This is a genomic window from Prochlorococcus sp. MIT 1327, from assembly GCF_047304785.1.
Classification (GTDB): domain Bacteria; phylum Cyanobacteriota; class Cyanobacteriia; order PCC-6307; family Cyanobiaceae; genus Prochlorococcus; species Prochlorococcus marinus_D.
The window spans coordinates 862,233-919,903 of the sequence record NZ_CP138972.1 but is presented as its reverse complement, the minus strand read 5'-3'; the positions used below and the strand labels follow the sequence as shown (position 1 = coordinate 919,903).

Here is a 57,671-nt window from a genome sequence, read left to right as displayed (position 1 = left end):
CGATGTAGGCAGAAGTAGGTATACCGAGTGTGCGAAACACTTCTCGAACACCGGCAATACCCCACTCATCAAGAGGGCCAGTGCTACCTGCTATCAAGCAATAGTTAATCAGGCGCAAGTAATGGTTGATGTCTCTTGCACACTTGTCCCTAGTTGCAAGGTCATACTTACCATCGCTGTAAACAGCTTTAAGTGCATCAGCAGTCACATTGTCTATGCCAGAAGCCAGCTTCTCAGCAGCTTCCATGCGGGCAGCCGCACGATCTAAGGATGCCTTGACAGCTTTAAGGTCACTTATATCAGGGAAACGACCTGCTGCATCTGCTGCAGTGATCACTGTTGTGACAGCAGATTTCATCGTGTGATTCCTTTTATGGAAGTGTGATAATTAACTTGAAGAAGATTACGAATGATTCAGCTCAGGGAGCTGATCACACGATCAAAATAGGAAGCAGCTTCTGCAGCAATGCCCTGGCAGTCAGAACCCTTACCAGAGATGCCCTGGAAAGCAGAGGGACCAGAATTTGTATCAGTAATGATAGCCACAGTAGCGGACTTCATGATCTCAACAGCACGAACTGCGTTCTTAATAGGCACGCCCAGGGCGTCGTAGGTCTCTTTGAGACCATTGAGGCAACGATCATCCAGAACAGATGCATCCCCTGCCAAGAGGGCGTAACTGACATAGCGGAGGATGATCTCTCCATCGCGCAAGCAAGCAGCCATGCGGCGAGTGGGATAGCAGTTACCGCCAGGCTGGGTCATGCCTGTGTTCTCGCAAACCATGCCGCTCACTGCATCCGCTGCAATACAAGAAATGTGTTGCGCGATTGCATTGGTTGCATCGATTCGAATGTTGGCATCCGCAACGTGCTGACGAAGAGAAGCCAAATCGGAACTGCCGAGGCAAGCCCCTTTGGCATCAGCACCAACTACAGCGCGAGAGAATGCGTCAAGCATTGGCAAGCCGGACAGGACTGGGGGTTAGGGAGCTTCTGAACCATTAAGGGAAGACTCCAAAAGCTAGATGGACATTACCACTTGCAGATAAACCTCTTAATGCGGGTGACGCCTTAAGAAGCCTGCATTAAAGCGGCAAGACCTTTGCGCTAATGGGTTTTGCCCCCCTTGAGTGAGGTGAAGACGAACGCAATCGTAAGCCTCTATACCGAAACCCAGCCAATCAGCAAGCAATCACGCAACGGTTCGTCACTGAAGCATCCACGCAACCAATACACACTGCTTGATCAAACTTTTGAGCTTCGGCACTCCAACAGACTCCAAACCAACAAGAGTAGAAGGAAGCCATAAGAGTAGAAGCAAGCCATGCAAGGCTTCATTGAGTTGCGTTGATCATTGCTCGAAAGGCTCGATGTTGAACTCCTCTAAAGGGGTTCTCTTGCTTGAAATGATGATTAAATATTCCAGTGTAGGCTTAAAGATGAGTGATTAAAACCAATGCCTGAAGCCACACGAGAAGAGCTACAGGAAACCATTGGGGATCTAAACGCCTATCGCAAGCGATTACGAAATGAAATCATCTCGATTGGGCAAAAGCTAAGGATGCCTCAAAAAAAGATCGACGCCTCATTAGCCGAACATACCGAATTGCAGCGAATCGACTTGATTCTCACTGAGCTCGTCGCACAGCGTGATCAGAATTAATCCAGCCTCATTGCCGTTGCATCCTGTTCAAGTGCGAATCCTTCTTTTAAGGTCTTCCTGAAACTGCCATTTAGCCTCCTAGGGTCAATCAAGACATTCGACTTCAAGCACCTTGGCGGTAGCCCTTGCGAGCCAACTAAGAGAAGGCACCAAGGCCGCCCACACGATGGCAGAGAACACTGGTTTCGTGAGCTGTTTCCTTAAAGGGGTGGTTGATCAGTCCAGTTATCGCATGCTGGTGGCTGATCTCTATTTCGTCTACTCCGCACTGGAAGCAGAAATCGGCAAGCTGCGTGAGCAAAAGCATCCGGTGGTGGCACCTATTGGCTTCCCCGAGCTCAATCGCTGCAAGGCCTTAGAACAAGATTTGATTTTTTATTTCGGCAGCGACTGGCGCAATCTGGCCAAGGCGACGCTGGCGGCTCAGGAGTATGTGGCCCGTATTCATAAGTTGGCGCAGGAGTCGCCTGAGTTACTAGTGGCTCATCACTACACCCGCTATCTCGGGGACCTTTCAGGCGGTCAGATTCTCAAGACCATTGCCCAGAAGGCCATGAAGCTAGGGGGCAATGACGGCGTGCGTTTTTATATCTTTGATGACATTGAAGACACCAAAGCGTTCAAGACTCTATACAGCGCCACCCTTGATAGCCTGCCGATCAATCAGCAGACCGCCGAACGCATGGTCGAGGAGGCAAATATGGCCTTTCACTGCAATATGGCCATGTTCAAGGAGTTGGAAGGCAACCTAGTGGCTGCAATTGGAAAGGTCCTGTTTGGATTCCTCACGAGCCGCCAACGAGGCGGCAGCACTGAGGATGCGGTGGCCTAAGAGGAAAAAGCAAGAGGTTGGCGGAGAATTAATACCCTCAACTGTTCAACACTTTCAACCTGGCTGAGGATGAAATGCTTGCGATCACCAGTCCCTATCAGTCCACTCTTGAGATCGAACGATCTGGGCATGTGATTGGCCTATTCATCAAACATGTCATGAAGCATCAAACCACTGATCTTGAGAAAATCTTCAACTCAGCCCAAAGAAGTGAGGGATCACATTTAGATGTTTGACCCATTACTTGAGAAACTGCACTCCAGCATCCGAATACAAGGCGGAGAAACTGCAGCAGTTCCTGATGGTCTTAGGGAATGTCGAAACGAGAAAAAAAACAGCTTGATTCGAAGTTGGCTCTGGCAAGTACCAGGGTTCCGTCGCTGGAGGGTCTCGCGACTCGATGCAGGGGAAAGCCTTCAGGTCCTCAACTCAGTGGCTTATCCGAACTACAACATTGATCAGCCATTGATGGGATTGGACTTGTTGTGGTTTGGGAAGAGACAAAAGCTAGTAGCGATCCTTGACTTCCAACCCCTCATTCAAGATCACTCCTACTTAGAGCGCCACTTCCAGGGACTCAAAACCCTCCAAAATCGTTTCCCTGAACTGAGTGGAGAGGAGACGATGCGATTGTTCGATCCCAATCAATACTTCTCCCCCTGGTTACTTTTCTGCAGAGGCGGCGCCGAAAAAGCAACCAACTCCTTACCTGAAGCGTTCAACGCTTTCCTGCACTGTTACTGGGAGCTTCACCAACAAAACAGCGATAAGGCCTCCCTAATACCGGCGGCCGAAGTCAAACAACTACAGATCGCTTATGACATTTACAGCGCTGAGCGGGATCCAGCCCACGGCTTGTTTACGAGTCATTTCGGCAAGGCATGGTCTGATCGCTTCCTAAACGAATTCCTATTTCCTGCCAGCACTAAAGCGGATTCATCTCCGCCGGCAGACGCAGACTATGACCTACCTCGATGAAACCCTTACGCCTAAGCAGCCTTGATCCAGTCAGGATGCCCGCATGGCGATGGGCGCCGTTCCTCAGCCATGCCATCAACGCTTTAATACCACTGAAGCCTGAGCCATACCCAGTAGCTCCAGAGTTCCTGCAAAGAGAAGGGGAAACAGGCTCCAAATCTCAACCCATCACGGTGACAACATGCACCTGGGCTTGCAAAACCAAAAAGTTCAGACAGGTGCGAGCCGCGTGCGTGGAGGCCGGCCGTTCAGCCTCGGTGTTGAATTTCGTGATAAACCCTTATCACACCTTTGATCTTCCCTTCTTCGGTGCAGACTTAGTAACACTTCCATCTGGGCACCTTTTAGCACTGGACTTACAGCCAGCAATCACAAGTGACGAACGCCATACCAAACAAGTCTGGGAACGACTGATGCCAATCTTTGAACAATGGAGAGTTCGCCTCCCTGAGGGAGGGCCGATACCAGAAGAAGCTAAACCTTACTTTTCACCAGGATTTCTCTGGACACGCCTACACCTGGGCAGTGAAGGAAACCAGCTGATCGATGAAGTCATCATGCCGGCATTTAGAGACTACCTAAACCTTTACTTAGATCTTGTCGAAATGGCAGAGGAGGTCTCCCCTCAACGGGCCTTCAAGCTTCTGGAAGGTCAGAAACGATACTTGAGCTACAGAGCGAAAAAGGATCCAGCGAGAGCCATGTTGGCCCGCTTCCATGGTCACCAATGGACCGAGTCTTATATCCATAATGTTCTTTTTGACCTCTAAGAGCGCTCTGATCAAGACCCTACAAAGTCTTAGATGAACTCATTGAAAAACGAGATTCTTTTGTGCATTGTTGACTGCAACTCAACAAACCTGAGCTAAGGGAAGCCATCAATAGACTTAAAGACCCTTGCAGGTGCAATCAAAGATGCCTCAGTAGTATGCAAAGCGATTCACGCTCATCCTGCAACGCTTGGAGTCTGAATGAATCATCGGCTGCTGTTCGTTTGCCTCGGCAACATCTGTCGCTCCCCCGCTGCAGAAGGGGTTTTCCTACATCAACTAAAAAGCCAAGGCATGGAAAAGCACTTCCTGGTGGATTCCGCCGGCACCGGTGGATGGCACGTTGGCAGGCCAGCGGATTCGCGCATGCGTAGTGCTGCCCAGCAGCGAGGGATCCTTCTACCCAGCCGAGCGCGACAGATCACCCTGGAGGATCTACAGACTTTTGACCTAATCCTGACCATGGACGCAGATAATTTGGCGACTGTTAAGAGCATGGCCACTGAAGTCGGCCCTATGGCAACTGCCAGGATCGAGCCCATGCTCAGCTATGCCACCAAAACATCACTTGAAGAGGTGCCAGACCCTTATTACGGAGGAGATGCAGGCTTCGAGAAAGTACTCGATCTGCTTGAAGACGCCTGTGAAGGCCTGCTAATTGAACTCAGCTCCCAGGTGTAGGCCAAACCTCCTCGGGAACCTGCACTCGAAACAAATCGATCAAAGTCTCAATCACCTCCTCAATCGACATGCCGTCACTGATCAACTCAGTGGCATCTTCAGCTTGGCGCAAAGGAGCAACTTCGCGGGTGCTATCCATTCGATCACGTTCCTCGATTTGTGTTTCCAACTCAGCCAGATCAGGAACCGGGAAACCACGATTGTCCAGGTCCAGAGCGCGACGCCTGGCACGTTCAGCCGGGCTGGAGGTGAGGAACACCTTCAACTCTGCATCTGGGAAAACGGCCGTACCAATATCCCGTCCTTCAGCAACCAAACCGCCTCGTACGCCCATCCTCTGTTGCTGAGCCGTCAAAGCCTTACGAACACAGCCGTGAGCAGCAACCACTGAAACCGAGGACGTCACTTCCGGCGATCTGATTGCCTCTGTTACGTCGTGACCATTGATCCGAACCTTCTGTGGTCCTGATTGAGATGGCTCAAGCTCAAGCTCAAGATTCTCAAGGATGGTTTTGACTGCTACAGGGTCGTGCGAATCAACATCATGTTGCTGGGTCAACCAAGTGACAGCCCGATACATGGCCCCCGTATCGAGGTAGAGCAGGCCAAGCCGTTCAGCAAAGGCTCGTGTCACGGTGCTTTTACCAGCACCGGCAGGCCCATCTATAGCAACAATTGGCTGACGAGACATCAGAAAAGTGTGATCAATGAGACGAGTCTCCCCGCAACGCACAGCCGCCGCCAGAAGGCAAAGCTTGCGGCCAGCATGCAAAGGCTGCAGGTTAAACGCATCGACCGTTTCTACATACTCAACCTCCAAGCCAAGTTGCTCCCATGCGCACCGGAGCCCTACAAGATCAACTGTTCGTCCATCCTGAGACTCCCGAGCAGCTCGAGCAAGTAGCTGAGGCAAGGCCAACGCCTGCTGGCGCTGTTGAGTCATGAGGTAACGATTACGGGAACTACAAGCCAAGCCATCGTCATCGCGCACCGTGGCGACCCCATGCACCCGCACCGGCAACCCCAACTGGGCAACCAAATGGCGCAGGATCACCAATTGCTGCCAATCCTTTTCGCCAAGCACAAGCACCTCTGGCCGAACTAGAGCCAAAAGGCGAGCTACCACCGTGACCACACCATCAAAGTGACCGGGCCTACTCGCCCCACACAAATGTGCCTGAAGATGAGAAGGAACCTGAATCCTGAACTGGGAAGAAGCCCCCCCAGGAAAAACCTGATCAACTGAAGGAGCCCAGAGTGCAGAAGCACCTGATCTTGATGCCAACTCACAATCGGCCTCAAGATCACGAGGATAACTATCGAAATCCTCAGCAGGGCCAAACTGCAAAGGATTCACGAAAACACTCACCAACACAGAGGCTGGTTGAAGGCTGCCAAATCCTTGAACTGACTTGATCAGCTGGCCATGACCGCGGTGCAAAGCGCCCATGGTGGGGACGAAATGAACCGAAGACTGCTGATGCTTACGCCATTGATGCAACTCAGCCGTTGAACTGAGAACAGAAAAACTCAGCGCAGCACCTCAAGACGCACTTGGGCAATACCACTCGATATCAAACCAAGCTCGTGGGCAGCACCATGAGCAAGATCGATGACGCGATGAGCGATAAAAGGGCCTCGATCGTTGATTGTCACAACAGCTGAACGATCATTCCAAAGGTTGGTCACCCTTACCTTGGTACCAAACGGCAAGCTGCGATGAGCAGCTGTCATTGTCCCTGGCCTGAAAACTTCACCACTTGCAGTTCGGTTTCCGAAGAAGCCCGGGCCGTACCAGCTTGCTTCACCAGTGCTCACTTGAACAACAGTGGGAGTTGGCTTGACAGGTCGGTTGAGCTTGGCAACTGGAACGATTGGGAACGCTTGTGGTGTCTCAACAACTGAATCAACAGTTAAACCAGTAGCGACATCAGCACTGCCTTGATCTGAGCTGCCTTGATTGGCAGACAAAGGAGTCGCAAGAAGCGAGATTCGTTCAAGCAGGGCTTTCTTTACCTGTTCCCTGGTGACCTTTTTGTCGAGGTCAAGATCTCGAGCAAAGGCTGGTAACAGTGCAGCACTGCTGGAGCAAACACCAGCAAGAACAAGAAGCGAAACGGAAAATTTCATTACTAGCAGACGACACTTGAATGAGGAGAAAAATCATCCCCAGCAGGAATACGTCCTTCAACCAACTAAAGTTCCCCAAACCGTACGAATTACATCCTCTCTGTAGGAGAGCTCGAACAGCACCTCCTCGTCAGATTGGTGCAACTTTAAGCAGGTAAATAACAGATCATCACTTGACTTACAAGGGCCAGAGCGATGCCACGCTGATCAGCCGCACTGATGCCATCCAAAGGCCCTGCTAATGCAAGACAGGACAATCATGACATTGGCTGAATGGAGGGCGGCAGAGGAGGATCTAGAGAGGGCCAGTCGAAACCATGGACTACAAGACCGCGGGCGTTGACGTCCAAGCAGGTAGGGCATTCATCGAGCGGATCAGATCTAGCGTCGAAGCCACCCACCGCCCAGAGGTGATCGGTGGTCTGGGAGGGTTTGGAGGCTTGATACGCCTCCCCGCAGGGCTAAACAAGCCTCTGCTTGTCGCAGGAACTGATGGAGTCGGCACCAAGCTCGAACTAGCTCAGCAACATCAAGCCCACTACGGAGTAGGGCTGGACCTGGTTGGAATGTGTGTCAACGACGTCATTACCAGTGGCGCTGAACCCCTCTTTTTCCTCGACTACATCGCCACCGGAACCCTCAGCCCAGAGGCCATGGCACAAGTTGTGGAGGGAATTGCAGAGGGCTGTCGCCGCAGCGGCTGCGCCCTCCTAGGAGGAGAAACCGCCGAGATGCCTGGGTTTTACGACCCAGGTTGCTACGACCTAGCCGGCTTTTGCGTAGCAGTGGTAGAAGAAGACGAGATGATTGACGGTCGCAAGATCAAGCCTGGAGATCAGATTATCGGTGTGGCAAGCAGTGGCGTTCATAGCAACGGGTTCAGTTTGGTGCGCAAAGTGCTCGCCCTTACTGAAGCCAATAAGAACACTCGCTTCGGATGCGACAACAAACCTCTAATCGAGACCCTGCTAACCCCTACCACCCTTTACGGCCAGCTGGTAAAAAACCTCCTAGCAGCAAAAGTTCCACTCCACGGCATGGCACATATCACCGGTGGAGGCCTACCAGAGAATCTTCCCCGATGTTGTCCAAAAGACTTAGTTACCGTCATAGATCCAAGCAGCTGGACCAGACCAGAACTTTTTCAATGGCTCCAAGATGCTGGCCAGATTCCAGAGCATGACCTCTGGCACACATTCAATCTTGGAGTGGGTTTCTGCCTAGTGGTCGCAGAAGAAGCAGTACGTGATGTCCTGCAGGTTTGCAACGAACAAGCTCTTCAAGCTTGGCCTATTGGTCAAGTCGAAACTGCCTCTCCCTCAACCGGGGAGAGATTACGAGGGCTACCCAGCTAAAGCATTGCATCGCAACGGCTATTGAGTCGCAAGATCTCTCTGACTAATTACATCGGACTTGTACGAGCCTATTCTCGAGCAGATCTTTAGACACGTCCTCAAGTAATATTTACCTATGCAAGCCGAGAGAATATTTCGGCAACAGCGTCGTCAGATCCAACTTAAATCCAATGCCCTTTGATAGCCCCCAGCGCATAACGCGTCGCCGTAGCTCAGCAGGACCTGTGCCTCCAAGACGGCAAATCAATAGTGATTACGACGATCGCAACGCCCCCCACCGTCAAGGTCAGGGTCCGAGGCCAACCTTTTTAGCCCTGAGGGACCACGGCAAGGTTTATGTGGCAGACCTCCCCAATCTCTCTGACGGGCAACTGGTACACATCTGCAAAGAAGCTGAGGAAGTTCTTGAAAGCCTGGAGCGTCGCATCAGCGATCTCGAAAGCGAAGCACACAACGGTTTCGGTGATAGCGACACCTTCATCAAGGCATCCACCAAGCGAGATGTGACTCGTCGCTTCATCCGAGCCATCCAAGGTGAGCAAGAACATCGCCTCAGCAATCCAGCCCTACGCAGGGCGGCCGCTGAATCTCTGCCTCGCACGTTCCTCGAGATCTCACGCCACCGCTTGCCTGGAGCAACTTTTGATTCACTGCTTCAAGAAGCTTTGGCAGCCTGCGAGCTGAAGGAACTGGACTCCGACATTGCTGCAGAGGCACCCGTCAAGGTGGTCCCCATCCGCTCTACTGCAACCACTCTTCCGGTCGTGGTGACACCTGATCCAAATCTTCCAAGCTCAACCAGCGCCTAATAGGGGTTCATTACTCCAAATGGATTGCCGTCACTGGCTAATTACTGCCAACCGAGCTAATCAAAAGACTCTAGAAATTGCAACGTCAAGGTTGAGATGCTTGACACACTCCTGTTTTACCAGCCCTCCCATCTGAAGGGGCATGATCACAAAATCGAATCAAATCGCCATCCTCGCGACCATGACGAGAACCGGCAAATCATCCGATCCATTTCACTCCAGAAAACCTCTAAGGGGAAAGGAGGCAAAAGCAGATGACACCCCAGAGGATGGGGATGTCCTTTGCAAACACTGTCGGCGAACCGCAATCAATGGCATACGTTGCCTGGGAATGTGTGTCGCTGATAGCGACTATTAACTAGATGCGCACTCCGATTGTTCCCCTCTTACTGATCAGCCTGTCCATGGTTGCCGGAACAAGTTCGATCGCCGATCCACGCCAAGCTATTGGTCGCTTTGAAACGATTGCTAGCAAATGTAAATACAGATTGGGAAGCGGCTCTCTGCAGACTTGCCAGGTTGTTCAGATGGATCGCAAGACAGCAACAGTGACTGGGGTACGCTTCATCGGCCGAGGCGTAGAACACGGGTCCAGTCGGCATCTCACCTTTGTCGCCAACGCACCTGATCAGACCATCCCATTACGCTGTATATCAGGCAGCTGCACCCTGAACGAGAAAAGATGGACAGCCACGGTGAGCAGCGTGGCTGAAAGCAAGTTTGATGGGCGAGGGATTGCAGAAGGACTGCCTCAAGCCTGGCCGGTAAAGGGTGATTGTGAGCTCTCTTTGAAACAACTCCGCTGCAGGGCATGGGCCATGAGTGGAGAGATCCTTACTGGAGAAGCCCAACTGTGAGAGACCAGCAAGAGCGGGCAACTTCAAGGCGAGGATCCTTATAACTGGCTAGCGAACCTACCTACAAGCTTGTCTATTCTGCGCACCACAAGAAGACCCAGGGCCAAATCCGGCTCGTTGTAGCTTTGGCGAAGGGAAAGATTTGCCCCCTTAACAGTCAGAAAACAGCAATGCTCCTTTCTAAACAGTAAAGGAAGCGGCTTAAGGTAGGTCAGCAGAACCTCAGTGAGTAGAATGTTATTAAGCCTCTAAAACGGGTTAATTCAATCTGCACTAATCCTGAATTAACAACTTTATTTCACAAGAAAAAGTGAGGCAAGAGCATCCATGCAGCTTAGCCAAGCAAAGGCCTGGAAAGCTTCAAGATTGATCAGCTAAAAAGTGAACCAAGCTTACTCCCAAATTGCATGGTGCAGACAACCAGAACCCATTCTAACGGCATGACTCTTTCACCCACTTAGCAGCTATTTCATCACCCAATGCGGATGCCGCTCTCCAATCAGCACAAGCACCTGTTAGGTTGCCATCATTCTCTTTTGAAATTCCACGATTTAGGTAAGCAACCGCAAGTTTAGAATCAATCTCTAGCGCCTTATTGTAATCAGCAATTGCCGCTCGATTGTCACCTGATTTCCTATTTGCAACACCGCGATTGTTGTATGCAATAGCATGATTGGCGTCAATTTCCAGAGCCTTGCTGTAATCATCAATCGCACCTTTATAATCCTCTAATTCATCCTTCGCATTACCACGATTATAATATGCAAGAGCATACTGAGGGTCAATGATTAATGCCTTGCTAAAATCTTCAATTGATCCTTGATAATCACCAATCCCATATTTAGCATTGCCGCTTTTAATACAAGCATTTACATCATTCTCTTCCCCCTCTCTTCTTGCTGAAACCGCCACCCCGGCAACTCCAGCAACAGCCGTAGAAACAATCAGCAGGGGTTTTCCTACCCGAAAGAACGACAAGCCAACAGCAGTGACAGCAGCTGTGGCAACACCTACGGCAATGGCAGCAGTATGGCGTGGCATCGAGGTCATTCTCCTATTGACTCAGCCTAGACAAAAGGTGCCCCCCTCCCAATAGTAAAACCGTTTTTTGGCATCAAGATTAAAAAGGACACCCTCAACCGACGTTCTTAAACCCGAGACTAATTTCTGGGCATCTACGACCTCAGACTGATAAGCAATTTCAAGCCTGGCGAAATCCAAGCTTCAGCAAACAAAGCAACCCCTCCCTCAGGTGCCACCATTGCAGAAACGAACTGCTGCAGAGACACTCGTACCGCTGTTCCTTGTCTCTTCAATACAGGCATTAAAAAACTTTGCTTCCTGCTTAAGCGGATACAACTTGATCGCAATTGTCAAAAGAGCAAATGCCGCTATCCACCTTGCGGCTAAACCTCCAGCCCCAAATGCATACCAAAGGATCCGCCTACTACCGGAAGAGCTCGCACATTTCTTGGACTTCTTGGATTTCTTGCCCTTGCCGTTTTCCTTTGCCATTGAATCAGTGATGATTAAACAAACACTAGGCTGTTCCAGCTCCAAGCAGCTTTAGGTCTTCCAAAAGATCGCCAGGATGGTAGAGCAAGACCAAATCAATAGTCCAAGCAGCACTTCATTCACTCCACAACAGCGTTGGATTTACCTTGCTGAAATTGGATTGCTTGGTCCAGGCTGATCAGGTAGAAGTGGGCAGCTCACCAATCCCAACGAGAACCCAGAAAGGGCCTGATGCTTTGCAGGAATAAACAAAGATCATGGATCGAGCTCTACCCCCTTCAGATCACCATGCAATCAAAGACACACCTGCAATCAAGAGCGTTGTAACGACAAAACCAAGGCCAAAGATAATTGCCCCTATTCCTGTATTCCAATAAATAGACATGCTTAGCAACTCATCTCCTTCCTTTAAAGATTGATCTGGCGATGAGCCCAGCTGAAAAGACACATAGTCATTGATCCATACCTGTGTTGCTGAGCGATAGGGTGATTCGGTTGTCACAAAATCGACCACCTCTATAATTCTCTCTTTAATTGTCGCTCGTGTCACTTATACAACCGCCCTTGCAATCAAGGTGATAGCAGCAAACAGAACTGCTGAAACGAGGAATCCAACCGCAAAAATACCTGCAACTATGCCTGTATTCAAATAAACGGAGACAGTCGCTAACTCCTGCCCTTTTTTTTCTGCCACTGATTTTTTCTCTGCCACTGGATGAAGCTGAAGGAATCAATATCCTATAGCCCCACCTCTTTGGATTACTTGTGAGCTGCTCTGCAGAGCCTTCGCTTGAGGACGGCAGGACTGGCAAGGTCTGTTCAGGCTCATCAAGAGCTCATCACCCTCCACCTGTATGTCCAATCCCCTCATATGGCAACAATCGCCTCATGAGCCAATGTTCTGACCCTCCAAAAAGCAAGCAGGCCCACAAAAGAAGAAACGACAATCCACTCGCCAAGTTTTTTTACCTCAATGATCATGACCACCTCATTGGTGACAAGAGAGCTCAACCCGCGTTGAAGGCTGTCTCTTGCACCGCGACAGGTTCTCTCACCCATAAAGATAAAGAGCCTTAGGGTCAAGCCTGCAATAGAGCACCGCGTCGGATGCCCTCAAGTACAGGCCTTATTTTCTGAGTATCTGCGTCATAGGACTCCTAAATCAATCTTGAGCATTCGGAATCAAAGCATCAGCAGGTAAAGCCGGTCCCTTTGATTGACATTCAAGCGCTTAGGCAAAGGCCCCCAGCGAGCACTTCATGTCAGACCGCCGATCATCAAGCTGAGGCATTAAATGAAGCAGGCTGCTGTCTTAACTGTCACCAGGCCATCAGCACTAGGCTGAAAGAAGTGGGCAGACCACAACTGCAAACTGCTTTAGCAGCAATCGATGAAGGTGATGAATTGGTAGTCGTGAAGTTGAACCGACTAGAAAGAAACCAAGTGGAAGCGATTGCAAGGCTACAAGATCTTTAGAAGAAAAGCATCCATATCAGAACAGCGGATGATCTGATCAACACAAGAGCAATAGGTAAATTGATGCCAGTCCTTCTTGGATTTTTTCTGGTCTTGCTGAAGTAGAGCCTTCGCTGACCAGTGAAAAAACAATTGAACACATTTAGCACCGCTTGAAAACAGGAGGAAAATTTGGAGGACGATCCAAGAGAAATGCTGCAAAGGAGAGTTTGGCGCTGTGGTTGAGGGATGAAGGTTGCTCTTGTCGATCCATCAGAAAACAAATAGGTCTTGCACTCTCAACAATCCTCAGGATTATCATGAAAAAGGAAGCATTAGCCGCATGAACCTGATCGAAGCACACAAAAGATCTATTGAACGTGAAAAAAAGAAGCTTGGGGTGTCTGACTATGGGTTGCTCTGGATTTCCTTCCTAAGAGGAGCATTTGTCGCCCTGATCATTGAGAGGTTAATCATCCATTAATGAAAACAGTCTTACTTGGCCTCATCGTTGCCCTTCTCTGGTCTTCACCTCAAGCAAGAACCACGACAGCCAATGGTCTCAGGATGGCGGCAAACTGGTTGGATCCAAAGGAGGAACCTACGAAGAACCCCAAACACATAAAAATCCCCAACCCTTTATATGTTGAGCAAGAATAAAAATAGAGCTCATTTCTAATTAAGAGATCAAAACTATTCAATGGCCTCTATCATGAGAGATCAACAAGCTTCAAAAAAGGCGGCAGAGCAAAGAACACCCAGAACAGCCTCCTCCTACGCTGTTGAAATGGCAGTTGTACTTCAACCATTTCCATATTTGCTCTTATTTCCTGCCTATTGAGTAAATAAGATCATGAGCGATGTTAGCTTAAGTAAAGCAGGTTGATTGCCCTCATATGAAAGACGCTCATGAGCAAGTTTTAAGCGAAGAGAGCAAAGAGGTATGGCGAGATCATGTTCTTCAAGAAATAGTTGATTTTCTTGGATCCCGCAAGGACGAAATTTATGAGAACTACGCCAAACAGAGCGAAGGAAGACTCTCTAAAGAAGTCATTGAGGATGAAGGCTTGATGGACTTTGAACTCGCGATTACTTTCCTACGAGACAAGAAAAAATGGTTTGGACTTGGCTCCGGTTTCTTCAAGGCTAATCTCATTCGTTAAGTTCATGGAATCGTGACAACGTTGATTGAGAAGTAGCCCAACTCCCCTTCCGCTCCCCTTCCGCTTTTGCAGAGAACTAAGACGAGAACACGCCAGTTACTGCGACTTGTTTGGAAGACATTGTCGAAGGCGGCACCCAGATTCGAACTGGGGATAAAGGATTTGCAATCCTCTGCCTTACCACTTGGCCATGCCGCCGCCAGGGAGACTCAATTCCCTGCAGCGGATCGTATCAGCCACTCTGCTAGCTCTCTGCTCGTGATTTGCAACGGGCATGGCGAGGATCTGATTGCACTACGGGTGTTGGAGGCACTACATCGCAAATGTCCAAGTCTGCCCATTGAAGTGCTTCCCCTCGTAGGGGTAGGACAAGCTTTTGAACATGCCTTAGCCGCTGGATGGCTTAAGCGCCTGGGCCCTTCAGCGCCCTTGCCAAGTGGTGGCTTCAGCAATCAAAGCTTGCGGGGCCTGATTGCTGATCTTGCTGCCGGACTCACTCTGCTCAGCTGGCGACAGTGGCGATGTGTGCGCCGCTCAGCCAAAGCTGGCAAAGCCATTCTGGCAGTAGGAGACCTGTTGCCCCTGCTCATGGCATGGAGCAGTGGTGGAACCTATGGCTTCATCGGCACACCGAAAAGTGATTACACCTGGCGAAGTGGACCAGGCCGAGCCTTGAGCGACCACTACCACCGCCTCAAAGGCAGTGAATGGGATCCCTGGGAATGGGCCCTAATGCGATCTTCGCGATGCCGAGTGGTTGCCGTTCGTGATCAGCTCACCGCCAGAGGACTACGACGCCACGGGGTAGCCGCAAAGGCGCCTGGAAACCCAATGATGGATGGATTCAAGGTCGAATCAATTCCTACCGCCCTCAACCGATACCGGCGACTGTTATTGCTCTGTGGAAGTCGAATGCCCGAAGCAGGCACGAATTTCAAGCGACTGCTTGAAGGCCTAGGACAGCTCGAAAGCGATTTACCGCTAGCACTACTTGTAGCCCTTGGCTCCCAACCCAGCCTCAACCAGATCGAAGCCATTCTAAGAAGCGATGGCTATCTACCATCCATCCCCCCCATCGACACCCTGGAAGCCAAGGCCTGCTGGGTCAAAGGTACACAGCTCGTGCTGCTCGGGCCTGGTCAATTCAACCGCTGGGCGGCCTGGACCGAAGTGGGCCTTGTCACCGCTGGAACCGCCACAGAACAACTTGTAGGTCTAGGCATTCCGGCCTTATCGATGCCTGGACCAGGACCACAATTCAAACGACAATTCGCCATACGGCAAAGTCGCCTCTTAGGAGGAGCCGTACTGCCCTGTCAAAGCAAAGAAGAACTGGCAGACAGGCTTCAGAGACTGTTAAAAGACGACTCCCTTCGACAACGATTAGGAAGGATTGGCAACAGACGAATGGGAACAGCTGGCGGCAGTGCTGCACTCGCAGCACTGATCTCACAGCTTTTATTAGGGCATAGGAGAGCACCTAGACAACGCTCTGTTTGACACGCCATAGCGGATACTGAACGCTTGCAGCACCACTGCCATGGCGGCCATGCAGGACCATGCCTTAGTGAAAATCTACGCCGAACTGGCCAGCTGCCTCAGCATTAGCCTTGCCTCGGCCCGAAGAAAGGTTGAACTGACAGCAAGTCGAGAGGAGGTTAGGGATCTTGAAGGCCGCAAGGCCATTGCCGAACGTCTACTTGAGGCGGCTCGCTCTCGCCCAACAGAAGGAGAAAACACCTCAGGTTCTCAACTCGACCGACTTCTGGAAGCTGTGGCCAGTGAAGAGAACTTCATGGTTGAGGACTAAAGCCCACGACACTCGTCAATGTTCAAAGATCTGGGTAAATCGCAAACGATCCAGTTCCGCAATCACAGGGATACAACTGAAGCAACGCTGCGCAATCTCCCAGCGCCCCTCACGTCGCAACATCATTTCTAGACGCTGCCTAGCCGGAAGCAGATATCGAGCATCGTTGGCTGCATAGGCCAACTGAACATCGCTGAGTTCCTCAGCCCGTCCCCAATCACTGCTCTGGGCCTGCTTATCCAGTTCAACTCCAACCAACTCCATCACCACCTCCTTCAACCCATGGCGAGGGCTATAGGTTCGTGCAAGGCGACTGGCCACCTTCGTACAGAAAATGGGCAAAACGGAGATGCCCAATCCGCTAGCAAGTGCGGCCACATCAAAGCGAGCAAAGTGGAACACCTTTTCAACAGAAGGGGCCTCCATGAGCTTCTGCAAACGAGGGGCAGACGTCTGACCCAAACCAATCCGCACGCATGCCACATTGTCGGCAGGGTCACAAATCTGCACGAGACAGAGGCGGTCACGGCCATGAATCAGTCCCATGGCCTCAGTGTCTACAGCAATCGCAGATGCTCTGAGATATCGATTCGCCCAGTCTGAGTCGAGATCCCCATCGAAAACGACAAAACTTGCAGGTGCTTGAGAAAAGTCGGCCATTAAGCAAATGGCGCAGGGCCAGGACAAATCCTCACCACTCTGAAGGGCCACAGCGCCGGCTTGCTCATCTTGCTGATTTGAAAACGGTGGCGAGACTGGGTTGAATCAGGCATGGTCACTCGCTCGCCTTGAGCATCCGACGCATGCCCTCGCTGAACTGTCTGGCCGATATCAAGCAAGATTTTTTCAACCACCGCAACAGTTTCTCGATCTGGGAGCAACCGTCTACAGGTTGCTGATCTCCTGGCTCAAGACAGTCAACTATCAAGCAAGAATCTTGCATCAACTAGCTCTGAGGCTGCCACGCCATCGGCTTTCGAAAGGCATGCTGCAAAAAGCCCTGAATTTTCTAAAGAGCTAAGTAAGGCTCATACAGCAACACCAAGCAACGCTGCCCAAAACCTGATCCGACCGAATCGCATGCTTCAGCTCCTCGCTACAGCAAAGGCTGATGCAAAGCGACTGATAGAGCCCTGCCATGGCATCGTAAAGACCTAGAACAGATGGGTACATCAGCACCCATGCACGAACGCGATGCCGGCGGTCTTCTCCTCGACCCTGCTACTCACAGTGCTACTGGCCATCGGCCTGGTGTTTTTTCTGCGGGCAGCAAGTAAAGACCGAACCACGGTTGTAGATGTTCACTCACCGCGTCCCCCACTAGAGGTCCTCAATGGAATGATCCACTGGCTGGAGGAACGAGGCTGGAAGCAAGATAGTGGCGATGCTGATAGACAAGTCCTTCGCTTCAGTGGAAGCGTTGCCTCCAGCCAATCGCTGGCAATCCTGTTATCCCTATACGCTGCAGTTGGTTCAGGCTGCCTTGGACTGGTTGTCCGCCAGCTTTATCCCCTCCTGGACTGGTGGCCACTTCTGCTTATTGGTCTAGGCCCACTCGCAGGATTGATCTACAGCAATCGCGCCAACCGCATTGAAGCCGTTGAACTTCGCTTGATCAGCGCCAGCGACGACGAAGGCAGCACCCTGCGGCTGAGGGCCCATCGCGACGAACTGATTGCCATGGAATTGGAACTCTCCCAGCCCCTTGAGCTGGCTAGCGATGGCTCTCTTCTATCCTCTCCAATCTGAGTGATTTCAAATCTCAGCGCTAGAGGCAGGAGCCTATTGGTTCTCAGCAAAGCTTTCAGCTTGGGGATCAGCTTGCTTTGCCCGGCCACTTCCGCAGAAGCACCATCTCCGCCACCTATTGAATCTCCTTCAAGAACAGCACCGTCTCAATCACCGATTGCAGAGCTAAACACCGGTCCCCGCACGCGCTTAAGGGGCAATTGGGTAGGTCGCCAACCTGTGTCTCCCTCTTTAAAGATTGTTGTCATGGCAGGACATGCAGACTCACAGGGGATGCATGGCTCAGGAACCCCAGGTGCTGCAGTTGATCAAAGGGGAGAAGCCCCGATGGATCCCCGCATGCGGGATGAACTCTTTTGGAACCAGAAAGTACGCGATGCAGTCGTTGCCCTCAGTAAGCAAAAAGGGCTCAATATCATCGGCTACGACCCAGGAGCACTCTCAATTGCTAAAGCGAGCGATCCACGTACCAACTGGTCAGTAGCCCACCGCCTTTCCAGGCAAGGCGCCTACATCCTAGAGATTCACTTCGATGCATACAGCCCGCATGGATATGGATCTGGACTGATCCCTGCCCTCAATCGCAACCTCAACCGAGTGGATGAAAGTCTTGCTCAGAGCTTCGGTCGATTTCCCAGATTCTTTCGGGGAGGCCTTGGTGGACCACGACGAGGGATCAGCATCCTTGAGATCGGAATGCTGGAAGGGAGTCTGGAGGCAAATCTCCGCAACCCCAAAACCAGAGAAGCAACCATTCAAGCCATCGCCCTTAAAGTCACCGATGCTTTGATGCTGGGAGTACGTGGGAAGACGTCTTCTAATCCACCGCCTGGTGTGGTCGACAACGCTCCTCCAACGTCGAATCCTCAAACCAATTCTGAGGTCGAGTAAACAAATCAGTGAGCAAAGCCTCCCTTGAATCAGCTGGTGCGACATATCCATACTCCCAACGAGCAAGTGGTGGCAAAGACATCAAGATCGACTCAGTTCGACCATTGGTTTGCAATCCGAAAATCGTGCCCCGATCCCAGACCAGATTGAACTCCGCATATCGCCCACGGCGATACAACTGGAATTGACGTTCTCGATCGCCATAGGCCTGCTCCTGACGTTTCTCCACAATCGGCACATAAGCCGGCAAGAAAGCCTTCCCACAAGCCTTGGCCAGCTCAAATAACTGTTCCCAGCTCTTTGGATGAGGCCCTAACTCCCGTGAGACCTGTGCAGCTGGACCCTCAGAGTTTTGACCTTTGTAAAGCACTCCAGATCCATCCTGGTAGTCGTAAAAAATTCCACCCACACCACGTGTCTCACCACGGTGCTTCAGATAGAAATATTCGTCACACCAAGGTTTAAAGACCTGATGGAGCTCAGGTCCAACCGTGTCACAAGCCTGCTTATGAACGCGATGGAAATGGCGGGCATCTTCCAGGTAGGGATAAAACGGCGTTAGGTCAGCGCCACCGCCAAACCACCACACCGGCCCCGCCTCGAAATAGCGGTAATTAAGGTGGATCGTAGGCACATATGGATTGCGCGGGTGTAGCACCATCGAAGTGCCGGTAGCAAACCAGGGATGCCCCTTTGCCTCAGGCCGCTGATTCAAAATCGACGGAGGCAACTCCTCGCCGTGCACCTCAGAGAAATTAACGCCGCCCTGTTCGAAAACTCGGCCCTCACGCATCACCTTGGATCGCCCACCACCCCCTTCAGGCCGCTCCCAACTGTCAGTTCTAAAAGATTGGCCACCATCCAGACTCTCCAGTTCATTACAGATCTCATCTTGCAAGCCGAGTACCAATTCACGTGCACGTTTGCGCGAGTGAGGAGGAGGAGGACCTTGGCCAACATTCTCAGAAGCACCCATAAGCTTGCCAATTAAAGTAGGAACAATGCAGACAACAGTAATAGCATTGCGTTGTATTTTGTGCCAGGACAGCTCTGTTTTTGTGTCTTTTCAGATATCGCCCTTGAGAACTGTCACGAGAGTCCACACATAGGATCCTCTCACCTGAAGGAAAGGCATGGCCACGGCCGAGCAGGCACACAATGCGCTTGATCAAGTCAAGGATTCAGGCAGCGGCCGCTCGGCTCTTGAAATGGGCTGGATTAACCAAGTCCGTGTCATTCCTCCTCGCGCCGTCATCCGCCTCACCTTGCCTGGATTTGCCCAAAGCCAAAGGGATCGATTGGCACAAGAAGCTCGACAAGTCTTACTAGAGCTCAACGGCATCAGTGAGGTGCAGATTGAAATTGGGGAGACTGCCAGCCAGGGGCCTATAGGCCAGGCTGGCCATGGACAATCTGCCGAGCCCCAGGCCATCCAAGGGGTTCAGCAGATTGTCGCCGTAAGCAGTGGTAAAGGGGGTGTTGGCAAAAGCACCGTGGCCGTCAATCTGGCCTGCGCACTAGCCCAGGAGGGTCTAAGCGTGGGACTGCTCGATGCCGATATCTATGGACCAAATACTCCAACCATGCTTGGAGTCGCTGATCAAACCCCTGAGGTGAGCGGCAACGGTGCTGAGCAATGCATCATCCCGATCGAAAGTCATGGGATAGCAATGGTGTCGATGGGTCTGCTAATCGAGGAGAACCAACCAGTGATCTGGCGCGGCCCGATGCTGAACGGGATTATCCGCCAATTCCTGTATCAGGCCTACTGGGGGGAGCGAGATGTTTTGGTGGTCGATCTACCTCCAGGCACTGGCGATGCACAGTTGTCACTAGCGCAGGCAGTTCCCATTGCGGGGGTGGTGATTGTCACCACCCCCCAGAAAGTTTCACTGCAGGATGCTCGCCGAGGACTGGCAATGTTCAAGCAAATGGGCATCAACGTGCTGGGCGTGGTCGAAAACATGACCGCCTTCGTACCTCCCGATCAACCAGAGCGTCGTTACGCCCTATTCGGCTCTGGAGGGGGAGAGCAGCTGGCGATGGAAAACAATGTCCCTCTGCTGGCACAAATCCCTATGGAAATGCCTGTGCAAGAGGGGGGTAATGAAGGTAGCCCCATCGTTCATAGCCGACCCGAATCAGTGAGTGCCAAAGCCTTCAAGCAATTAGCCAAACAAGTTCTGGATTGCGCCTCCAAGGCCAGCTGACCATGCTTTCAAGCCAGAGGCGGCGACGCAATGGTGGCAAGTCCTTCCGTTCTAAGGGGCATCTACGCAGATGGTGGAAAGAACTGGATCTAGTGCTCTGGGGGGTGCCAGTGGCCATGGTGATCCTTGCGGGCGTCCTGATCGCCAGCACTCAAAGACAGGCTGATTACGCCGACTGGTATCACCACTGGATCACCGCTGGATTGGGATGCTTGGTCGCTCTGTTGCTGGCCCGATTGCCAGTCCAGAGACTGCGGCCGCTATTAATTCCCCTCTACGCACTCACTGTTCTGAGCCTGGTAGCCGTTCGCCTAATCGGCACCTCCGCCCTAGGCGCTCAGCGGTGGATCAGCATCGCTGGGGTGAATGTTCAGCCATCCGAATTCGCCAAACTGACAGCAATACTCCTTTTGGCAGCAGTACTCGACCGCCACCCGATAGAACGCCCCATCGACCTGATGAGGCCTTTGGCCGTGATTTCTGTGCCCTGGACACTGGTCTTCCTGCAACCGGATCTCGGCAGTTCACTCGTGTTCGGAGCCCTGCTAGTGACAATGCTCTATTGGGCTGACATGCCCTGGGAATGGGTCCTGTTGCTCCTATCACCTCTAGCCACAGCACTCCTTGCAGGGCTATGGCCTTGGACTCTCTGCGCATGGCTCCCTCTGATGGGTTTGCTGGCCTATCGCTCACTGCCATGGAAACGCCTAGCCGCTTCGCTCACTTTGGCGCTGCAAGGAGTCGTGGCTGTTACCACCCCTTGGCTTTGGTTGCATGGCCTCAAGGACTATCAAAGAGAAAGGCTGGTGCTGTTTCTCGATCCCACCAAAGACCCCCTAGGTGGTGGCTATCACCTCCTGCAAAGCACTGTGGGCATTGGCTCTGGCGGGCTATTTGGCACAGGGCTGCTGCAAGGTCAACTCACCAAGCTACGTTTCATCCCCGAGCAGCACACCGATTTCATCTTCAGTGCCCTAGGGGAAGAAACTGGCTTCATCGGGACCATCCTTGTCGTAACAGGCTTCGCGCTACTCATGGGACGCCTACTACAAGTTGCCAGAGAAGCCCGCACTGACTTCGAATCACTTGTTGTCATAGGCGTCGCCACGATGGTGATGTTCCAAGTGGTCGTGAACATCTTTATGACCATTGGCCTTGGCCCTGTAACTGGTATCCCCTTACCATTTATGAGCTATGGCCGCTCAGCAATGGTGGTGAACTTCGTAGCACTTGGACTCTGCCTTTCGGTGGCACGCCGAGGCCACACAAGACTCAACAACTGGTGAGCGATTCCATCTCGCTCACCACGATCCAACAACGGCTTGCAGAAGGTGTCACTCCTGGCCGAGTCGATGAAGCCACCGTTCGACGCCTGTGGTGGGCAGCTCTGGACACCTTGCAAGACGACATCCTGCTGCCCATGGATCCTGAAAAGGGGCTTTGGCTGGCAGCACCCCTACCTGCGCTCTATGAGCCAAGACTGCTCGAACGCTTAAAAGGATGGGTCTGGGCACCAGACGAGCTCGAAACACTCCATTCTCCTCAAGGCGGCCTCTTGCCCCCCAGTCGCGTGAGGTCATCAATCCATGAGAGAAGCAATTCAGCTGTCGGGGGCTATCAACGGTTACCACTGCGCCAAAACGATGGTCATGAGCCCCTTCTGCTGATCATTACCCCGGATGTTCAAATTGCCCTGGCCCTGCATGGCAAACCCGCAGAGCGCCATCTGTTAATGCGCAGTGATCCCGAAACCCTCAGTGATCTCTTGAAGATGCTGGACCTGAGACTGAACAGCGAAGACCCTGGCCATGCCATTGAGCTTCGTCAGGCTTTGGCAAACCTAGGACCTTTACAAAGCAACCCTGAACTAGAAAAAATCTTCTGGCCTCGGCTTGCGGAACGGTTGGCCGGCATGGCCCCAAGTCTCACACTGCAACCGATTCCTGAAAGATCACACCCGGCCAAATCCAGAGGAGAAACAAATCAAGAAACGAGTGCTGAACTCATTCTGCTGGAGGCACTCACTCACGAGGTGCGAACCCCACTAGCCACCATACGAACCCTGATCCACTCCCTGCTGCGGCGAAGTGACCTTCCTGGTGTCGTAGTCAAACGTCTCAAACAGATCGATGCTGAGTGCACTGAGCAAATTGATCGATTCGGTCTCATTTTTCATGCCGCAGAACTTCAGCGGCAGCCGCCAGAAGCGTCCATGCTCGCCCATACCGACCTCGGCGCCATGCTGGCCATGCTTCATCCAGCCTGGCGTCAGCAGCTCGAACGCCGCGGGGTAGGACTCCAGATCGATATCACCCCTGATTTGCCAGAAGTTCTTAGTGATCCAAGACGTCTTGAACCGATGCTGGGTGGATTAATTGATCGCACGAGCCGCGGCCTGCCAGCAGGTGGCAGCCTATCGCTCACACTTCGCCCTGCGGGCCCCCGCCTAAAGCTTCAAATCCTCAGCCAAATACCAAATCATGAAGATCAAGGAGCCAGCAGTAGGGATCAAAAGGCTGCTCTAGGCCCAGTGCTGAGCTGGGACCCCAAAACCGGCAGCCTGCAACTCAGCCAAGCAGCAACCCAACGAATGCTGGCTAGCTTGGGTGGGTGGCTAACACAGCGTCGGGACAAAGGGCTCACAGTATTTTTTCCCATCGCTGAGGAAAAACTTTGAACTCCAAAACAAGCCACAATGTTGACGGGTGTGAAGCTTGCTGCCAAGCAGTGCCATAGGGCACAAAACGCAGTGCTACTTTTCACCTGTAACGGTATGCCGATTCTCGAGGTTACTCATGACAGCAACGGCGTTAACAGGTCAGTATCCCAAGTATCTAGGGAGCACCGGGGGCCTTCTAAATTCCGCTGAAACCGAAGAGAAGTACGCCATCACTTGGAGCAGCTCAACAGCTCAGGCGTTCGAACTACCCACTGGCGGCGCAGCTGAAATGAATGAGGGCGAGAACCTCATGTATTTCGCTCGCAAAGAGCAATGCCTCGCGTTAGGCACTCAACTGCGTACCTTCAAACCCAAGATTGAAGACTACAAAATTTATCGCGTCTTCCCAGGTGGTGACACCGAATTCCTGCATCCAAAAGACGGCGTATTCCCCGAGAAAGTCAATGAAGGGAGGGTTATGGTGAACGTCAACAATCGCCGGATCGGAGAAAACGCCAATCCAGCTAAATTAAAATTCAGCGGGCGCAACACCTACGACGCCTGAGTTCCTTTCGCCTGAAGGGTACGGGGATCTTCAACCACTCGGCACCAGCTGCGAAGATTCCCTCATGCTCAGCTCTGATCGTGACCATTTCTTTGAGATGGCTGCTAGTGGTGCCAATTTCATTCCTTTGGCCCGCAGTTGGCCAGCGGATCTGGAGACCCCTCTAACAACTTGGTTAAAAGTTGGGGCAGACCATCCCCCTGGGGTTTTACTCGAATCGGTCGAAGGGGGTGAAACTCTTGGGCGTTGGAGTGTGGTTGCCTGCAATCCACTTTGGACAGCCACCTGCCGAGGGAATCACCTCAAACGTCGTTGGCGAGAAGGACAAACCGATGAAGCCATCGGCAACCCTTTTGAAGGCCTCCGGCAATGGCTTGCTCCTTATCGCACAGCAACCCTGCCAGGCCTACCCCCCCTTGGCCAGCTCTATGGAATGTGGGGTTTTGAACTGATCAAGTGGGTTGAACCCACAGTGCCCGTTCACTTAAGGGACAACAACGATCCGCCTGATGGTATCTGGATGCTGATGGACAGCATCTTGATCATTGATCAAGTTAAACGCCTCATCACTGCCGTGGCATACGCAGACCTGAGTGGCGAGCAAACGGCTAACGAAGCTTGGGACAAGGCACAAGCACGCATTCAAGACCTAGAAAAGTGCATGGCGGAACCACTTGCGCCGATTCAGCCACTGCAATGGCAACCAAAAAGTCAATCTCCACCTTCCACCATCAGTAACTACAGCCAACAAGGCTTTGAAGAGGCAGTTCAAACGGCCAAGCAACACATCGCCGCAGGGGATGTGTTCCAGCTTGTGATCAGTCAACGGCTGGAGACCAGAGTTCCTCAACAGCCACTTGAGCTCTACCGAAGTCTGCGGATGGTGAATCCTTCTCCATATATGGCTTTCTTTGACTTCGGCGACTGGCAGCTGATTGGCTCAAGCCCGGAGGTCATGGTCAAGGCGGAGCCTGTTGCCGATGGCATTAAGGCCAGCCTTCGGCCTATTGCCGGCACGCGTCAGCGTGGCGGCAACGAACTTGAGGACCGCAATCTTGAAGCAGAGTTGATGGCAGATCCCAAGGAACGTGCCGAGCATGTGATGTTGGTTGATCTTGGCCGCAATGACCTTGGACGCGTTTGCAGGCCGGGCAGTGTGACGGTGAAAGAGCTGATGGTGATCGAGAAATATTCCCACGTCATGCACATCGTCAGTGCAGTGGAAGGTGTGCTTGCCAAAGGCAAGGATGTTTGGGATCTACTCATGGCCTCATTCCCAGCAGGCACGGTCAGTGGCGCCCCAAAAATCAGAGCCATGCAGCTCATTCATGAGCTCGAACCCGACTCACGAGGACCTTATTCAGGTGTGTATGGGTCCATCGATCTCAACGGTGCTCTGAATACAGCTATAACCATTCGCACAATGATTGTGCGGCCCCATCCTGAAGGCGGCTGGCAAGTCAAGGTTCAAGCAGGCGCTGGTGTTGTGGCCGATTCCATCCCCACCAAGGAATACGAAGAGACCCTCAACAAGGCAAGGGGAATGCTCACAGCCCTGGCCTGCCTCGAGTCCCACAAATCATGAATACCCGGCTGCTACTTAAGGGGTTCGAAGTGGAGCTGTTCACAGGACGCTTCAGCGGTGAGCACGTCGGCGTAGCTACTTCCGTAGCAAGCGATCTTGCTGATTTCGTCACAGAACCAGACCACCGAAATCTGGAATACATCACTGAGCCAAATCAACACTACGGCCCATTGAGGGAAGCCCTGCTGGCTCCTAGGCGAAGACTGCGCCAATGGTTGGTTCCACGGCAGCTCACATTGATTCCTGGTAGCACCCTCAGCCTGGGGGACAGTCATCACTTTGAACGATCAGATCCGCTCAACCCCTATCACGATTTGATTGAGGCCAACTACGGCACCAGGGTGGTCACCACCAGTGTCCACATCAACCTAGGGCTTGAAGATCTACCGCTGCTGTTTGCTGCGCTGCGCTTGGTGCGTTGTGAAGCAGCCCTCTTTCTTGCCCTGAGTGCAAGCTCCCCCTTCCTCGATGGCCAGCCCACGGGAAGCCACTCTCAGCGATGGCTGCAATTTCCACTCACTCCAGAGCGGGTACCACTCTTCCAAAACCATCCTGACTATGTCGCTTGGGTTGAAGCACAACTGGCCACTGGCACGATGCAAAATGAGCGTCATCTATGGACCTCAGTACGGCCAAACGGACCTCGCCGCCCCTATCAACTCAACCGTCTAGAGCTGCGCATCTGCGACTTAATCACCGATCCTGATGTTCTGCTTGCAGTGACTGCCCTAATCGAACTGCGCGTACTCAGCCTTCTTCAGAACCCAAGCCAACTGGATCCACTCAAAGTGAGTCGACTAACCACCAATGAACTTGCTGATCTTTGTGATGCAAATGATTCTGCTGTCGCTCAAATGAGCCTGGACGCAACCCTGCACCACTGGCGAGATGGGAGCCCCATCCTGTGCCGCTCCTGGATCGAGACAATGCTCGAGGGAATCATTCCGATCAGTAGAGATCTAGGTCTGGAGCAACAACTTGCACCGCTGCATACAGTCCTAAATAAGGGAAATAAAGCCATGCAATGGCTACAGAACTATGCCGATGGCAAGTCTGTGGAGGCTGTCATTCAAGACAGCATTGCCGAAATGAACGCCGAAGAGCTCAACGCAAGCAAAGCCGAGGCCATTTTGGGATGATCATGGCCAAACCTGAGTCCACTAGCGCATCGATGCAGCAGTCTTCCGCCCAAAAACCTGATTGCGAACAGCCCAGGGCAATCGGGGAAGGGCAGCAGGCAGGACGCTTACTGCAGAACCGCCTTGAACTGGTGGAAGACCTTTGGCAAACGGTGCTACGCAGCGAATGTCCACCGGATCAGGCAGAACGACTACTTCGACTGAAGCAACTCAGTGAACCTTTGGCCCTTGAAGGTGCAGATGAGAACAGTGCCGGCAGAGCAATCGTGCTGTTGATCCAAGAGATGGACCTGGCAGAAGCGATCACCGCAGCACGCGCCTTCTCCCTCTATTTCCAACTGGTGAATATCCTCGAGCAACGGATCGAGGAAGACAGCTACCTCGCAAGTATGTCCTCTGGCAAAGAAAACAACCGCCAAGAGAAACCCTATGACCCCTTTGCTCCACCGCTCGCTACGCAGACAGACCCAGCCACATTCAGGGAGCTGTTCGAACGACTTCGCCGTCTCAACGTGCCACCAGCTCAGCTGGAGACCCTTCTACAGGAGATGGATATCCGCCTGGTTTTCACTGCTCATCCCACTGAAATCGTCCGTCATACCGTTCGCCATAAGCAACGCAAGGTTGCAAGCCTGTTGCAGCAGTTTCAATCAGATCCAACAAAATCGACATCTGAGAAAGAAAGCCTGAGACTGCAGCTTGAGGAGGAGATCAGGCTCTGGTGGCGGACCGATGAGCTTCATCAGTTCAAGCCCTCCGTTCTGGATGAGGTGGATTACGCCCTCCACTATTTCCAACAGGTGCTTTTTGATGCCATGCCCCAGCTACGGCGTCGCCTGATCACTGCAATGGCCGAGAGCTATCCGGACGTGCACATTCCACAAGCTGCCTTCTGCACTTTTGGATCTTGGGTTGGATCAGACCGAGACGGCAATCCTTCCGTTACACCAGAAATCACCTGGCGCACCGCCTGTTATCAACGTCAGCTGATGCTGGAGCGCTATGTCAATGCCGTTCAAAAACTCCGTGATCAACTCAGCATCTCCATGCAATGGAGCCAGGTAAGCACTCCACTGTTGGAGTCACTGGAAATGGACCGGCTTCGATTCCCCGAGGTTTACGAGGAACGCGCAGCCCGCTATCGACTCGAGCCTTATCGACTCAAACTCAGCTACACCCTGGAGAGGTTGAAACTCACTCAACAACGCAACCAGCAATTGGCCGAAGCCGGCTGGCAAACCCCACCAGAAGGCCTAAACCCCAGCCCCAATCGAATTAATGCGGGAGAAGCCCTTCACTACAAATCAGTAGCAGAATTCCGCAGCGACCTGGAACTGATCCGCAACAGCCTGGTCAGCACAGACCTGAGCTGTGAGCCTCTGGATACCCTCTTAAATCAGGTCCACATCTTCGCTTTCTCGCTAGCCAGCCTTGACATCCGCCAGGAGAGCAATCGCCACAGCGATGCTCTCGACGAATTAACCCGCTACCTAAACCTCCCTAAGGCCTATGGCGACATGGCCGAAAATGAGCGAGTGCAATGGTTAATGGAGGAACTACAGACTCGCCGTCCCCTGATCCCCTCTGCCGTTATCTGGTCGCCCAGTACTGCAGAAACGGTGGCCGTGTTTCGCATGCTGCACCGACTGCAGGAAGAATTCGGCAGCCGAATCTGCCGCACATATGTGATCTCAATGAGTCACACAGTTTCCGATCTACTCGAGGTGCTGCTGCTAGCCAAAGAAGCCGGCCTCGTGGATCCGGCTGCTGGCCATGCCGAACTGCTTGTGGTGCCCCTCTTCGAAACCGTAGAGGATCTCCAGCGGGCTCCAGCAGTAATGGAGTCACTTTTGAGTTCACCTGTCTACCGCAATTTGCTCCCTCGAGTGAGCGAACAGGTCCAACCTCTGCAGGAGCTGATGCTTGGCTATTCGGACAGCAACAAAGACTCCGGATTTCTATCCAGCAATTGGGAGATCCATCAAGCCCAAATTGCCCTGCAAGATCTAGCTAACCGCCAGGGTGTGGCTCTGCGCCTTTTCCATGGACGCGGTGGATCTGTTGGCAGAGGAGGTGGCCCTGCCTACCAAGCAATCCTTGCCCAACCAAGCGGAACCGTGCGCGGCCGAATCAAGATCACTGAGCAGGGAGAAGTACTGGCATCGAAATACAGCCTGCCCGAACTAGCCCTTTACAACCTAGAAACATTCACAACGGCCGTCCTGCAAAACAGTCTGGTAACCAACCAGCTAGATGCCACCCCAAGTTGGAATCAACTGATGACCAGACTGGCTGGCCGTTCACGTGAGCACTATCGGGCCCTCGTCCACAACAACCCAGATCTGGTGGCCTTCTTCCAGCAAGTCACGCCGATCGAAGAAATCAGCAAATTGCAAATCTCCAGCCGTCCTGCTCGACGCAAAAGCGGCGCCAAGGACCTCTCTAGTCTGAGAGCGATCCCCTGGGTATTTGGCTGGACGCAAAGTCGATTCCTGCTACCGAGCTGGTTTGGCGTTGGAACAGCCTTAGCCGCTGAAGTCGAATCAGACGCTGACCAGCTTGACCTTCTACGCAGACTGCACCAACGCTGGCCATTCTTCCGAATGCTGATCTCCAAGGTGGAGATGACCCTTTCAAAAGTAGACCTAGACCTGGCCCATCACTACATGACTAGCCTTGGCCGCGAAGATTACCGTGAAGCCTTTAAGCGTATCTTCGAGATCATCGAAACGGAGTACAGCCTCACCCGCCGGTTGGTCTTAAACATCACAGGACAACCCAGGTTGCTCGCAGCCGATCCCGCCCTTCAGCTATCAGTCGATCTTCGCAATCGCACGATCGTGCCCCTTGGTTTTCTGCAAGTGGCCCTGCTTCGCAAGCTGCGTGATCAGAACCGGCAGCCACCCATGAACGATGCTGGCGATGGTCGCACTTACAGCCGCAGCGAACTGCTAAGAGGCGCACTGCTCACCATTAACGGCATTGCTGCAGGCATGCGCAACACCGGTTGAAACCACCTTGCTTGCCTTTCTTCAACAGCCCGAACTCCCCCCCGGCTTCCGGCTAGACCTTGAACAGCCACCCAATCCTCAAGCACTCAACAAACTTCTCGCTCGTTGTAGAGAAGCCACTCACACCTCAGAGCAATGGGCACTGGCCTTTGAGCGAAGCGTTTGGCATCTAAGCATTATTGAACAAGAAAAAGGAACCCTGGTTGGTTTTGTGCGCGCCACAAGCGACCATGGCCTCAATGTCAACCTCTGGAATCTCGTCGCCCAACCCGGCTCATTACAAGCACAATTGCTTGCAGTTCTCGTGCATCAAGCGCTTGACAATTTGCGCCGAATCATGCCTGGTTGCAGCATCTCAATATTGGCACCTTCCATCTCCCTCAAAGCATTGAAGGATCAAGGCTTCATCATTGATCCAGATGGCATACGAGCGATGAGTTATCGACTCCGCTAAGTCGTCGAGTCAACATCGTTATCGGATCCTTCCTGCAGCGATCTGAACCACGCTTTTGACCCAAGCATGGCGAGAGAACTGCAGCACTCTGGCCATCTTTGCTTGACCAACTACAACCTGAATTGAGATCAGCGCCTCAACTGAACGATGCCACTGAAAGCTCTAGAAGAGTATGGGAGCTAAAGCAAATACGAGCATGGAGGGACTCGAACCCCCGACCCTCAGAACCGGAATCTGATGCTCTATCCAACTGAGCTACATGCCCACAAATATCGGCTGGATGCCGCTATATGAGAGCAACTCTCAAGCCCCCTCAATCAAGGTACCTTAACCTCATGCCGCTCCAAGACCGATTCGGCTTCACCAGCTCGAACTGCAGGGGTATCGCAATTACAGCAGGCTTCAGCTGGAGTTGACGGAAAATCGGCTGCTGGTCATTGGCCCCAACGGCATCGGCAAATCCAACCTTCTCGAAGCCGTAGAGCTGCTCGGCAGTCTGCGCTCGCATCGCGCCAGCAGCGACCAAGACTTGATCCACTGGGAAGAACAGCGGGCCCTACTTCGCGCTATCGCTGATGACACTGAGAAGCTCGAACTGGAATTGCGGCGGAAAGGAGGTCGACAAGCCCGCCGCAACGGCAAAACGCTCACCCGCCAATTGGATCTAATCGGTCCACTGCGTTGCGTTGGGTTTAGCGCTCTCGATCTCAATCTCGTTCGAGGCGAGCCTGCCCTGCGGCGCCAATGGCTTGATCGCGTCGTACAACAACTTGAACCGATCTATTCAGATCTAATCAGTCGCTTCAACAAGCTGCTGCGTCAGCGAAGCCAGCTGTGGCGTCAGTGGCGCCACATCCCGATTCAGGAGCGTGATTCCCTCTTGGATGCCTTCGATGTACAGATGGCTTTAGTCAGCACACGCATTCATCGACGTCGCAGTCGAGCTCTCGCCCGCCTTGAACCACTTGCCGCCCGATGGCAGGAAACCCTCAGCAAACACAAGGAACGGTTGCGACTCGACTATCAGCCAGGCAGCCAACTGGAAGGTGAGGAAGCTGAAGAACCTTGGCGGTTGGCGATCGAAACGCAACTCTTCGGCCAGCGCAGTGAGGAGGAACGGTTAGGAAGTTGCCGGATCGGTCCTCACCGCGACGAGGTGAGATTGCTACTCAACGATTCAGAAGCGCGCCGCTTTGGCTCAGCAGGACAACAACGAACCGTGGTGCTGGCGCTCAAGCTTGCCGAACTAGAACTCGTAGGCGAACTCTGCGGTGAACCCCCTCTGCTGTTATTGGATGACGTTCTTGCGGAACTGGATCCCGGCAGACAGTTGCTGCTGCTCGAGGCTGTAGGAGAGAAGCATCAGTGCCTCGTTAGCGCGACCCATTTGGAGGGCTTCCAGGATGAATGGCAACAACAATCACAGATCATCGAAGCAGGATCTTTAAATCGATCGGGAGAGGTCCGCTAAGGTGGCTAGCTGATTTTTATTGCCTTGATGGAGAGAACCCTGTCTTGCTTGCATCCCAATCCAGGATGGGAAGACACCAATTGCCAAGACAACACAAACTCCATCAATCACAGCGCCACCGACATGGTGGGCAAGCACTGCATCCTCGAGCTTTATGACTGCGATCACGCCAAGCTCAATGACGAAGCCTTTCTGAGAACCACGATCACAACAGCAGCCAAGCGTGCTGGTGCCACTCTGCTCAATCTGATCACCCACCGATTTGAACCTCAGGGGGTCACAGGGCTTGCCCTTCTAGCTGAATCGCATCTCTCCATCCACACATGGCCTGAGAATGGTTATGCGGCGGTGGATGTCTTCACTTGCGGCGATCAAACAATGCCGGAACAAGCTTGTGAGCTCTTACGCCAGGAACTTGGCGCTAAAAGCCATGCATTAAAGAGCTTCCAACGGGAAACACCAGCAGCTCTAGCGACCGCAGTACGCCATCCAAAGGCTTAATCAGCTAGCTACAGCGACCTGCTGAAACCAATACTGAAGCATTTGAGTGATCGTTACAGGCACTTCTAAAAGGCAAGAGGTATCTAAACACCTACTCACATTGCCCCATTCATCCACCTTCCGGTTCGTAGTGGCTTGAGATTCAGAGGCTGGTGACTAGTCAAGCCTCCTGTCATGCTCAAACTTATCCAAATGCTCTTCTTCTAACCTCAACCTTTGCTCTTCCCTTTTGCGATCATCGTCTCTCTTTCTCTCTTCTAAAGCAAGAACTTGCCCCAACCCAATCACCATTCCATTCAGTTCATCAAACCTTTTGTTCATTTGCCCTAGCATTCTTTCTAGGTCTTGAATAGCCAATTCTGTTTGACTGAGCTGTTCTTGAGACTCCTTCAGCAGTTCCGATGTAGGCTTCATAGCAAGTATTGAAAAGTATTTGAATACAGAGAAATTTCCTAGCGAAAGAGTGACCACAACGCTCTAACAATTTGGCTAAATCGTTCCAGCCACTTATCTACAACCACAACTAACACTGGATATTTAGAGGGGGAAAATAACAGCCTAGTAAATATAAACCCCGGAGCGAGAGAATGATTCAACATGAACACAGGTTCGGTTTACTCTCCATCTTTCAGCCATAAGCAATGTATATGGATGCAGACAAAAGGAGATGAAAGCCAGACCAAAGATGAAGAAGGGTTAGCCATCATCTCCATTGTCTGATTAAAAGCATTGAAAGCTTCGTTTCACCTAAATGTTGTTAGTTCCACCAGCCCTTGCCAAAACAAGCCAAACCTCTTCCTGTCAGGGAACTTCAACAACTAAGCATCAAAAAGCCCCGCCAATAGGTGGGGCTTTTGCTTATTTATTTTCTCCCCCTAGAGCGGTGGCGACTTTTTGTTTTCATCCTTCACCGCTATCCATAGATTCACCCAACCTCTTTAAAAACGCAGTGTCCTGGCTCAATGCCAGCGGTGAGTTTGAGCACAAGCATCTAGAACCTATGCATTGGCTCTGCAAGGAGAGCAAACAACTGACATGAAGGAGGGCACCCGCGTTGGATGCCCTCAAGTCCAGGAAAGGTTTTCAGGGTTTCGACGTCCTCGGACTCCTGATCTAGGTCTAAGCAAGCAGGAATCAGTCGTCAGTTAGGCAAAAACTGCTAAATCTCCGACCTAGGTGGCTCCCAAGCGGCCTCTCTAGCAGGTTGAATTTGATGTGCAGAAATGCTCATGGTTGATTCTGCAAAAGTCTGTATTGTTTGCGAGCTGGAAGTGCAGCCGAAGGTTTGCCACCAGCACACCCAAACAGCATTGAGTACTTGGATAAGAACACAGCCATTCGTGAAGCAGAGGTCCTGCGGATTGAGGCATCCCTCGCCGCAAAGCCTCATAGCCAAAAAGCCTTGGCCAACCTCCCAGCTACCAAGAAGACGACTGGTGTTCGCTCTGCTCGCCCTGAATCAAGCTCCAATCGCAACTGAAGCTGTTCTCCGTACTGAAGAAATTCTCCGTTTTGCTTGTGTTGTCAAGATCCAGACCGACAAAGGGATAGGGCATCTCAACAGCCTCCCTTATGCGACACCCTTGTGAGCCAGCGTGGCTCAACAATCGGCAGAGATAGCTCTAACGAGCTGATTGCCCCTAAAGCCCCAGACAAGCTGTTGTTGCCCTACTCGCCCAGCTGTAAAAGCAGCGAGAAAGTCCTTCCAGGCTTTGCCCTATCGCATCAGAGAGAGCACCAAGCTCAATCTCCCGCCGATGGCAACGCAGTGGAACAGGAGTCGCGAAAGGAATAAAGCCGTAAGCCATTCCACGCCTTCAATGTTCTTGGCCAGTGCGATTGAGCTTGCCACTGACCAAACCTTCCAGATCAAGGCTGATGGAGGTGAAACCCAGCGCAAGGAAATGCGCGACGACCTGCTCACGATCCAACTCAAGCACCACATCCTCAATCCGATCCGCGGGAACTTCAATACGCGCAGCTAAGCCCTGACTGCGCACTCGCACCTCAGTAAAACCAAGCGTTTTTAACCAGGCTTCAGCCAGACCAACCTGACGCAATCGCTGAGCCGTGATGCTATTGCCATAGGGGAAACGAGAAGCCAGGCAGGGCTGCGCGGGCTTATCCCACCAAGGGAAGCCAAGAGCTCGTGAGATCTGACGTACACCCGCTTTGTCAATCTCCAGTTCAGCCAAAGGAGAACGCACACCTGCCTGACGACCCGCCTCAATGCCAGGTCGATGCTCTCCCAAGTCGTCGTGATTCACGCCATCCACCACCTGAGCTCCACCGGCTGACTGAGCAATCGGGCCCAGATGGCGATGTAATTCACGCTTACAAGCAAAACAACGGTCTATAGGGTTGCTGCTATAGGCCGGATCATCCAATTCCTCAGTCACGCATTCCTGGTGACGAATCTCAAGCCAGGCAGCCTGTTGACGAGCCTCATCGAGAAGATCAGGGGCAAGTGCAGGAGAAACCCCTGTCACCGCAAAGGCTTGAGGTCCAAGTTGTTCTTGTGCGATCGCTGCCACTAGTGCACTATCAACTCCACCGGAATAGGCCACACACACGCGCCTAAAACTGGCAAGACACTTGCGCAACCTCTGCAACTGGGCATACTCACGATCTGGCAGCGCTTCCAACTGCCGAAACACCGCTGCACCAGCCGTCCCAGCAACCACCTTCTCAGCCCATCGATCTCGTTAGGCTTCAACCGTAGAGGACCCGTCAATGGCTTCGCAGACGGCAGCATCCAAGACACCCAGCAATCGCCAAACATCAAGCGGCAGAAGAGGACGTGGGATTGGCATCGCGACCGCAGCCGAAAGCAATGAACGCAGTCATGGCCAACTGCACATCTATGACGGCGAGGGAAAAGGCAAAAGTCAGGCCGCTCTTGGTGTTGTCCTACGCACCATCGGGCTCGGGATCTGCGAGCAACGACGAACCAGGGTGCTGTTGCTTCGATTCCTCAAAGGCCCAGGCCGCGCCTACGACGAAGATGCTGCCATTGAGGCACTGCAACAGGGCTTTCCACACCTGATCGACCAAGTACGCACTGGTCGAGGTGAATTTTTCATCGCCGAGGACGCTACCCGCTTTGATCGTCAAGAAGCCCAACGCGGCTGGGATATCGCCAAGGGAGCCATCGCCAGCGCCCTCTATTCAGTCGTTGTGCTTGATGAACTCAATCCCGTGCTGGATCTAGGCCTGCTGGCTGTTGAAGATGTAGTCAAAACACTCACCGACCGACCTGACGGCATGGAAATCATCGTCACCGGACGGGCCGCTCCAAGAGCCCTAGTTGAGGTAGCCGATCTGCATTCCGAAATGCGCGCCCATCGTCGTATGGAGCCTCAAGCTGATGGCGTTATTCCCTTCATGACCACCGGTGGCATTGAGATCTACACCGGTGAGGGCAAAGGCAAGTCCACCAGTGCCCTAGGCAAGGCTCTACAGGCCATTGGCCGTGGCATCAGCCAAGACAAAAGCCATCGCGTGTTGATCTTGCAGTGGCTTAAAGGTGGCAATGGCTACACCGAAGACGCTGCCATTGCAGCCTTAAGAGAAAGCTATCCCCACCTTGTTGATCATCTGCGTTCCGGCCGGGATGCCATCGTATGGCGAGGTCAACAACAACCGATCGATTATGTGGAAGCAGAGCGCGCATGGGAAATTGCCAGAGCCGCCATCGCCAGTGGGCTCTATAAAACTGTCATCCTCGATGAACTCAATCCCAGCGTGGATCTTGAACTGATTCCTGTGGAGCCGATTGTTCAAACCCTGCTGCGTAAGCCTGCCGAAACCGAAGTAATCATCACCGGCCGCTGCAAAAACCAACCTGCCTACTTCGACCTGGCCGGCGTCCACTCAGAAATGGTATGCCACAAGCACTACGCCGAGCAGGGCGTAGACCTCAAGCGAGGCGTGGATTACTGAATAAACAACTTGTTAATAACACCTTCAACTGATTCCTGTCGCATCAAAGCCAACCTCGAGTCTTAATCATTTAGGAATTAAAACGATTCAAGCTCTTATTTCTGGAAGCCCAGCAGATAAAACAGCTTGATCAAGGCGACTTGCATGACACGGCCACGAGCGGGCAGATAGAAACAAGCCGCGACAGGGTTGCTCGCGACCCAGCGAGTTAGAGGTGCAATCAATCACCAACTTTCAACTGGAATAGGTTGCCCTGCATGAGCATGGGGGACGAACTAGAGCGCTACAGGATGATCTCAGTAACTCTCAGTAACGCTGCACCGAGGGGTCAACCTCCTGGCTCCAAGCGTCGATTCCACCTGCCACATTGATGCCCTCAATGCCAGCACGCTTGAGAGCAATGAGAGCCTTGGCGCTTCGCCCCCCCAGCTTGCAATGAACATAAAGTCGCTTCCCCTTAAGCAAATGGCGCAATTGCTCGAGAGCACTCCCGCTCTCAATCTGATCAAGGGGTATCAGCACAGAGCCGGCAATCGTGGCAATTTCTGCTTCCTTGGGAGTGCGCACATCAAGGAGCAAGATGTCGTCTGCACCGCTGTCGAACAGCGCTTTGAACTCGCTGACAGTAATACTCGCCACCGCGCCTGCCTCCGGGGCAATGTCGCCCATTCCACAAAAATCCTGATAGTCAATCAGCCTATCGATGACAGGGCGCTCGGGGCTAGGGCGCAACTTGAGCTCGCGGAAGCCCATCTTGAGAGCATCGAATAACAGAAGCCTGCCGCTGAGGCTGGTCCCGACCCCGATGATGATCTTCACCGTTTCGATGGCCTGAATCAGGCCGATGATCCCAGGCAACACGCCAACGACACCACCTTCTGCGCAGGAAGGAACCATCTCTGCAGGTGGCGGTTCTGGGAACAGATCGCGGTAGTTAGGGCTGTCTCGAGTGAGATTAAAAACAGAAGCCTGCCCTTCAAACCTGAAGACTGCACCGTAGATATTGGGTTTACCCAGTATCACGCAAGCGTCGTTGACCAAATAGCGAGTGGGGAAGTTGTCAGTGCCATCGCAAACGATGTCATAAGGGCGAATGATCTCGAGCGCGTTCTCACTAGTGAGGGCGATCTCGTAGAGATCCACCTGGCAATGAGGATTGATCTCATGGATGCGAGCCTTTGCCGACTCGATCTTCGGTTTGCCAAGCCAACTTGTGCCGTGAATCACCTGACGCTGCAGGTTGCTGTGATCTACCACATCAAAATCAACGATACCCAGACGCCCTACACCAGCAGCTGCTAGGTAGAGCAACATCGGAGAACCAAGACCACCGACGCCGACACAGAGCACAGAAGCAGCCTTGAGGCGCTTTTGTCCTACTAGGCCCACCTCAGGAAGAGTCAGGTGCCTTGAAAAGCGTGCGATCTCATCGGGCAAGAGCTCAACAGCACTGATATCAAGAGGAAGCATGGCGGCTGGCGCGTGGTTCAAAGCAAAATGAGCTTCCTACTCTCCCAAAGCTTCGAAGCAAACCAACGCCAATCCTGCTTGTTGATGAACTCAACCACAACCCGAATCATCTGCTGCTAGCTCTAAAAGAAAAGGCCTCTGAATGCAGAAGAATCACCGCTATCTCCAGACAACCAGTTAAAGGGGGAGGCTCAAGCCAAAACGAGCACCAAAAGCATTCCACTATCCCAGTATTACTATTGCCAATTGGGAATAAGGTGTGGATAAGTATTCTGGCAAAAGATTGCCAAATAAACGCACTTCACCCTAGAGACAAAAACGAAGTTATATCTATTGGCTGTTTGTAAGGTGAGCTGTACCGGTCACGCTGCTTATTACTACAGGGAGTCAGGTCAGCTCCTCCAGAGTTCAACATACCTGCAGAGCTGCCTACAAACGCTGGGAGAAGAAAATGCAAGCCATTACATATATAAACGAGAGCAGCAGGGCTGGATCAAGCGTGATCATCAAGCTGCGGCTACTAAAAAGCTGGATCGAGCCACTACCGCTCTCCTACGCAGGTTGCTTCTATGAGCAATCTCGACAATAAAAACGAACAGGAGGAAGCCAGCCTCAATACAGGCGCTGTCGGAACCCCAACAGACATGAACGATGGCAGCAATAAATCTGGCAATACCGACCTAGTCATCCTTAGCGACAACAGCCCTGTCCCAGCATTCAGCCTTAACCCTATTGCTACGGCATCAGCACTAACAGCAAACGCAGAGGCTAAGGCATCAGCCAGCAATGCCAATAACTCCCTTGAGTATTACGTTTCTAATGATGGGGATGATGCCAACTTAGGCACGATTGATGCGCCTTTTGAAACGATCCAACATGCGATTAATCAAGTTAAAGCAGGAGATGTTGTTAATATCCGGGGCGGCATCTATCGCGAGAAACTGCTCTTAGAAGATATACATGGAACTGCTGACAATCGCATTACGTTTAAAGGCTACCAAGGCGAAGACGTCTTAATCACTGGCGCCAAAGAAATCACAACACCCTGGGAAATTCACCAAGGCAATATCTGGAAAACAAAAGTTGATTTTGATGTCTCGCAACTGTTCCTTGATGACAAAATGCTAACGGCTGCACGTTGGCCAAATATCACAAAAGACTGGGATCAACCAGATGATTCTAGTGGATATGAGCCAACAGTAGATAGCTATTGGGATCTCAATACCCGTGCAGAAGTTGATCCCAATCTAGAGCAACCAGGGGAATATATAAACCTTGAAGCCAAACATAGCTTGACAGATCTCGACTTCAGCGTCGAGGGGGCAATGCTGATTCCCCACAAATATCTTGCTCCGAAATTCCATCTGGGTGGCGGAAAGATTTCATCGCATAATGCAGGCGAGGATCATTTTGAATTAGAAGAAAGTTTTGAGCTTTCGCTTCGATCTCCATTTCCTCGGGTTCCACTAAAGGAACTCGATTGGAGTGATGAGGATCTATGGGGTGCCAATGGGATTAAATATTATCTAACGGCTCAACTGGAACTGCTAGACAGCCCGCGAGAATGGTTCTTCGACGTAGAGAGCAGTGAACTCTACGCATGGTTAGATGACAATAAGAATCCGAATGACTGCAATATTCAGGCCAGAACCCATGACAAAGGCACCTATGATGTCAACAACGATATTCTAGAAATAAAAGATAGTTCGTACTTAAATTTCGACGGAATAACCCTGCACACGGGTTCCTTTATTTTAGAGGAAGTTAAAGACACGAGTTTCGAAAATAGCAGGTTTTTATATTCAACAAACCAAGGACATATGCTTAAATCAGGAGATTCACCCTCCTATAGTAATTTTGTTAAAACCAACGGTATTGCAAATCTTACCTGGGAGAGTTGTGAGTTTGCATATTCCTATACTCCTTTCCTAACACTTAACAAAGGAGGCTCTAGCTTCCTAATTAACAACAGCCATTTTCATAATCAAGCAAGAGGATCCGGTGTTTTAAACAGTAGGGTTGAAGACTTTACGATGAGTCGCTCAACTGCTAATTCTATTGGCTATGGAGGAATTTCAGGGCCTAAAGGGGCTATCTTTCATCTGAATCATGTCTACGACTTTCACTTCGACGGGGACGATTCAGCTTTTCAGTTTCCAGCCGGTAATTCAAGAGGAGCAATCCTTAAATACAATTGGGTTCATGATGTTGCTGGCCGTAATGGCATTCGTTTTGACGGCAACCCTGGAGGTCTAGATGGCTCTGCTCACAATAACGTCATATTTGACAATCGCAGGGGATTGCGAATCAAAGGAGACCAACACACTATCCTCAACAATACTTCCTTTAATAATAGTCGCTATGATCTCGGAGTTTCATTTGACAAATTCTACGGATACGACCCTGAAGATAGTAGAGAATATGATGACAGAATCAAAGGCAAACGCGGGGTAGATCCAAACCACGGCAATGAGAATTCAATTGTTCACAACAATGCTGGCAACAATAACCTGACAATACCTGTTCTAAATGAAGATGATAAAACCGGAAACTCATCAAGAACTGATCGCGGTACTTATTTAGAAGACGAACTGCGTGATCCGTCTAATTTTGACTTTAGGCCACGAGAACATTCGGTACTAATCGATGCAGGCACTGCTTTAGCAGGATATACGGATGGTTATTTGGGAGACTTACCTGATATAGGTGCGTATGAATATGGAGCCAATGATTATTGGATTCCTGGTCATCAGATCGACAAAGCAAAAACCCCAATTCCAGAGGATGCTTCTGGATCAGTGAAAATTGATGCCGACTTGATGTGGCTAGAAGGCAAAGACTCCATCGCAAATAACGTTTATTTTGGTACAGATAAAAGCAACTTAGTTTTTCAAGGTAGCCAAACCAACAACATCTTTAATCCAGGAACATTGGTTGGTGGTCAACAATATTACTGGCGAATAGATACGGTGACCGACGACGACGTGATCGAAGGCGATCTTTGGGACTTCACACCCGTATCTGGGCATGAAATTATTATTCCTACTGTTGAGGTAGCAGATGAAGAAAATGTTGCTGATTCAAGCGAATATGGTGCTGTTCCTTATTCTTACTATATTGGAAAATATGAAATTACTAATAAAGAATATGCCGCATTCCTAAATAGTGCTGCAACTACAGATACTCATAACCTTTACAACCCAGAGATGTCAGACAAGGGTGGCATCTCACGAGATGGGAAAAGGGGTCTTTACACCTACAGCGCAAATGAAGGTCGTGAAAATGATCCTGTGACCTTCGTCAATTTTTGGGATGCAGCTCGATTTACAAATTGGCTAACAAGTGGAGATACAGAGTCAGGTGTTTATCAATTGGATGCCACAGGAATTGAAAACAACAGCATTACTCGCGACCCACTCATTTGGTCAGAAGGTGGTGTTGCAATAGCGAATGAAGATGAATGGTACAAAGCTGCTTATTACAGCGGAGAGCCTACGGGGGCCGATGGTGATGGATATTGGTTGTATCCAACTCAAAGCAATACGATTTCAATAGATGATGCCAATTACCTCAATAGTGAAGGAAGCATCATGCCTGTTGGCAGCTTCTCGGATAATCCTAGTTATTACGGAACTTTTGATCAAGCTGGTAATGCTAGGGAGTGGATTGAGACAATCCCATCCTCTACCAGTAGAGGATGGCGTGGGGGCTCATTTACAAATAATGAGTTGGTGCCGCGATCAATAAATCAAGGAAGTCTGGGAGCTAACACGCAGCAAAATAATACTGGATTTCGAGTAACAAGTTTGGCTCCAATCGGCAATGGCTTCTCGCCAATAGAAAATCAACAACCCGCATGGCAAGCTGATAAATGGTCGACAGGAGAGGCTGTTGTTGAAAATGATTATTCGTTCTCTATCTTTGATAATGCGGTTGATCCTGAATCAGAAATACTTTCATTTAGATTATTAGATGGGCCTGGATGGCTGTCATTAGATACCGATGGAAATCTCACAGGTTCTCCTACAGCTGAAGATCTAGGTATTAATTATGCGCTTTTTAGAGTCACAGACCCACACGGCCTTTATGCAGATACTCCATATCCTGTTCGGCTTGAGGTGTTGCATCCCAACGCACCAACTGTAGAAGGAATTACTGAGAGCCAAGTGGTTTCGATTGTTGAAGAAACTCAACTTGAGGTTGTTAATGCTTCGGCTGATCAGCAAGTTGGTTGGAGCTTGCTAGGAGTTGATCAAGCAGTATTTGAAGTGACTGAAGATGGAAAAGTTAGCTTTTCATACTTACCAGATTATGAATCACCAATTGATCTTGATGAGGATAATCAATATGAAATTAGCTTGTCAGCGAAGAATAGCGAGGGCTACGAAAAGACAGTTAACTTCATAGTCAATGTTCTTGATGATAATGTTAATCCAACTGACCTTGAGCTGTCGAGCTTAACCATTGATGAAAATATAATTGCTGGCACTTCTGTTGCCACACTCCAGGCTATAGACCCTAACGTTGGGGATACACACACATATTATTTTGCAGCAGGAGATGGGGATAGCGATAATCTTCTTTTTAGCCTCGACGGAAATCAGCTTTTGGTTAACGACAAGCCTGATTATGAAGCAAAGGATGCTTACAACATACGCCTACAAACAAAAGATCATCTTGGCTTAACATTTGAGAAGTCTGTTGAGCTTTTTGTTAACGACCTAAATGATTCTCCTACAGACATAGCACTATCGATCAATTCATTCGATGAGAATATAGCGGCAGGCTCTTCTGTGGCGACTCTCAGCACCATTGATCCTGACTTCAATGACGAACACATTTTTTCATTTGCCGTAGGAGAAGGCAATATAGATAATACATTTTTCAGCATTGAAGGAGACCAACTCAAGATCAATCTTTCTCCAGATTATGAATCCAAACAAGCTTACAAAATACGCCTGGAAACAACGGATTTAGCCAGCCTATCTCATGAGAAATCATTTGTACTAACAACCAATGATGCGCAAGAAGTTGTGATTGAAACTGTCGAAATTGGCGAAGCAGGAAATGCTAGCGATTCAACAGGGTTTGGGGCAGTCGCGTACGACTATCACATTGGAAAACATGAAGTCACCAACTCTGATTACAGTGTATTTTTAAACAATGTAGCCTCAGTTGATCATTATGATTTATACAATTCGAAAATGTCTACAATAGGCGGCATTTTACGAACTAAAAGTGATGGCGAATTTACCTATAGCCCAATAGAAGGAAAGCAGAATAATCCAGTCAATTTTGTTAGTTTTATGGATGCTGCACGTTTTACAAACTGGTTAACAAGCGGCAATACAGAAACGGGTGTTTATCAGCTTGATACAACCAGTATTGAAAATAACACGATGACGCGAAACCCAATCTTCTGGGCTAATGGCGGGGTTGCAATCGCAAGTGAAAATGAATGGTATAAGGCGGCCTATTACAGCGGCTCCGCTACGGGAGCTGATGGAGAAGCTTATTGGCTTTATCCAACACAAAGCAACAGCATTACGACAAATGATGCCAACTTGGACAAGAGCCATGATGACTTAATGCCTGTGGGTAGTTTTGCCGGTCAAGCCAGCCATTACGGTACTTTTGATCAGGCAGGCAATGCTAGGGAATGGACTGAAGGCATCGAAGACGAGACTAAACGTATTCACCGAGGTGGTTCATTTACGAATAATGAATTAGTACCCAGAGCATTGAATCGTGGCAGTTTAGTGCCTAATTCTCAAACGAATAGTACTGGATTTCGAGTCACAAGCCTTTCACCAATTGGTAATGGACTCAATCGGATTGATAATTTTCAACCCTACTGGCAAGAAGGCTATTCGAAAGTCTTGGATGCCGTTATTGGTGATAAATACTCTTTCTCGATTAAAGAGAGTGCCATCGATCCAGAAGGTGATCAACTTTCATTCAGCATGTTGGAAGCCCCTGAATGGATGTCTTTAGATAGCCAGGGCAACCTTAGTGGCACGCCCTCACAATCAGATATTGGTATCAATTATGCAACTTTTCGAGTTGCAGATCCGTCGGGTCTATATCACGACACTCCTTTACCTTTAGAAATTGAAGTCAATATAGGTGCAGAAGACAGACTCTATCCAAATATTTCTGAAAGCTGGGCAGAGAATAAAGCAAGAGCAGATTTTGATGAACTAGAGCTTGATCTCGAACTTGGCTATAGCCTGCATTTAAAAGAAGGAACAGAAGCAGAACAAGCCACAGCAAGAAAGCAATTAGCCGTTCTTGGTGATTCTGTTGATCTCAGTGATATCTATCAGTTGGATATCACAGCCAAGAGCCTAGCCGCTGGATACAACCTAGAAACAGCAGATATCACGATCAACTTTGATCCCTATCTCTTTAATGAGATCAAGGCATCAGATATCACCATTGGCGGGCAACTACCCATCGCCAATGCGGTACGCATCGATAATGATGTGGGAACAATCCGTATTGCTGCTGCAAGTCTTGGAGATCTAGTTCCAGGAGATCTCTATGGAAACCATCTAGCCGATGCCGGAGCGAGCATCGGCGCAGATGGTGCTGTTTTGGCGTCGATTAATCTGAATTTCAATGAGCTTAATCTTGCCGAACTCACTCAAAATTCAGATGGCAGCATTAACGATCTCAGCACACCACTGTTCTTTGGCTTGAGTGCCAATCAAGATGAAACAGTATTTTCTAAGAATCTCACCGATGCTGCAGGGTTAAGCAATCGCGAGATCAAGAGCTTGCGGGATCTTGGCGGAGATTTAGCTGTTGATGGAACGAAGGTAACTCTGTATGAGGCGGAAATCAATTTAAAAGAGCAAGGCGATGGTTTGATTTTAAGTAGTGATCTTGATATTGGGTCTTATAATTCAAGTAAAACAAATCTGGTCAGAACAGGCGATACGATCACCGCAACAAGTGAATGGACCAATATAGGAAATATAACAGCCACAGATATAGCGATTACGGGAGTTGCCAATGACAATGCAAGTTTGAGTAGTTCTAGTTTTTATATCAGCACAACAGAAGGAGAAAGCTATCAAGCATTAACCAACCTCGAGAGTGGCAGCTTTGTTGATGGCGCATTTGCGGAATCAGGTCAAGAAACAGCGCAACTGGTTGCCGATATTGAGATCACAGGTGCAGCCGGCAATGTTGTTGATCTAAGCGATGGCATTGTGAGTCTTAAAGCAGAAGGCTCAGCCGTCTTTGAGAATCAAAAGGGCTCCAAAAACCTAATCACCTTCCAAGGCGATTTGAACTACGACGGCCGGGTGTCAATGAAGGATTTGGCGTATCTCAATGCTGGAGCAGCAAGACAGAAAAAAGTTAGTGATGCTGATAATGCAGCTGAGGTTGATACCAATGGAGATGACGTTGTTGATGCGAGTGTGGCGCGAGGAGTGGACGCCAATTTTGATGGGCAGATTTCGATGGCTGATTTAGCTGTGTTGGATGCCGATTGGGGCCAAAGCCTGCATCAAGTACCACAAGCATCAACAGATGCCTTCCTTGGCGAGAGTGAAATTTCATTGGAGCAACTGGATAACCAGGGAACAACAGGCGATGCCGCCTGGGATAACCAAGCGTTTAAGGATCAAAACGCTGTAGAAGCGGGTAATGACTTCGTTGAATCACTTGAGAACCCAACAGCTGTGGGTGTGATCGATGCAGATGGCGATAGCAGCCGAACGGATAACGACATCGCTGGCGACTATTTCCAGGACCCGCTATCGACTTAAGCGTCATCGCTAATAACAGCCATCTGCACTAGCGACAGTGCAGCAACTGGCAATCAAGCATCGATAAAAAGCCTGCTTTAAGGAACTGGCACTTTCCCCATCACAGGCTTTTCTTTGTTATTGCCAGACTAAAGAAAGGCCGGTACTGCAACAGCACGTTCGATAACCGGTGCCATCTCTCGTGACTGCCTAAGCGAAATACCTACATCACAGATTTCACACAAGTTCAATTTCATTTTTTTCGACTTGGCTAGAAGCAAGGCCTCCTCCAACAATGATTTGTAGTTGTGCAATGGTTAGCTCTTGGTTAGTCATTAGTTTGATGTGTCCTGCTGCGTACGACAAACACAAGATATTTCGGATCAATGGCTAATGAGATGACCGATGACATTCATCTCAATGAGGTTGATCACTCAGATATTTTATGATTTGTGATTTGATCTGCTGCACAGCCAAATCATTTGCTGTTGCTTCTTCTGCAGCAAAAAGCCCCGCCAGCTTGCGGGGCTTTTTCTTATTTGTTTTCTCTCCCTGGGGCGGTGACGACTTTTTGTTTTCATCCTTCACCGCTACCTATAGATTCACTCAACTTCTTGGCAAACGCATTGAGCTAGCTCAATGCCATTAGTGAGCTTGAGCACAAGCGCATAGAAAATCTGGGTTTGCTCTGTAAGACAAGCAAGCAACCGGCATGAACAAGGGCACGCCTATTGGATACCCTCCAATCCACGACGTATTATCAGGATTTTGATGCCCTCAAACTAATGGAATGCAACAAGGCAATCAACAGCCAAATCAAACCCAGATCTGTTGTTAACGATCACTTGCGGCAACGTCTTGACGCAGGCCTAGCTGTAACAGCTATTTGCTAATTAAGGGCAACGTTGCTTCAAGGCCTCAATCAAACGGGGCACAGCATCCTTTTGGCCTTGAATAAAAAACGCTTCCTGCTCCAGGGCCCGGTTTCCATGGTGATAATTGCGCATCAAAATTGCGCTGATTTGCCTTTCTACCACTGGATTCAAGCTCACAGTCCAGCCCAGAGGAGTGAGCATCCCGGAAGGACAGCTCTGGATGGCATGCACCGCTTCATGCAAAAAGGTTTGACGCGAGATCTCCAGAGGAAAGGTGAGTGGTGAGATCCAGAGAGTTTTGCTCTTGCTTTGATACAGCCCATAGCTTGAGCGCACTGGTGGAAGGGCAATGCGTATGGTGAAGCCTTTGGCCTGGAGAACACTCACCAAAGGATGAAGATCCGCCGGCAGGGTCGAGAGCGGTTTCGGTGCCAGCGTTGATGCGACGATCAGACCTAGCAAGAGGCTTGATCGATACTGGTGATTCAGCTTTTGCATTGGCTCAAGCTCCAATCCATCAATCCTCGCGCTGAGCAGCTAAAACCATGGCAAAGAACATTCGCAAAGCTGCGGATCAGCGCAGAAGTGCAATGGTCAGTGGCACTCGCCTATCAATGCATAGGAGCAGCCAACGTCTAGCAAAAGAGCAAAGAAAAGATCTTGAGGCTCACAAGCCATTCCTCTCTTGCTGGTGTTGTTGATGCCAGCAAGAGCTAAACAGTTGGTGGCCAGATCACGAGGGAAGGTCTGGCAGTCATTGATGCCAATTGGGGCAAAACGCTGCATCAAGGGCCAATCGAAGGAGTGAGCTTTACCGGCTCTGCTCAAATCTCCTTTGAGGAGCTTCGATAGCCAGGCCAACACAGGGGATGCAGCCTGGGGAGACAGCAGCTTTAAGGATCAAAACGCCCTAGAAACCGGCAATGAGTTGGTTGAATCGCTAGAGACATCAGAGGCTGTGGCTGTGATCAGCGCTGATGCCATTAGCACTGACTAATTCAAGTGTCCGCTCTCGGCTTAACTGCCTGACAGGTAACTAACAGACAAAAAAGCTAAAGCAATGTCCTATGGCCGATTCACTTTAATGATATTAGTATAATGCATTCTGATATGGATAAGTCTTCTGGCAAAAAATTGCCAAATCAATGCTCTTCACCTAGATATAATAATATAATTGTACTTATAAACGGCTTGTAGGTGCGCACTCTCAACCACACTGATCTTGCGGCCCGGGAGTCAAGCCATCTCCTGCATGGATCATCCTGCCTGCAGATCAACCTGCTGGTGCTGGGAGAGATAGAAGCCGGTCAAAGCCTGCCTGCGCGAGCAGAGCAAGACACGGTCATGCCTCGCCATCAAGGATTGAGCACGCCTGGCGATCAAGCTGGCACTGTTCACCAACAATGGCAGCAAGGGCAATGGCAAGCTCTAAGCCGCTGGCGAGGCTTGCGGCGATGAGCAGCCTCGATCACAGCAACGAACAAGAAGATCAGGCCAGCATCAATGCAGGCCAACAGCCCTTTGCGGCTGATGGAGAAGCGACTGATAACTGCAATGCCAGCCCTACTAACACGTCTGCTGCCAATAGCGAAGCCAGCAATCTGTCTGGCAATGGCAACCAAACCAGCGTTAGTAGCAGCAGCCCCGATCCAGCGCTCAGCCTTGACCCTGTTGCTACGGCTTCAGCGTTAACAGCAAGCACAGGCGCAGAGGCAGATGAATCAGCGAGTACTGCTCATAGCTCCTATGAGTATTACGTTGCTAATGATGGAAATGATGCCAACTTAGGCACAATCGATGCACCATTCGCAACGATCCAACATGCGATAAATCAAGTTGAAGCAGGCGATGTTGTTCATATCCGAGGCGGCATCTATCGCGAGAAACTACTCTTAGAAGATATACATGGAACAGCGGAAAATCGCATTAAATTCAAAGGCTACCAAGGCGAGGATGTCTTAATCACTGGCGCCAAAGAAATCACAACGCCCTGGGAAGTTCACGACGGCAATATCTGGAAAACAACGGTTGATTTTGATGTCTCGCAACTGTTCCTTGATGACAAAATGCTCACGCCTGCCCGTTGGCCGAATATTACGAAAGATTGGGACCAGCCTGATGATTCAAATGGCTATAGCCCCACCCCAGATAGTTATTGGGATTTAAATACACAAGCAAAACTAAATCTAGAATCACATACACCTGGCGATCTTAATTTTGAGGATCTTGGTGACCTTCATAACTTATCTGGCTTGGATTTTAGTTTAGAAGGTGCAATGTTCATACCCCATTTTTCAGACCAAAGGTCAGAAATCATTCAACACACAGCCGGTGAGTCTACTTTTGCAATAGCAGCCAATACATATGCTGGAGCCAATAAATATGTTGAAGACTACCGTGATGGAGACCATTACTATCTAACAGCACATCTAGACTTATTAGATAGCCCGCGCGAATGGTATTACGACAAGGAAACTGGCGGCCTGTATGCGTGGTTAGAAGAGAATAAAGATCCCAATGGTTCAAATATTCAGGCTAGAGATCTAGAAAAAGGTACTGAGCTTACCAACAGGGGCTATGAAGATCGCATCTTAGAAATGAAGCACACTTCCTTTGTTGACTTCGAAGGAATCACTCTTCATTCAGGAACTTTTCACTTAAGCGATGCAGATGAAACCACCTTTGATAACTGTAGATTTTTATATTCTAGCTATCACGGCTTCATGCTTAAGTCTGACATCCGAATGCCAGGGAATAAAGCCACTACGGTAACCCCAGGTGAGAACAATCTGGTTTTTAAAAATTCTGAATTTGCTAATTCTTATGGCTTGTCGCTTACCACTCCTAACAACCAGGGCACGCTTATTGAGAATAATCATTTTCACAACAGCACGATCTATATCCCAGGAGGAAATGGTGGCCCAGTTGTTAGTGGTCAAACAGGCTTAACAGCCATTCGCAATACTGTTAACTCGATGGGTTTTGGTGGCCTGGGCAGGCCAGGAAAGGATAATTTAATAGAATTAAATCATGTCTATAACTTCCATTTCAGGGCCGATACAGGAGGCATAACAGCCAATCAATCAATACAAGATGGCCTGGTAATTAGAAACAACTGGCTGCATGGATTGCCAAGCAAAAATGGCATTCGTTTTGATGGCGATCCTGCGGGTATAGGCGGTACTTTGCAAGACAATGTGGTCTTCAATGCAAGAAGAGGGTTGCGTGTCAAAGGAGATCAACACATGATTATTGGCAATACTGTTTTTGATACTGATCGCTATGACATCAATATATCCTTTGACAAGTTTTACGGATATGAGACGGAAGATAGCATGGAATATGAAGATAGACTTATGGGTAGAAGAGGAGATGAACCTTATAAAGGCAATGCAAACTCCATTGCTCATAATAATGCTGCCAATACGCTGATCAAAATACCGATTCTTAATGAGCAGGACAAAACAGCTAATTCTGGAAGATCAGACCGAGACGGCCATCTAGAGGATGAACTTAGAGACGTTTACAACTTTGATTTTAGGCCGCGAGAAAGTTCTGTATTTGTTGATGCAGGCAAGCATCTGGATGGTTATACAGATGGCTATATAGGCACAAAGCCTGATATTGGTGCTTATGAATATGGAGATTTGAACTATTGGATCCCTGGTCATCAAATTGATAAAGCCAAAACACCCATTCCTTTTGATAGTTCTGGCACTGTCAAAACGGATGCAGATTTAATGTGGCTAGAGGGTATTGATGCGATTGCCAACGATATATATTTTGGAACAGACCCTGAAAATTTAGAATTCAAGCAAAGGCAGGAAAACAATATTTTTACTCCTGGAACGCTGAGCGGAGGCCAGCAATATTACTGGCGTATCGATACCGTTACTGATGATGGGGTTATCAAAGGTGATCTATGGAACTTTACTCCTTTTGAAGTTAAAGACGTTGTGATTGAGTCCGTCTATGTTGGCGATGCAGGCAATACAAGAGATTCGACAAAAAATGGAGACGTTCCTTATGGATACCACATTGGTAAATATGAGGTTACGAATGCTGAATATACATCATTCTTAAATAGTGCAGCCGTTAGCGATTACTACTCCCTCTACCACGAGGGAATGGCTGAACAAGGAGGAATTACGCGTACAGGTGATAGTGGAAACTATGCTTATAGCACTATTGCTGGGCGAGAAGATCATCCAGTTAATTTTGTTAGTTATTTCGATGCCTGTCGTTTTGCTAACTGGTTAACGACTGGCAATACCGAAAAAGGAGTTTATAATGATATTAAAAGTAATTCTTTTCAACGAGATCTTACCGCTTGGGGTAGTGGTGGCGTTGCACTAGCAAACAACAACGAGTGGTATAAAGCGGCTTATTACAGCGGAGACCCTACAGGAGCTGATGGAGACGGCTATTGGCTTTATCCAACGCAAAGTAATAGCATTACAACGGAGGATGCCAATTACCTCAATAGCAAAGGAGAGGTAACCCCTATCGGCAACTACGATAAGCCAAGCTATTACGGTACTTACGACCAGGCTGGCAACGTTAATGAATGGATTGAAAATAAAAAACTACAACTTGGTGGATCCTTCGATGATACAAGCGATACCTATCTACAAAATCAAAATAGAGAGAAAGATAAGCCTGGTATCGCTGATATCAATACAGGGTTTCGAGTTGCAAGCCTGGCTCCAATCACCAATGGACGTAAGACGAACTATGCACCATCATGGCAAGCAGATGCTTGGTCGGGTGGAGATGCAGTTATTGAAGAGGACTATTCCTTCTCAATCAAAGATAGCGCTGTTGATCCAGAAGGCGCGGTACTTGCATTTAGTAAATTAGAAGGTCCTGAATGGCTATCTTTAGATAGCCATGGCAATCTTAGTGGCACACCTTCACGTGCAGATATTGGTATTAATTATGCAACTTTTCGAGTTGCTGATACATCAGGTTTGTATCACGATACCCCTGTGCCTGTCTCGATTCAGGTTAATGGCCTAGCAGAAGAAAGACTTTATCCAAATATTGCAGAAATCTGGGCGGATAATCCAAAGGCAAGCCTAGATAGTGATATCGAACTAGGTTATAGCCTGCATTTAAAAGAAGGAACAGAAGCAGAGCAAGCAACAGCAAGAAAGCAATTAGCCGTTCTTGGTGATTCTGTTGATCTCAGTGATACTTATCAGCTAGACATCACAGCCAAGAGCCTTGCAGCTGGATATAACCTAGAGACAGCTGATATCACGATCAATTTTGATCCCTATCTATTTAACGAGATCAAGGCATCAGATATCAAGATCAGCGGAGATTTACCAATCGCCAATGCCGTACGCATCGATAATGATGTGGGAACCATCCGGATTGCTGCTGCAAGTCTTGGAGATCTAGATCCAGGAGATCTCTATGCAAACCATCTAGCCGGTGCCGGAGCGAGCATCGGCACCGATGGTGCTGTTTTGGCGTCGATCGATCTGAATTTCAATGAATATAACCTGGAGACATTGACTAAAAATTCAGATGGCAGCATCGACGATCTCAGCACACCACTGTTCTTTGGCTTGAGTGCCAATCAAGATGAAACTGTCTTCTCTAAAGCTTTAAACGATGAAAGTGGTTTTGCTAATCGCGAGATCAAGAGCCTGCGTGATCTCGGCGGTGATTTAGCTGTTGATGGAACCAAAGTCACCCTGTATGAGGCAACAATCAATCTAGAAGAGCAAGGCGATGGCTTGATCTTAAGTAGTGATCTTGATATTGGCTCTTATAACTCAAAACAAACAAATCTGGTCAGAACAGGCGATACGATTACAGCAACAAGTGAATGGACAAACGTAGGTAATATCAAAGCCAAAGACATAGCGATTACGGCAGTCGCCAATGACAATGCAAGTTTGTTGAATACCTCCAGTTTTTATATCAGTTCAACAGAAAGCTATCAAGCCTCAACAGACCTCGCGAGTGGCAGCTTTTTTGATGGCGTATTTGCGCAAGCAGGCCAAGAAACAGCGCAACTGGTTGCCGATATTGAGATCACCGGTGCAGCAGGCAATGTTGTTGATCTAAGCCAAGGCATTGTGAGTCTTAAAGCAGCAGGCTCAGACATCTTTAAAAATCAAAAGGGCTCCAAAAACCTAATCACCTTCCAAGGCGATTTGAATTACGACGGCAGGGTCTCAATGAAAGATCTGGCATATCTCAATGCTGGTGCTGCAAGGCAACAACAAGCCAGTGAGCATCCCGATGCAGTGGATGCCAATAGCGATGGCTTTGTTGATGCCAGTGTGGCGCGAGGAGTCGATGCCAACTTTGATGGCCAGATCTCGATGGCAGATCTAGCTGTCTTGGATGCCGATTGGGGCCAAAGCCTGCATCAACAACCAATCAATGGCGCCAATGGAACACAATCAAGCTTTACCGGTTCTGATCAAATCTCCTGGGATGAACTCGATAATCAGGGAACAACAGGCGATGCGGCCTGGGATAACCAAGCTTTTAAAGATCAAAATGCTGTAGAAGCCAGCAATGACTTTGTTCAATCACTCGAATCACCAACCGCTGTGGGCGTGATCGGCGCTGATGGCAATACCACTGCTAACGATGGTGATATGCAGGGCACAGAATTCCAGGATCCGCTGAGCAGCTAGTCGAGTAGCTAATCAATCCATTATGAAATAAAATTATATCCATATCCTTCTGATAAGTATATTCGTGAAATCTGAATAAATATTCCAAGTATTTTTTTACAGGCAGTCGTTAGCAATTCCAACAAGAACTCGCATTCATTTGTAACAGCACAATAGACAAGTTCTTCTACCTTGAATACTCGCCATTTAGGGTAGAATTTTTGTCAAGTACATTTGTTCTTGGGAACGTATCCTAGATTTTACCGGTTTCAGAGTTCTCTTATCTACAAGGGGAATTCCTTTCGATCGATCGCACTCACGACAGAATACTTGACTTCTTACATCATCAAATTAGCTCTCATCATGTAATGCATCAAATCGCGTCAAATTCTCCTCACTATCATGCAAAGAACGCCCCTGATACTATCAAAAAAGCATTCCTCAAGGCGTATTTTTACAATCCAACCCCAATTCATCTAGCTTTTTGACATGTGGCCAGTCATTGCATTGCTGTTGAACGGGGAAAGAGTGATGGTGGAGATTATTGGCCCAATTCTTAAATGGCTTTGTGTTTTCAGCAAGAGCCCCAGCTTTTACTACCGGCATCGATCAAGATTTTCTTGTTGCTGTTCATTCAGACCTAAGAGACAGCGGCGAATTGCGAGCTCCTTGATCAGAGGGCGCTTTTCTACGCTATAAGGGCTTTCCTAATAGTTCTGGGTATGAAGTCTCAAGGTGATGTGTTGGACGTTCGCTAAGGGTGCGTTTAAACAGTTCGCTCAGCAGAAATAGGGAAATCTGACTGATCACCAGAAGAGTTGTCTTAAAAAAGGTTGGGGAATTGTTACCTATAAGTGGTGAGGGCAAGTTGCTATGAATATGACTTATTTGGCCATATTTTATTTGAGATCGCACGATTCCAGTGGTGCATCAATTTGACATGACTGTTTTGAATACTGTTATCTCAACACTGCCTGTCCCTGAGATGGTTTCTTCTCGGAAGGGGCTTGGTAAGTACTCTAGGGTCAATGCTTTGATTAGGTTGATCCAGCATGAGCCATTCAAGGTACGTTGATATTTACCATTGATTAGAAGATTAATAGCTGAGCCAGTTGAATAGTTTTATTCAACAAGAGCCTCAATGGGTAGGCCATGCTTGGCTCGCAAATAGTTAATTGTTTTCTGATGCTCATTTTCATTAGCTAGATGGCATTGCAGCATTGAATTCTCTCTAACTCGATATTCAAAGCAGGGTTTGGGGTGATATATCGCTCTCATGCCTATTTGCATACCTGTTAACCACAGGTCCCAGTCTTCTAAGGCTTTGAGGTTCTCGTCATAACCGCCACATTTTTTCCATAAAGAGCGTTTCATTAATGTGCAAGCATCAATGCGATTGGCTTTTACTAATTGCTTGGCATTAAGAATGCCTGGCTTGAAATGTTGAGTGCGAGCACCAAAATCGAGCCTGTCTCCAAAGATCATCTCCATGTCAGGATTCTGTCGGATGATAGATAGGCATTCTTGCAGGTAAGGGGATAGCAAACGGTTGTCATCATCTAGTGGGATAATTAATTCGGCATTTGCAGCTTTAATGCCATGGTTGCGTGCGGCAGCAAGCCCAGAATGTTCTATTCTAAGTATTCTGTAACCACCTTGCTTAAGTCTTTGCAGGATCTGCTGTGAAGACGATTTCGTAGATCCATCGTCAACAATAATAACTTCTACTTCGCTATCTTCGGATGCATATCTGTTGATGCTGGCGATTGCTTCAAGAAGAAAATGGCAGGGATTGAATGTGGGGATGATCACGCTGATGTCTGGCTCCTTATTTGTTTGCTTGCTCTTCTTTCCTGAGGCAATATTGGTGTTATTTTCGCTTAATGCTGGCAAATCGGCGATGGTCTGTAGTCTGTCCCAGATCTTCATCAGTTCAGGGAAAACTAATCTATAAAGATCTTCAATTGGATCATCTAATGAAATGCTTGGCATCCTATTGGGCCGGATCAGTGTGTTTAAATCTTCTCGATTATCTTGGTTGTCTAATCGCCAATCCCATCGCGACTGCAGTTGTCTTACCACCTCCTCGGGTTGAGTAATGAGCGAATTGCTATTGATTAGTAGGCTGCGTTCAGCATGTGATTCTGCAAATTCAGCGAGACGTTCGTTGTAGAGGCTCCAAAGCGGCAGGATTATTTCTGGATGGCGCCGAAATTGATGATGATCCAGCCTTTGTAGGGCATCGCTGAGGTCCCAGGGGGCTCGATAGATGCCAACAAGCCTGAGTTCAGGCCTAAGTCGATGCCAGAAAGGGAGTATTAGAGTGGTGCGAGGGTCCTTCCAGCCCCAACGCTGTGTTGCTGCAAGTTCGCGTTGATTTAAGAGATATACTGCTGCATCTTCCCAACTTGAATCGCCTTGGCTGCTAATTGAATCATTGGGGATCCAACCCCAATCACGCCAACCATCCGGATCATCATTAAGGTCGGCGTGGAACCATCGACGTTGTAACTTGAGGAAAGCAAGATCTTCCTGATAACCATCTGGATTGTTGCTGTCTTTTGCTAGTAGTTCATTGCCAAGTTCGACGCCAAGTTTGCTAATTAGCTTGCTTAACAGTGATGTGCCGCTGCGATGCATTCCGGCAACAACGATAGGGCCTTCTGGCTTTGGATCAAGGGTTACTATTTCACGTTTGGGATTATGAATAAGTACATAATCTTTGACCATCCCACGCCTATGCAAAGCATTCCTTGCGGCTCGAACAGCTTCGAGGTGTATATTTAGGCGCTTACTTTGCGAAACGCTTTGGGGATGGACACGATAATTATATAGTGGTTTGGCTAAATGTAAAGGTTTGCCTAACTCTGCAAGTTTAAGGCTTAGATCATAATCGCCAGTGAATTGAAAATTTTTGCTATACCCATTCACTTTTAAGTATGCTGATCGCCTAACGACACGCATATGAAAACTAATGAATTGCACCAGATCAGATTTTTTTTCTTCCTGCCAGGGGCGTAATGCTCGTTGATCAAGGCCAAGACTCGATCCATCAGCTCGAACCAATAGGCATTGGCTATAAAGGAAAGGGGCCTTTGGGTTTTCATTCAGGTATTCAATAGATAGCGCTAATGCTTCTGGATGGAGTTTGTCATCAGCATCTAGTTGAACGAAGTAAGTAGCTTCACTTTGGCTGAAAATGAGTTGATAGCTTCCGAAGGTTCCTTGCCTGAGGCCATCATCAAGGACCTGAAGGCGAGGTTCTTTAAGTGCTAATGCTTTCAACCATTGACGACAATCATCTCCGACGCCTTCTGGACCATCTGGGCGAATCAGAAGCTGCCAATCTTTATATGTTTGTTCTTGCACTGAGGCCACAGCTTCTTGTATCCAGGCGAGTGGCTGGCGGTACACAGAAATACCAACGCATACACTGATTTGATGAGTATTTTTCAGCAACATCTATGGTTTTGGAGTTTAGTTAAAATAAAAGTGTTAAAAACCTGCAGCTTTTGCCTATTTAATCATGTTTAGAAGGCTATGGGAGTATTCCTTGCTGGGATGGGAGTATGGGAGTGGAACAGTTCTTCATCCAGGCAGTGCTCTAGCACTAAGCTGAAGAGACATTTGGAAGTTGCTTAGGCTTGGCTACCTAAAAGCCTTGCAGCGCAGGGTAACTGATTGCCTTGAGAATCCTAGCTGCTGAACTGGCGCGTTCATAAACAGGGTTCAAACAACTGCTTGGCAAGTGTTTTTGCTCTTTTATCTATATTTTTTAAGGATGGGTTTTGTCGGCAATCAATCTGGTCTGCTCATGCGCCTCCCATAGGGGCGGGTTCACGCTTGTCCGTGTTGCTAGGGAGCTAAGCAAAATTTCCTGTAAGGGGCTGAGGTTTGCTTGCATGCTTTGCCTAGCTTCATCCAATAGCTCCTGAATGCTGCTGAATCGACGCAGACTGCGATGGGAATTCAATATTGCGCTTTGACAGTAGTGTATTGCTATTGAAACAAGTACGAGCCTGGCCGCCGTGAGGGGACAGGTAGAAAGCTCATGGAAACAAGTGTTTTGAGCTATATGAAGCTCCGCGGATAAGCTGCTTAATGGTGTAATATATAAAATACGAAGACATATGAGAGAGGGGGAATGGTTGATTCGAATCAAAAACTCAACTCTATTTCTTCCTTGTCTTTAAGTGTTCAATGTTCTAGTCAGTGGCTTTTGGGATTGTTCGTGGTAGCAAATAAATCGAATGATTTTAAGCCCAACTCTTATTTGAATTACTTCTCTTGGCTTGAAGTTTATTTCACTAGGGCTTCATGCATGCTGCCTGTTCGGGGCCCACACGTTGTGGGCTATTAGAATATGGCAGTAAAAACACTTGCTTCTGAATGGCCACTTAGCGAATGGCCTGCAACGATCAAGAATGTATCGAAAAATGGTCACCCCGCTAGTTGCGGCTGCGCAGTTTGCTCTCAGGCTGGTAATCCTTCTAGTAAAACCAATATAAACCTCGATGAAGGTGAGCTGTATTTTGATGGCTTAAGAAGTGGTGACTCTGCATCAGGGCAGCCTCTAACAACCGATTTGATCATCAATGAGGGCTCATCGATTTCAACCGAGATTTTAGAAGCTAGATATTTGTATAGCAATGATGGCATCATTTATTTAGCCTTTGACTACGGTGTCGATGACACAAGAAAAGATTGGTGGAAAGATGTCATTGCTGA

Annotated in this window: 54 protein-coding genes and 2 tRNA genes (2 of these 56 cut by a window edge); 33 read left to right on the top strand and 23 right to left on the bottom strand. The window is 49.6% G+C overall.

All coding sequences use genetic code 11. The features are described 5' to 3' along the window. Nucleotides 1–358: the 5' portion of a bleomycin hydrolase gene (locus tag SIB80_RS04395; RefSeq protein ID WP_063419299.1), read on the bottom strand. 110 nt of this gene lie to the left of the window's left edge; only the first 358 of its 468 coding nucleotides appear in the window; its start codon is at nt 356–358; its stop codon lies beyond the left edge, outside the window. A gap of 56 nt (nt 359–414) precedes the next feature. Continuing rightward, nucleotides 415–960, bottom strand: a complete 546-nt coding sequence (locus SIB80_RS04390; protein WP_063419298.1) for a bleomycin hydrolase — start codon at nt 958–960, stop codon at nt 415–417. Nucleotides 961–1,458: 498 nt separating this feature from the next. Between SIB80_RS04390 and SIB80_RS04385 the strand changes: the two genes are divergently transcribed. Both SIB80_RS04385 and SIB80_RS04380 read left to right on the top strand, forming a co-directional pair. Next, nucleotides 1,459–1,665: a hypothetical protein gene (locus SIB80_RS04385; protein WP_041384640.1), complete on the top strand. Its 207-nt coding sequence runs from the start codon at nt 1,459–1,461 to the stop codon at nt 1,663–1,665. A 112-nt stretch (nt 1,666–1,777) separates the two neighbouring features. After that, nucleotides 1,778–2,497 (top strand): heme oxygenase (biliverdin-producing), encoded by a 720-nt coding sequence (locus SIB80_RS04380; RefSeq protein WP_063419297.1) that lies wholly within the window; start codon nt 1,778–1,780, stop codon nt 2,495–2,497. On the opposite strand, the gene SIB80_RS04375 is transcribed toward SIB80_RS04380, so the two are convergent. After that, nucleotides 2,494–2,628, bottom strand: coding sequence for a hypothetical protein (locus SIB80_RS04375; protein WP_268873906.1), 135 nt, complete (start codon nt 2,626–2,628; stop codon nt 2,494–2,496). The genes SIB80_RS04380 and SIB80_RS04375 overlap by 4 nt on opposite strands. A 97-nt stretch (nt 2,629–2,725) precedes the next feature. Between SIB80_RS04375 and SIB80_RS04370 the strand changes: the two genes are divergently transcribed. The 3 genes from SIB80_RS04370 (at nt 2,726) to SIB80_RS04360 (ending at nt 4,926) form a co-directional block, all read left to right on the top strand. Beyond that, nucleotides 2,726–3,475 carry a 15,16-dihydrobiliverdin:ferredoxin oxidoreductase gene (locus SIB80_RS04370; protein ID WP_063419296.1) on the top strand — a complete coding sequence of 250 codons (750 nt, stop codon included), beginning with the start codon at nt 2,726–2,728 and terminating at the stop codon, nt 3,473–3,475. Further along, nucleotides 3,472–4,245 carry a phycoerythrobilin:ferredoxin oxidoreductase gene (locus SIB80_RS04365; RefSeq protein WP_063419295.1) on the top strand — a complete coding sequence of 258 codons (774 nt, stop codon included), beginning with the start codon at nt 3,472–3,474 and terminating at the stop codon, nt 4,243–4,245. Before SIB80_RS04370 ends, SIB80_RS04365 begins: the two co-directional genes overlap by 4 nt. A 201-nt stretch (nt 4,246–4,446) precedes the next feature. Further along, nucleotides 4,447–4,926, top strand: coding sequence for a low molecular weight protein-tyrosine-phosphatase (locus SIB80_RS04360; RefSeq protein ID WP_063419294.1), 480 nt, complete (start codon nt 4,447–4,449; stop codon nt 4,924–4,926). Here SIB80_RS04360 and SIB80_RS04355 read toward each other — a convergent pair. After that, entirely contained in the window at nt 4,910–6,460 is a 1,551-nt protein-coding gene (locus SIB80_RS04355; RefSeq protein ID WP_074160129.1) for a bifunctional pantoate--beta-alanine ligase/(d)CMP kinase, read from the bottom strand. The two genes, SIB80_RS04360 and SIB80_RS04355, sit on opposite strands and share 17 nt — an antisense overlap. Next, a complete protein-coding gene (locus SIB80_RS04350) occupies nt 6,457–7,056 on the bottom strand; it encodes a septal ring lytic transglycosylase RlpA family protein (RefSeq protein ID WP_063419292.1) in 600 nt (199 codons plus the stop codon). The genes SIB80_RS04355 and SIB80_RS04350 overlap by 4 nt, the downstream gene beginning before the upstream one ends. A gap of 317 nt (nt 7,057–7,373) precedes the next feature. Here SIB80_RS04350 and purM point away from each other — a divergent pair, with 317 nt between their 5' ends. The 4 genes from purM to SIB80_RS04330 all read left to right on the top strand — a co-directional run bounded on the left by purM (nt 7,374) and on the right by SIB80_RS04330 (nt 10,077). Then, complete coding sequence (purM, locus tag SIB80_RS04345; RefSeq protein WP_063419291.1) at nt 7,374–8,411, top strand: phosphoribosylformylglycinamidine cyclo-ligase; 1,038 nt, start codon at nt 7,374–7,376, stop codon at nt 8,409–8,411. A gap of 170 nt (nt 8,412–8,581) precedes the next feature. Continuing rightward, on the top strand, nt 8,582–9,220 hold the full coding sequence (locus SIB80_RS04340) for a hypothetical protein (RefSeq protein ID WP_063419290.1): 639 nt from the start codon (nt 8,582–8,584) through the stop codon (nt 9,218–9,220). 181 nt (nt 9,221–9,401) lie between these two features. Further along, nucleotides 9,402–9,578 (top strand): hypothetical protein, encoded by a 177-nt coding sequence (locus SIB80_RS04335; RefSeq protein WP_169189833.1) that lies wholly within the window; start codon nt 9,402–9,404, stop codon nt 9,576–9,578. Between the two features lie 4 nt (nt 9,579–9,582). Next, nucleotides 9,583–10,077, top strand: a complete 495-nt coding sequence (locus SIB80_RS04330; RefSeq protein WP_063419289.1) for a hypothetical protein — start codon at nt 9,583–9,585, stop codon at nt 10,075–10,077. A 432-nt stretch (nt 10,078–10,509) separates the two neighbouring features. Here SIB80_RS04330 and SIB80_RS04325 read toward each other — a convergent pair whose 3' ends face one another. From SIB80_RS04325 to SIB80_RS04310, 4 genes are all read right to left on the bottom strand, one after another. Then, nucleotides 10,510–11,127: a tetratricopeptide repeat protein gene (locus SIB80_RS04325; protein ID WP_063419288.1), complete on the bottom strand. Its 618-nt coding sequence runs from the start codon at nt 11,125–11,127 to the stop codon at nt 10,510–10,512. 198 nt (nt 11,128–11,325) lie between these two features. Next, nucleotides 11,326–11,592, bottom strand: a complete 267-nt coding sequence (locus SIB80_RS04320; protein WP_063419287.1) for a hypothetical protein — start codon at nt 11,590–11,592, stop codon at nt 11,326–11,328. 283 nt (nt 11,593–11,875) lie between these two features. Beyond that, entirely contained in the window at nt 11,876–12,106 is a 231-nt protein-coding gene (locus SIB80_RS04315) for a hypothetical protein (protein WP_413398222.1), read from the bottom strand. Between the two features lie 36 nt (nt 12,107–12,142). Beyond that, a complete protein-coding gene (locus SIB80_RS04310) occupies nt 12,143–12,304 on the bottom strand; it encodes a hypothetical protein (RefSeq protein ID WP_155724717.1) in 162 nt (53 codons plus the stop codon). Between the two features lie 500 nt (nt 12,305–12,804). Between SIB80_RS04310 and SIB80_RS04305 the strand changes: the two genes are divergently transcribed. Both SIB80_RS04305 and SIB80_RS04300 read left to right on the top strand, forming a co-directional pair. Beyond that, nucleotides 12,805–13,068: a recombinase family protein gene (locus SIB80_RS04305; protein ID WP_236065974.1), complete on the top strand. Its 264-nt coding sequence runs from the start codon at nt 12,805–12,807 to the stop codon at nt 13,066–13,068. Nucleotides 13,069–13,943: 875 nt separating this feature from the next. Beyond that, nucleotides 13,944–14,210 (top strand): hypothetical protein, encoded by a 267-nt coding sequence (locus tag SIB80_RS04300; RefSeq protein WP_011131067.1) that lies wholly within the window; start codon nt 13,944–13,946, stop codon nt 14,208–14,210. Between the two features lie 127 nt (nt 14,211–14,337). Here the strand turns inward: SIB80_RS04300 and SIB80_RS04295 are convergent. After that, a tRNA-Cys gene (locus tag SIB80_RS04295) sits at nt 14,338–14,408 on the bottom strand. A 54-nt stretch (nt 14,409–14,462) separates the two neighbouring features. On the opposite strand from SIB80_RS04295, the gene SIB80_RS04290 reads away from it, so the two are divergent. Together SIB80_RS04290 and SIB80_RS04285 are read left to right on the top strand one after the other, a co-directional pair. Continuing rightward, nucleotides 14,463–15,710 carry a lipid-A-disaccharide synthase-related protein gene (locus SIB80_RS04290; protein WP_063419284.1) on the top strand — a complete coding sequence of 416 codons (1,248 nt, stop codon included), beginning with the start codon at nt 14,463–14,465 and terminating at the stop codon, nt 15,708–15,710. A 40-nt stretch (nt 15,711–15,750) separates the two neighbouring features. Further along, nucleotides 15,751–16,020 (top strand): hypothetical protein, encoded by a 270-nt coding sequence (locus SIB80_RS04285; protein ID WP_011131069.1) that lies wholly within the window; start codon nt 15,751–15,753, stop codon nt 16,018–16,020. A gap of 15 nt (nt 16,021–16,035) precedes the next feature. On the opposite strand, the gene SIB80_RS04280 is transcribed toward SIB80_RS04285, so the two are convergent. Then, nucleotides 16,036–16,680: a ribonuclease D gene (locus tag SIB80_RS04280; RefSeq protein ID WP_063419333.1), complete on the bottom strand. Its 645-nt coding sequence runs from the start codon at nt 16,678–16,680 to the stop codon at nt 16,036–16,038. Further along, the gene (locus tag SIB80_RS04275; RefSeq protein ID WP_063395044.1) at nt 16,680–16,901 is read right to left on the bottom strand and encodes a hypothetical protein; all 222 of its coding nucleotides are present in this window, start codon (nt 16,899–16,901) and stop codon (nt 16,680–16,682) included. Before SIB80_RS04275 ends, SIB80_RS04280 begins: the two co-directional genes overlap by 1 nt. 313 nt (nt 16,902–17,214) lie before the next feature. Here SIB80_RS04275 and SIB80_RS04270 point away from each other — a divergent pair, with 313 nt between their 5' ends. Both SIB80_RS04270 and SIB80_RS04265 read left to right on the top strand, forming a co-directional pair. Next, nucleotides 17,215–17,769, top strand: coding sequence for a cofactor assembly of complex C subunit B (locus tag SIB80_RS04270; RefSeq protein WP_063416832.1), 555 nt, complete (start codon nt 17,215–17,217; stop codon nt 17,767–17,769). A 36-nt stretch (nt 17,770–17,805) separates the two neighbouring features. Beyond that, complete coding sequence (locus SIB80_RS04265) at nt 17,806–18,660, top strand: hypothetical protein (RefSeq protein ID WP_063419332.1); 855 nt, start codon at nt 17,806–17,808, stop codon at nt 18,658–18,660. Here the strand turns inward: SIB80_RS04265 and hemF are convergent. Continuing rightward, the gene (gene hemF / locus SIB80_RS04260) at nt 18,587–19,663 is read right to left on the bottom strand and encodes an oxygen-dependent coproporphyrinogen oxidase (RefSeq protein WP_063419283.1); all 1,077 of its coding nucleotides are present in this window, start codon (nt 19,661–19,663) and stop codon (nt 18,587–18,589) included. The genes SIB80_RS04265 and hemF overlap by 74 nt on opposite strands. A gap of 130 nt (nt 19,664–19,793) precedes the next feature. Here hemF and SIB80_RS04255 point away from each other — a divergent pair, with 130 nt between their 5' ends. The 8 genes from SIB80_RS04255 to SIB80_RS04220 all read left to right on the top strand — a co-directional run bounded on the left by SIB80_RS04255 (nt 19,794) and on the right by SIB80_RS04220 (nt 30,283). Beyond that, entirely contained in the window at nt 19,794–20,870 is a 1,077-nt protein-coding gene (locus SIB80_RS04255) for an Mrp/NBP35 family ATP-binding protein (RefSeq protein WP_063419282.1), read from the top strand. Nucleotides 20,871–20,872: 2 nt separating this feature from the next. After that, a complete protein-coding gene (gene rodA, locus SIB80_RS04250) occupies nt 20,873–22,156 on the top strand; it encodes a rod shape-determining protein RodA (protein WP_063419331.1) in 1,284 nt (427 codons plus the stop codon). Continuing rightward, a complete protein-coding gene (locus tag SIB80_RS04245) occupies nt 22,153–23,547 on the top strand; it encodes a sensor histidine kinase (RefSeq protein ID WP_236065972.1) in 1,395 nt (464 codons plus the stop codon). Before rodA ends, SIB80_RS04245 begins: the two co-directional genes overlap by 4 nt. 118 nt (nt 23,548–23,665) lie before the next feature. Beyond that, nucleotides 23,666–24,094 (top strand): photosystem I reaction center subunit II PsaD, encoded by a 429-nt coding sequence (locus SIB80_RS04240; protein WP_011826874.1) that lies wholly within the window; start codon nt 23,666–23,668, stop codon nt 24,092–24,094. Nucleotides 24,095–24,158: 64 nt separating this feature from the next. Beyond that, nucleotides 24,159–25,679, top strand: coding sequence for an anthranilate synthase component I family protein (locus SIB80_RS04235; RefSeq protein ID WP_063397569.1), 1,521 nt, complete (start codon nt 24,159–24,161; stop codon nt 25,677–25,679). Further along, nucleotides 25,676–26,818, top strand: a complete 1,143-nt coding sequence (gene gshA / locus SIB80_RS04230; protein ID WP_063419280.1) for a glutamate--cysteine ligase — start codon at nt 25,676–25,678, stop codon at nt 26,816–26,818. The genes SIB80_RS04235 and gshA overlap by 4 nt, the downstream gene beginning before the upstream one ends. After that, complete coding sequence (ppc, locus tag SIB80_RS04225) at nt 26,815–29,829, top strand: phosphoenolpyruvate carboxylase (RefSeq protein WP_205909620.1); 3,015 nt, start codon at nt 26,815–26,817, stop codon at nt 29,827–29,829. The genes gshA and ppc overlap by 4 nt, the downstream gene beginning before the upstream one ends. After that, nucleotides 29,801–30,283, top strand: a complete 483-nt coding sequence (locus tag SIB80_RS04220; protein WP_063400788.1) for a hypothetical protein — start codon at nt 29,801–29,803, stop codon at nt 30,281–30,283. Before ppc ends, SIB80_RS04220 begins: the two co-directional genes overlap by 29 nt. A 191-nt stretch (nt 30,284–30,474) precedes the next feature. Here the strand turns inward: SIB80_RS04220 and SIB80_RS04215 are convergent. Continuing rightward, a tRNA-Arg gene (locus tag SIB80_RS04215) sits at nt 30,475–30,548 on the bottom strand. 108 nt (nt 30,549–30,656) lie between these two features. On the opposite strand from SIB80_RS04215, the gene recF reads away from it, so the two are divergent. Then, nucleotides 30,657–31,754 (top strand): DNA replication/repair protein RecF, encoded by a 1,098-nt coding sequence (recF, locus tag SIB80_RS04210; RefSeq protein ID WP_205909626.1) that lies wholly within the window; start codon nt 30,657–30,659, stop codon nt 31,752–31,754. Nucleotides 31,755–31,781: 27 nt separating this feature from the next. Next, a complete protein-coding gene (gene speD / locus SIB80_RS04205) occupies nt 31,782–32,255 on the top strand; it encodes an adenosylmethionine decarboxylase (protein WP_063419278.1) in 474 nt (157 codons plus the stop codon). Nucleotides 32,256–32,411: 156 nt separating this feature from the next. On the opposite strand, the gene SIB80_RS04200 is transcribed toward speD, so the two are convergent. Next, nucleotides 32,412–32,726, bottom strand: coding sequence for a hypothetical protein (locus SIB80_RS04200; protein ID WP_169189835.1), 315 nt, complete (start codon nt 32,724–32,726; stop codon nt 32,412–32,414). Nucleotides 32,727–33,573: 847 nt separating this feature from the next. Between SIB80_RS04200 and SIB80_RS04195 the strand changes: the two genes are divergently transcribed. Continuing rightward, on the top strand, nt 33,574–33,735 hold the full coding sequence (locus SIB80_RS04195) for a hypothetical protein (RefSeq protein WP_169189836.1): 162 nt from the start codon (nt 33,574–33,576) through the stop codon (nt 33,733–33,735). A 160-nt stretch (nt 33,736–33,895) separates the two neighbouring features. On the opposite strand, the gene SIB80_RS04190 is transcribed toward SIB80_RS04195, so the two are convergent. Together SIB80_RS04190 and larE are read right to left on the bottom strand one after the other, a co-directional pair. Then, complete coding sequence (locus SIB80_RS04190; RefSeq protein ID WP_169189837.1) at nt 33,896–34,063, bottom strand: hypothetical protein; 168 nt, start codon at nt 34,061–34,063, stop codon at nt 33,896–33,898. Between the two features lie 9 nt (nt 34,064–34,072). After that, on the bottom strand, nt 34,073–34,939 hold the full coding sequence (larE, locus tag SIB80_RS04185) for an ATP-dependent sacrificial sulfur transferase LarE (RefSeq protein WP_236065971.1): 867 nt from the start codon (nt 34,937–34,939) through the stop codon (nt 34,073–34,075). A 49-nt stretch (nt 34,940–34,988) separates the two neighbouring features. On the opposite strand from larE, the gene SIB80_RS04180 reads away from it, so the two are divergent. After that, nucleotides 34,989–36,197 (top strand): cob(I)yrinic acid a,c-diamide adenosyltransferase, encoded by a 1,209-nt coding sequence (locus SIB80_RS04180; RefSeq protein WP_205909621.1) that lies wholly within the window; start codon nt 34,989–34,991, stop codon nt 36,195–36,197. Nucleotides 36,198–36,503: 306 nt separating this feature from the next. Here SIB80_RS04180 and moeB read toward each other — a convergent pair whose 3' ends face one another. Beyond that, on the bottom strand, nt 36,504–37,667 hold the full coding sequence (moeB, locus tag SIB80_RS04175) for a molybdopterin-synthase adenylyltransferase MoeB (RefSeq protein WP_063419273.1): 1,164 nt from the start codon (nt 37,665–37,667) through the stop codon (nt 36,504–36,506). Nucleotides 37,668–38,015: 348 nt separating this feature from the next. Between moeB and SIB80_RS04170 the strand changes: the two genes are divergently transcribed. Further along, the gene (locus tag SIB80_RS04170) at nt 38,016–38,240 is read left to right on the top strand and encodes a hypothetical protein (RefSeq protein WP_169189838.1); all 225 of its coding nucleotides are present in this window, start codon (nt 38,016–38,018) and stop codon (nt 38,238–38,240) included. Beyond that, nucleotides 38,237–45,448 carry an SUMF1/EgtB/PvdO family nonheme iron enzyme gene (locus SIB80_RS04165; RefSeq protein WP_169246902.1) on the top strand — a complete coding sequence of 2,404 codons (7,212 nt, stop codon included), beginning with the start codon at nt 38,237–38,239 and terminating at the stop codon, nt 45,446–45,448. Before SIB80_RS04170 ends, SIB80_RS04165 begins: the two co-directional genes overlap by 4 nt. A gap of 216 nt (nt 45,449–45,664) precedes the next feature. Here SIB80_RS04165 and SIB80_RS04160 read toward each other — a convergent pair whose 3' ends face one another. From SIB80_RS04160 to SIB80_RS04145, 4 genes are all read right to left on the bottom strand, one after another. Then, nucleotides 45,665–45,763: a CCRG-2 family RiPP gene (locus SIB80_RS04160; protein ID WP_169189839.1), complete on the bottom strand. Its 99-nt coding sequence runs from the start codon at nt 45,761–45,763 to the stop codon at nt 45,665–45,667. An 81-nt stretch (nt 45,764–45,844) separates the two neighbouring features. After that, nucleotides 45,845–46,015, bottom strand: a complete 171-nt coding sequence (locus tag SIB80_RS04155) for a hypothetical protein (protein WP_169246903.1) — start codon at nt 46,013–46,015, stop codon at nt 45,845–45,847. 305 nt (nt 46,016–46,320) lie between these two features. Beyond that, nucleotides 46,321–46,800 (bottom strand): hypothetical protein, encoded by a 480-nt coding sequence (locus SIB80_RS04150; RefSeq protein WP_169189922.1) that lies wholly within the window; start codon nt 46,798–46,800, stop codon nt 46,321–46,323. A 96-nt stretch (nt 46,801–46,896) separates the two neighbouring features. Further along, entirely contained in the window at nt 46,897–47,088 is a 192-nt protein-coding gene (locus tag SIB80_RS04145; RefSeq protein ID WP_169189923.1) for a hypothetical protein, read from the bottom strand. Between the two features lie 49 nt (nt 47,089–47,137). On the opposite strand from SIB80_RS04145, the gene SIB80_RS04140 reads away from it, so the two are divergent. From SIB80_RS04140 to SIB80_RS04130, 3 genes are all read left to right on the top strand, one after another. Then, complete coding sequence (locus SIB80_RS04140) at nt 47,138–47,299, top strand: hypothetical protein (protein WP_169189924.1); 162 nt, start codon at nt 47,138–47,140, stop codon at nt 47,297–47,299. Nucleotides 47,300–47,499: 200 nt separating this feature from the next. Then, nucleotides 47,500–47,760, top strand: a complete 261-nt coding sequence (locus tag SIB80_RS04135) for a hypothetical protein (RefSeq protein WP_063419269.1) — start codon at nt 47,500–47,502, stop codon at nt 47,758–47,760. Continuing rightward, nucleotides 47,757–52,964, top strand: coding sequence for an SUMF1/EgtB/PvdO family nonheme iron enzyme (locus tag SIB80_RS04130; RefSeq protein ID WP_063419268.1), 5,208 nt, complete (start codon nt 47,757–47,759; stop codon nt 52,962–52,964). The genes SIB80_RS04135 and SIB80_RS04130 overlap by 4 nt, the downstream gene beginning before the upstream one ends. 1,101 nt (nt 52,965–54,065) lie before the next feature. On the opposite strand, the gene SIB80_RS04125 is transcribed toward SIB80_RS04130, so the two are convergent. Next, the gene (locus SIB80_RS04125) at nt 54,066–56,357 is read right to left on the bottom strand and encodes a glycosyltransferase (RefSeq protein WP_063435026.1); all 2,292 of its coding nucleotides are present in this window, start codon (nt 56,355–56,357) and stop codon (nt 54,066–54,068) included. Between the two features lie 949 nt (nt 56,358–57,306). Between SIB80_RS04125 and SIB80_RS04120 the strand changes: the two genes are divergently transcribed. Continuing rightward, nucleotides 57,307–57,671: the 5' portion of a dockerin type I domain-containing protein gene (locus SIB80_RS04120; protein WP_413681497.1), read on the top strand. It continues 3,832 nt past the right edge of the window; 365 of the gene's 4,197 nt are visible here — the first part of the coding sequence; it begins with the start codon at nt 57,307–57,309; its stop codon lies beyond the right edge, outside the window.

What these genes read in the sequence shown, in the direction of transcription:
- SIB80_RS04390 (WP_063419298.1), bottom strand. Translation starts at nt 960, where the DNA reads ATGCTTGACGCATTCTCTCGCGCTGTAGTTGGTGCTGATGCCAAAGGG.
- SIB80_RS04385 (WP_041384640.1), top strand. Translation starts at nt 1,459, where the DNA reads ATGCCTGAAGCCACACGAGAAGAGCTACAGGAAACCATTGGGGATCTA.
- SIB80_RS04375 (WP_268873906.1), bottom strand. Translation starts at nt 2,628, where the DNA reads ATGCCCAGATCGTTCGATCTCAAGAGTGGACTGATAGGGACTGGTGAT.
- SIB80_RS04370 (WP_063419296.1), top strand. Translation starts at nt 2,726, where the DNA reads ATGTTTGACCCATTACTTGAGAAACTGCACTCCAGCATCCGAATACAA.
- SIB80_RS04365 (WP_063419295.1), top strand. Translation starts at nt 3,472, where the DNA reads ATGAAACCCTTACGCCTAAGCAGCCTTGATCCAGTCAGGATGCCCGCA.
- SIB80_RS04360 (WP_063419294.1), top strand. Translation starts at nt 4,447, where the DNA reads ATGAATCATCGGCTGCTGTTCGTTTGCCTCGGCAACATCTGTCGCTCC.
- SIB80_RS04350 (WP_063419292.1), bottom strand. Translation starts at nt 7,056, where the DNA reads ATGAAATTTTCCGTTTCGCTTCTTGTTCTTGCTGGTGTTTGCTCCAGC.
- purM (WP_063419291.1), top strand. Translation starts at nt 7,374, where the DNA reads ATGGACTACAAGACCGCGGGCGTTGACGTCCAAGCAGGTAGGGCATTC.
- SIB80_RS04340 (WP_063419290.1), top strand. Translation starts at nt 8,582, where the DNA reads ATGCCCTTTGATAGCCCCCAGCGCATAACGCGTCGCCGTAGCTCAGCA.
- SIB80_RS04335 (WP_169189833.1), top strand. Translation starts at nt 9,402, where the DNA reads ATGACGAGAACCGGCAAATCATCCGATCCATTTCACTCCAGAAAACCT.
- SIB80_RS04330 (WP_063419289.1), top strand. Translation starts at nt 9,583, where the DNA reads ATGCGCACTCCGATTGTTCCCCTCTTACTGATCAGCCTGTCCATGGTT.
- SIB80_RS04325 (WP_063419288.1), bottom strand. Translation starts at nt 11,127, where the DNA reads ATGACCTCGATGCCACGCCATACTGCTGCCATTGCCGTAGGTGTTGCC.
- SIB80_RS04320 (WP_063419287.1), bottom strand. Translation starts at nt 11,592, where the DNA reads ATGGCAAAGGAAAACGGCAAGGGCAAGAAATCCAAGAAGTCCAAGAAA.
- SIB80_RS04300 (WP_011131067.1), top strand. Translation starts at nt 13,944, where the DNA reads ATGAAAGACGCTCATGAGCAAGTTTTAAGCGAAGAGAGCAAAGAGGTA.
- SIB80_RS04285 (WP_011131069.1), top strand. Translation starts at nt 15,751, where the DNA reads ATGGCGGCCATGCAGGACCATGCCTTAGTGAAAATCTACGCCGAACTG.
- SIB80_RS04280 (WP_063419333.1), bottom strand. Translation starts at nt 16,680, where the DNA reads ATGGCCGACTTTTCTCAAGCACCTGCAAGTTTTGTCGTTTTCGATGGG.
- SIB80_RS04270 (WP_063416832.1), top strand. Translation starts at nt 17,215, where the DNA reads ATGCCGGCGGTCTTCTCCTCGACCCTGCTACTCACAGTGCTACTGGCC.
- SIB80_RS04255 (WP_063419282.1), top strand. Translation starts at nt 19,794, where the DNA reads ATGGCCACGGCCGAGCAGGCACACAATGCGCTTGATCAAGTCAAGGAT.
- rodA (WP_063419331.1), top strand. Translation starts at nt 20,873, where the DNA reads ATGCTTTCAAGCCAGAGGCGGCGACGCAATGGTGGCAAGTCCTTCCGT.
- SIB80_RS04240 (WP_011826874.1), top strand. Translation starts at nt 23,666, where the DNA reads ATGACAGCAACGGCGTTAACAGGTCAGTATCCCAAGTATCTAGGGAGC.
- SIB80_RS04235 (WP_063397569.1), top strand. Translation starts at nt 24,159, where the DNA reads ATGCTCAGCTCTGATCGTGACCATTTCTTTGAGATGGCTGCTAGTGGT.
- gshA (WP_063419280.1), top strand. Translation starts at nt 25,676, where the DNA reads ATGAATACCCGGCTGCTACTTAAGGGGTTCGAAGTGGAGCTGTTCACA.
- ppc (WP_205909620.1), top strand. Translation starts at nt 26,815, where the DNA reads ATGATCATGGCCAAACCTGAGTCCACTAGCGCATCGATGCAGCAGTCT.
- speD (WP_063419278.1), top strand. Translation starts at nt 31,782, where the DNA reads ATGGAGAGAACCCTGTCTTGCTTGCATCCCAATCCAGGATGGGAAGAC.
- SIB80_RS04190 (WP_169189837.1), bottom strand. Translation starts at nt 34,063, where the DNA reads ATGGCTTACGGCTTTATTCCTTTCGCGACTCCTGTTCCACTGCGTTGC.
- SIB80_RS04180 (WP_205909621.1), top strand. Translation starts at nt 34,989, where the DNA reads ATGGCTTCGCAGACGGCAGCATCCAAGACACCCAGCAATCGCCAAACA.
- moeB (WP_063419273.1), bottom strand. Translation starts at nt 37,667, where the DNA reads ATGCTTCCTCTTGATATCAGTGCTGTTGAGCTCTTGCCCGATGAGATC.
- SIB80_RS04165 (WP_169246902.1), top strand. Translation starts at nt 38,237, where the DNA reads ATGAGCAATCTCGACAATAAAAACGAACAGGAGGAAGCCAGCCTCAAT.
- SIB80_RS04160 (WP_169189839.1), bottom strand. Translation starts at nt 45,763, where the DNA reads ATGACTAACCAAGAGCTAACCATTGCACAACTACAAATCATTGTTGGA.
- SIB80_RS04150 (WP_169189922.1), bottom strand. Translation starts at nt 46,800, where the DNA reads ATGCAAAAGCTGAATCACCAGTATCGATCAAGCCTCTTGCTAGGTCTG.
- SIB80_RS04145 (WP_169189923.1), bottom strand. Translation starts at nt 47,088, where the DNA reads ATGCAGCGTTTTGCCCCAATTGGCATCAATGACTGCCAGACCTTCCCT.
- SIB80_RS04130 (WP_063419268.1), top strand. Translation starts at nt 47,757, where the DNA reads ATGAGCAGCCTCGATCACAGCAACGAACAAGAAGATCAGGCCAGCATC.